At 69.1% G+C, this 45468-nt stretch carries 43 protein-coding genes and 2 pseudogenes; 20 read left to right on the top strand and 25 right to left on the bottom strand.

Features of this window, described 5'->3' with window-relative positions; translation table 11 throughout:
* A pseudogene (locus AB0M51_RS07465) lies at window positions 1–228 on the bottom strand (IS3 family transposase); the annotation flags it as partial.
* 343 nt (window positions 229–571) lie between these two features.
* On the opposite strand from AB0M51_RS07465, the gene AB0M51_RS07460 reads away from it, so the two are divergent.
* Window positions 572–1195, top strand: a complete 624-nt coding sequence (locus tag AB0M51_RS07460; RefSeq protein ID WP_363748487.1) for a 3'-5' exonuclease — start codon at window positions 572–574, stop codon at window positions 1193–1195.
* 4 nt (window positions 1196–1199) lie between these two features.
* On the opposite strand, the gene AB0M51_RS07455 is transcribed toward AB0M51_RS07460, so the two are convergent.
* The 3 genes from AB0M51_RS07455 to AB0M51_RS07445 form a co-directional block, all read right to left on the bottom strand.
* A complete protein-coding gene (locus tag AB0M51_RS07455) occupies window positions 1200–1559 on the bottom strand; it encodes a phosphotransferase (RefSeq protein ID WP_363748485.1) in 360 nt (119 codons plus the stop codon).
* A complete protein-coding gene (locus AB0M51_RS07450) occupies window positions 1529–2089 on the bottom strand; it encodes a hypothetical protein (protein WP_363748483.1) in 561 nt (186 codons plus the stop codon). The genes AB0M51_RS07455 and AB0M51_RS07450 overlap by 31 nt, the downstream gene beginning before the upstream one ends.
* Before the next feature lie 166 nt (window positions 2090–2255).
* Window positions 2256–3470 (bottom strand): helix-turn-helix transcriptional regulator, encoded by a 1215-nt coding sequence (locus AB0M51_RS07445; RefSeq protein ID WP_363748481.1) that lies wholly within the window; start codon window positions 3468–3470, stop codon window positions 2256–2258.
* A 286-nt stretch (window positions 3471–3756) separates the two neighbouring features.
* On the opposite strand from AB0M51_RS07445, the gene AB0M51_RS07440 reads away from it, so the two are divergent.
* Together AB0M51_RS07440 and AB0M51_RS07435 are read left to right on the top strand one after the other, a co-directional pair.
* Window positions 3757–4101, top strand: coding sequence for a hypothetical protein (locus AB0M51_RS07440; protein WP_363748479.1), 345 nt, complete (start codon window positions 3757–3759; stop codon window positions 4099–4101).
* Window positions 4102–4131: 30 nt separating this feature from the next.
* Window positions 4132–4455, top strand: coding sequence for a hypothetical protein (locus AB0M51_RS07435; RefSeq protein WP_363748477.1), 324 nt, complete (start codon window positions 4132–4134; stop codon window positions 4453–4455).
* A 265-nt stretch (window positions 4456–4720) separates the two neighbouring features.
* On the opposite strand, the gene AB0M51_RS07430 is transcribed toward AB0M51_RS07435, so the two are convergent.
* Window positions 4721–5434: a hypothetical protein gene (locus AB0M51_RS07430; RefSeq protein WP_363748475.1), complete on the bottom strand. Its 714-nt coding sequence runs from the start codon at window positions 5432–5434 to the stop codon at window positions 4721–4723.
* A gap of 315 nt (window positions 5435–5749) precedes the next feature.
* Here AB0M51_RS07430 and AB0M51_RS07425 point away from each other — a divergent pair, with 315 nt between their 5' ends.
* Window positions 5750–6136 (top strand): hypothetical protein, encoded by a 387-nt coding sequence (locus AB0M51_RS07425; protein WP_363748473.1) that lies wholly within the window; start codon window positions 5750–5752, stop codon window positions 6134–6136.
* Window positions 6137–6184: 48 nt separating this feature from the next.
* On the opposite strand, the gene AB0M51_RS07420 is transcribed toward AB0M51_RS07425, so the two are convergent.
* The 3 genes and pseudogenes from AB0M51_RS07420 to AB0M51_RS07410 form a co-directional block, all read right to left on the bottom strand.
* A complete protein-coding gene (locus tag AB0M51_RS07420; RefSeq protein WP_363748471.1) occupies window positions 6185–6430 on the bottom strand; it encodes a hypothetical protein in 246 nt (81 codons plus the stop codon).
* Between the two features lie 416 nt (window positions 6431–6846).
* Window positions 6847–7008 (bottom strand): annotated as a pseudogene (locus tag AB0M51_RS07415) (ANTAR domain-containing protein); the annotation flags it as partial.
* Window positions 7009–7276: 268 nt separating this feature from the next.
* Window positions 7277–7894: a GNAT family protein gene (locus AB0M51_RS07410; protein ID WP_363748469.1), complete on the bottom strand. Its 618-nt coding sequence runs from the start codon at window positions 7892–7894 to the stop codon at window positions 7277–7279.
* A gap of 380 nt (window positions 7895–8274) precedes the next feature.
* Here AB0M51_RS07410 and AB0M51_RS07405 point away from each other — a divergent pair, with 380 nt between their 5' ends.
* Window positions 8275–8409: a hypothetical protein gene (locus AB0M51_RS07405; protein WP_331526631.1), complete on the top strand. Its 135-nt coding sequence runs from the start codon at window positions 8275–8277 to the stop codon at window positions 8407–8409.
* A 92-nt stretch (window positions 8410–8501) separates the two neighbouring features.
* On the opposite strand, the gene AB0M51_RS07400 is transcribed toward AB0M51_RS07405, so the two are convergent.
* Window positions 8502–10148, bottom strand: coding sequence for an FAD-dependent oxidoreductase (locus tag AB0M51_RS07400; RefSeq protein WP_363748466.1), 1647 nt, complete (start codon window positions 10146–10148; stop codon window positions 8502–8504).
* Between the two features lie 114 nt (window positions 10149–10262).
* The gene (locus AB0M51_RS07395) at window positions 10263–10886 is read right to left on the bottom strand and encodes a TetR/AcrR family transcriptional regulator (RefSeq protein ID WP_331526633.1); all 624 of its coding nucleotides are present in this window, start codon (window positions 10884–10886) and stop codon (window positions 10263–10265) included.
* Window positions 10887–11020: 134 nt separating this feature from the next.
* On the opposite strand from AB0M51_RS07395, the gene AB0M51_RS07390 reads away from it, so the two are divergent.
* The 3 genes from AB0M51_RS07390 to AB0M51_RS07380 all read left to right on the top strand — a co-directional run bounded on the left by AB0M51_RS07390 (window position 11021) and on the right by AB0M51_RS07380 (window position 14467).
* Window positions 11021–12037 (top strand): NAD(P)/FAD-dependent oxidoreductase, encoded by a 1017-nt coding sequence (locus tag AB0M51_RS07390; RefSeq protein ID WP_363748464.1) that lies wholly within the window; start codon window positions 11021–11023, stop codon window positions 12035–12037.
* A 46-nt stretch (window positions 12038–12083) separates the two neighbouring features.
* Window positions 12084–13583: an MFS transporter gene (locus AB0M51_RS07385; protein ID WP_363748462.1), complete on the top strand. Its 1500-nt coding sequence runs from the start codon at window positions 12084–12086 to the stop codon at window positions 13581–13583.
* An 86-nt stretch (window positions 13584–13669) separates the two neighbouring features.
* The gene (locus tag AB0M51_RS07380; RefSeq protein WP_344196374.1) at window positions 13670–14467 is read left to right on the top strand and encodes an oxidoreductase; all 798 of its coding nucleotides are present in this window, start codon (window positions 13670–13672) and stop codon (window positions 14465–14467) included.
* Window positions 14468–14917: 450 nt separating this feature from the next.
* Here the strand turns inward: AB0M51_RS07380 and AB0M51_RS07375 are convergent, their stop codons facing one another.
* Window positions 14918–16249: an acyl-CoA dehydrogenase family protein gene (locus AB0M51_RS07375; protein ID WP_344196375.1), complete on the bottom strand. Its 1332-nt coding sequence runs from the start codon at window positions 16247–16249 to the stop codon at window positions 14918–14920.
* Window positions 16250–16344: 95 nt separating this feature from the next.
* Between AB0M51_RS07375 and AB0M51_RS07370 the strand changes: the two genes are divergently transcribed.
* Genes AB0M51_RS07370 through AB0M51_RS07355 form a run of 4 tightly spaced genes read left to right on the top strand, consistent with a single transcriptional unit; the run spans window position 16345 to window position 20568 of the window.
* Window positions 16345–17082, top strand: a complete 738-nt coding sequence (locus AB0M51_RS07370; protein ID WP_344196378.1) for a TetR/AcrR family transcriptional regulator — start codon at window positions 16345–16347, stop codon at window positions 17080–17082.
* Entirely contained in the window at window positions 17079–18356 is a 1278-nt protein-coding gene (locus tag AB0M51_RS07365; protein WP_344196381.1) for an acetyl-CoA C-acetyltransferase, read from the top strand. Before AB0M51_RS07370 ends, AB0M51_RS07365 begins: the two co-directional genes overlap by 4 nt.
* Window positions 18357–18364: 8 nt before the next feature.
* A complete protein-coding gene (locus AB0M51_RS07360) occupies window positions 18365–19711 on the top strand; it encodes a 3-oxoacyl-ACP reductase (protein WP_344196383.1) in 1347 nt (448 codons plus the stop codon).
* Entirely contained in the window at window positions 19711–20568 is an 858-nt protein-coding gene (locus tag AB0M51_RS07355; protein WP_344196386.1) for a MaoC/PaaZ C-terminal domain-containing protein, read from the top strand. Before AB0M51_RS07360 ends, AB0M51_RS07355 begins: the two co-directional genes overlap by 1 nt.
* On the opposite strand, the gene thrS is transcribed toward AB0M51_RS07355, so the two are convergent.
* The 3 genes from thrS to AB0M51_RS07340 all read right to left on the bottom strand — a co-directional run bounded on the left by thrS (window position 20534) and on the right by AB0M51_RS07340 (window position 23778).
* Entirely contained in the window at window positions 20534–21805 is a 1272-nt protein-coding gene (thrS, locus tag AB0M51_RS07350; RefSeq protein ID WP_363748458.1) for a threonine--tRNA ligase, read from the bottom strand. The two genes, AB0M51_RS07355 and thrS, sit on opposite strands and share 35 nt — an antisense overlap.
* 113 nt (window positions 21806–21918) lie before the next feature.
* Entirely contained in the window at window positions 21919–22764 is an 846-nt protein-coding gene (locus tag AB0M51_RS07345) for an acyl-CoA thioesterase II (protein WP_344196391.1), read from the bottom strand.
* Between the two features lie 69 nt (window positions 22765–22833).
* Window positions 22834–23778, bottom strand: coding sequence for a PAC2 family protein (locus AB0M51_RS07340; RefSeq protein WP_344196394.1), 945 nt, complete (start codon window positions 23776–23778; stop codon window positions 22834–22836).
* A 120-nt stretch (window positions 23779–23898) separates the two neighbouring features.
* On the opposite strand from AB0M51_RS07340, the gene AB0M51_RS07335 reads away from it, so the two are divergent.
* Genes AB0M51_RS07335 through AB0M51_RS07325 form a run of 3 tightly spaced genes read left to right on the top strand, consistent with a single transcriptional unit; the run spans window position 23899 to window position 27385 of the window.
* A complete protein-coding gene (locus tag AB0M51_RS07335) occupies window positions 23899–24942 on the top strand; it encodes a hydroxyacid dehydrogenase (protein WP_344196395.1) in 1044 nt (347 codons plus the stop codon).
* Window positions 24942–26861, top strand: a complete 1920-nt coding sequence (locus AB0M51_RS07330; RefSeq protein ID WP_344196396.1) for a DUF2264 domain-containing protein — start codon at window positions 24942–24944, stop codon at window positions 26859–26861. Before AB0M51_RS07335 ends, AB0M51_RS07330 begins: the two co-directional genes overlap by 1 nt.
* Window positions 26858–27385 (top strand): ferritin, encoded by a 528-nt coding sequence (locus AB0M51_RS07325; RefSeq protein ID WP_363748454.1) that lies wholly within the window; start codon window positions 26858–26860, stop codon window positions 27383–27385. The genes AB0M51_RS07330 and AB0M51_RS07325 overlap by 4 nt, the downstream gene beginning before the upstream one ends.
* A 16-nt stretch (window positions 27386–27401) precedes the next feature.
* On the opposite strand, the gene AB0M51_RS07320 is transcribed toward AB0M51_RS07325, so the two are convergent.
* The 3 genes from AB0M51_RS07320 to AB0M51_RS07310 are packed head-to-tail and all read right to left on the bottom strand — an operon-like array spanning window position 27402 to window position 33159.
* Window positions 27402–29300: a DUF2207 domain-containing protein gene (locus AB0M51_RS07320; protein ID WP_344196401.1), complete on the bottom strand. Its 1899-nt coding sequence runs from the start codon at window positions 29298–29300 to the stop codon at window positions 27402–27404.
* Between the two features lie 32 nt (window positions 29301–29332).
* The gene (locus AB0M51_RS07315; protein WP_344196404.1) at window positions 29333–31234 is read right to left on the bottom strand and encodes a DUF2207 domain-containing protein; all 1902 of its coding nucleotides are present in this window, start codon (window positions 31232–31234) and stop codon (window positions 29333–29335) included.
* A gap of 29 nt (window positions 31235–31263) precedes the next feature.
* Window positions 31264–33159, bottom strand: coding sequence for a DUF2207 domain-containing protein (locus AB0M51_RS07310; RefSeq protein ID WP_344196407.1), 1896 nt, complete (start codon window positions 33157–33159; stop codon window positions 31264–31266).
* 95 nt (window positions 33160–33254) lie between these two features.
* Here AB0M51_RS07310 and AB0M51_RS07305 point away from each other — a divergent pair, with 95 nt between their 5' ends.
* On the top strand, window positions 33255–35381 hold the full coding sequence (locus AB0M51_RS07305) for an elongation factor G-like protein EF-G2 (RefSeq protein WP_344196410.1): 2127 nt from the start codon (window positions 33255–33257) through the stop codon (window positions 35379–35381).
* 4 nt (window positions 35382–35385) lie between these two features.
* Here the strand turns inward: AB0M51_RS07305 and AB0M51_RS07300 are convergent, their stop codons facing one another.
* Genes AB0M51_RS07300 through AB0M51_RS07290 form a run of 3 tightly spaced genes read right to left on the bottom strand, consistent with a single transcriptional unit; the run spans window position 35386 to window position 37954 of the window.
* Window positions 35386–36636, bottom strand: coding sequence for a tetratricopeptide repeat protein (locus tag AB0M51_RS07300; protein WP_344196411.1), 1251 nt, complete (start codon window positions 36634–36636; stop codon window positions 35386–35388).
* Window positions 36633–37508, bottom strand: coding sequence for a tetratricopeptide repeat protein (locus tag AB0M51_RS07295; protein ID WP_344196413.1), 876 nt, complete (start codon window positions 37506–37508; stop codon window positions 36633–36635). The genes AB0M51_RS07300 and AB0M51_RS07295 overlap by 4 nt, the downstream gene beginning before the upstream one ends.
* Window positions 37505–37954: a hypothetical protein gene (locus tag AB0M51_RS07290; RefSeq protein WP_344196414.1), complete on the bottom strand. Its 450-nt coding sequence runs from the start codon at window positions 37952–37954 to the stop codon at window positions 37505–37507. Before AB0M51_RS07290 ends, AB0M51_RS07295 begins: the two co-directional genes overlap by 4 nt.
* A 52-nt stretch (window positions 37955–38006) precedes the next feature.
* On the opposite strand from AB0M51_RS07290, the gene AB0M51_RS07285 reads away from it, so the two are divergent.
* A complete protein-coding gene (locus AB0M51_RS07285) occupies window positions 38007–38414 on the top strand; it encodes an HIT family protein (RefSeq protein ID WP_344196416.1) in 408 nt (135 codons plus the stop codon).
* Here AB0M51_RS07285 and AB0M51_RS07280 read toward each other — a convergent pair.
* Window positions 38407–39543: an epoxide hydrolase family protein gene (locus AB0M51_RS07280; protein ID WP_344196418.1), complete on the bottom strand. Its 1137-nt coding sequence runs from the start codon at window positions 39541–39543 to the stop codon at window positions 38407–38409. The two genes, AB0M51_RS07285 and AB0M51_RS07280, sit on opposite strands and share 8 nt — an antisense overlap.
* 61 nt (window positions 39544–39604) lie before the next feature.
* On the opposite strand from AB0M51_RS07280, the gene AB0M51_RS07275 reads away from it, so the two are divergent.
* Entirely contained in the window at window positions 39605–40567 is a 963-nt protein-coding gene (locus AB0M51_RS07275; protein WP_344196419.1) for a YafY family protein, read from the top strand.
* Here AB0M51_RS07275 and AB0M51_RS07270 read toward each other — a convergent pair.
* Genes AB0M51_RS07270 through pgsA form a run of 3 tightly spaced genes read right to left on the bottom strand, consistent with a single transcriptional unit; the run spans window position 40543 to window position 43155 of the window.
* Window positions 40543–41643 carry a glycosyltransferase family 4 protein gene (locus AB0M51_RS07270; protein ID WP_344196421.1) on the bottom strand — a complete coding sequence of 367 codons (1101 nt, stop codon included), beginning with the start codon at window positions 41641–41643 and terminating at the stop codon, window positions 40543–40545. The two genes, AB0M51_RS07275 and AB0M51_RS07270, sit on opposite strands and share 25 nt — an antisense overlap.
* Before the next feature lie 10 nt (window positions 41644–41653).
* Window positions 41654–42520 carry a phosphatidylinositol mannoside acyltransferase gene (locus tag AB0M51_RS07265; protein ID WP_344196423.1) on the bottom strand — a complete coding sequence of 289 codons (867 nt, stop codon included), beginning with the start codon at window positions 42518–42520 and terminating at the stop codon, window positions 41654–41656.
* Entirely contained in the window at window positions 42520–43155 is a 636-nt protein-coding gene (gene pgsA, locus AB0M51_RS07260; protein WP_344196425.1) for a phosphatidylinositol phosphate synthase, read from the bottom strand. The genes AB0M51_RS07265 and pgsA overlap by 1 nt, the downstream gene beginning before the upstream one ends.
* 108 nt (window positions 43156–43263) lie before the next feature.
* Here pgsA and AB0M51_RS07255 point away from each other — a divergent pair, with 108 nt between their 5' ends.
* Together AB0M51_RS07255 and AB0M51_RS07250 are read left to right on the top strand one after the other, a co-directional pair.
* On the top strand, window positions 43264–44211 hold the full coding sequence (locus AB0M51_RS07255; RefSeq protein WP_344196427.1) for a hypothetical protein: 948 nt from the start codon (window positions 43264–43266) through the stop codon (window positions 44209–44211).
* Between the two features lie 62 nt (window positions 44212–44273).
* The gene (locus AB0M51_RS07250) at window positions 44274–45188 is read left to right on the top strand and encodes a hypothetical protein (protein WP_344196428.1); all 915 of its coding nucleotides are present in this window, start codon (window positions 44274–44276) and stop codon (window positions 45186–45188) included.
* Here the strand turns inward: AB0M51_RS07250 and AB0M51_RS07245 are convergent, their stop codons facing one another.
* A complete protein-coding gene (locus AB0M51_RS07245) occupies window positions 45189–45443 on the bottom strand; it encodes a hypothetical protein (protein WP_363748510.1) in 255 nt (84 codons plus the stop codon).
* Between the last annotated feature and the right edge of the window lie 25 nt (window positions 45444–45468).

The raw sequence follows: 45468 nt of genomic DNA, 5'->3' as shown, positions 1-45468 counted from the left end.
CCGCTCCGCGTCGCCGGTCGTGGTCCCCGCGCGCGTCCCCTCGTCGATCTCGGCCTGCCGGACCCACCCCCGCAACGTCTCGCGATGCACACCGAACTGCTCAGCGATCCGCGGGATTGCTCCCGCCCTCGTCGCCGGGTCCTTGCGCGCTTCCACGACCATCCGCGTCGCCCACTCACGCAGCTCGTCGCCTACTTCCTCGGTGCCGCCATAACTCTCATCCTCCATGGATTGAGAGCCTCCACCACACCCGGGGCGATTCAGCACAGGAACGCTTGATCGCCGCGATGCCGTGGCCTCGGCGGCCCCATGGATCTTGGGGCTGAAATCGGCCAAGTCTGGCGAGCCACGAGCACTGATCCGTCCTGGCTTTGCGCCTTGAAGCAGTTCAGGTCCAGCCGGATGTTGGGTGCGGTGGCCCACCAGTTGCGCCCGACGCGCGCCGGTTCGGACGCAGCGCCGGACCTGCCGGCGGCGGCAGACTTGGAGTGGCTCGACACGTCCACACCACAGACCGGCACACACACGCGACCGCGCCGCGGCACGATCATCGGAGGGTGGGCGACGAAGAATGGCGCAACCTACGGACCTGTGGACGGCCTTCGACTACGCCGTTGTCGACGTAGAGGGCAATGGGCAGCGGCCACCGGATCTGGTTGAGATCTCGATTGTGGCGATCAAGGGCGGCTTGATCGGCCAGCCGCAGAGCTGGTTGGTTCGCCCGCCACGGCCGATCACTCCGATGGTGCGACGCTTCCACAAGATCACGGACGACCAAGTCGTCGACGCTCCGGCCATTGCCGGCGTCGAACCAGAACTGCGCCAGGCGCTGAGTGGCAAGGCGTTCGTTGCCCACAACGCCGGTGTCGATCTCGGAGTGCTCCGCCGCGAACTGCCTGGCTTCCAACCCGCGCGTGTCGTGGACACTCTCAAGCTCGCGCGACGACTGCTTCCGGGCCGCGACTCGTACACGCTCGGGGCGCTCGTCGACGCGTTCGGGCTAGCCAGAGGGCTTGCGGCCGACCTGGTGCCGCACCGCGCGACCTACGACGCGCTGGTCTGCGCCCGGCTGCTGGCGCATTTGGCGACGCCTCCCGGCCACGAGCGGCTCACACTCGCCGAACTGCTGGATACGACAGCTGGCAAGACCGCATCAAACAAGGCGGCGGTTGAGGCGTCCCCGACCCTCTTCTGAGCCGCTACTTGTAGCGGTGCCACAGTTCGTCAGCTCCCGATCGGAGCGTGGCTAGCCGGTGCGCGTGGACCTTGGCGATGTCGGGGCGGTTGCGGAGGTCAGTGATGACGCTGGTGACTAGGACTAGCTCTCGGATCCGTCGGAGGGTGGGCCAGGAGGGAAGGGTGGTGACGTCCAGGCCGTAGGTGGCGGCTAGGGCATCGTGGTCTTGGGTGGCGCCGAAGCGGAGGGCGCTGACGGCGGCTACTACTAGGTCGTAGGCGAGAGGGCCAATGCTGGTGCCGTCGAAGTCGCAAAGGACGAAGCGGCCGGTCGGCTCCCTCAGCAGGTTCCCTATGTAGGCGTCTCCGTGGAGTAGGCCCACCTGGAGGTCGGAGTGAGGTCTCGGTAGTCGGCTTCGGTATTCGCCCACTGTTCGGTGAGCCAGGCGTGGTCGTCAGCGGTTAGGTCGTCGGCCAACGCGAGGCGGCTGCGTGCGCTGCTGAAGGGATCCCAGGCCTTGAGGTCGGGCATCGGTTCTAGTTTGTGCCAGCCGAGTAATGGTGCTGCCAGCGCGGCGCCGGTCCACGCCGGGTTGCTGCCTTCGAGGAGTTGCCAAATGGTGGCCGAGTAGTTCTCGAACAGGACTGGCTGGGTCAGATCTGAAGCGAGCCTGACGGCTGGCGCATCATGATGCTCGAGCCAGGTGGCGATTCGGGCGACGTGGTCGGCGCGTTGGCTGGCGAGGTCGCCGGCGCCGAACCTGACGACGACGCCTTGGCTGGGAAGTCGGTACACGGCGTTGTTCGTGTACTTGATGAGTTCGGCTTCGTCCGGGAGAAGGCCTGCTTCTTGGCAGATTCCTTTGAGGGCGTGCTTGAGCCGCTGGTCGAGCTCTGGGGACAGGTTCGTCATGCGGTGAGGGCCTTCGGCGCGGTTATGCGGACGGATTCGAGATGGTGGAGCAAGTCGACGGCGTCGGAGCTACCGGAATGGTGCGACGCTGCGGTGCCGATCTCCGCGAGCCGGCTGAGGCCGCGGCCGCTGCGGAGGACTTGGGCTACCTTGATCACGTCGCGAGCTATGTCGACGCCGGCGTCCAGTTCGTTCGTACGCAGCAGGTTCGTCGACAAGATGATTCGGTTGAAGGTGCGGCTTCGGCGCGATCTGTCCGGGCCGGACTCGGTGATGGCCTGTTGCGCGAATTCGACAGCGCGTACGGCGTACTGGCGGGCTTGTGTCTCGTCCTTTGCGTAACCAGACAGCGAGTTGTAGACCAACGCCTGATGGCCGGTGTAGTCGCCTGGCGTGAAATACAGCGTCGTCCACGGTGACACCCGGCTCTGTCGGCACGGCCCATCTCGTGTTCTGCACGAGCGAATGCGTCGAGGACGTGATCGTGCTTGCCGAGCATCGCGTAGGCGAGCGCTTCGTTGGCGTGCAGTCGTGCGACCTCGGCTGGATCGCCTGCGTCCTGTGCCGCGAGCTGGCCAAGCTGGAGCATCTTCAGAGCCTCGACTGGTTGGGCTTCTTGCATGCTGACCCGACCGAACCGATACAGGATCGAAGCTGCGAGGGAGGGCTCATCGGCATCTTTGGCGAGGACGAGAGCGTTCATCAGGAAGCGTCGAGCCGCTGCTTGATCGCCGATGTCGTGGAACGACCAACCGAGCATGCTGCTGAAATCCGCTAGAGACACCTTGAGGTCCCGGTGGGTGCGTTGGTCCGCGGTCGAGTGGATCATCCGCCGCGCGTACCCATAGAAACCGCGGGCCGCGTCAACCGCTGCTCCCCCGCCATAGCGCTGATCGAGCTTCCGGAACTCTAGGGTCATCGACCCGACTTGTTCGACGTCAGAATCGGTGATCACAGGCGGTACCGCGGCCAAACTGTTCGGCACCTCGGGAAGCCACTTCCGTGCCTGGTCACTGACGGAGCCGAACGCGACGCTCGCAACCGCGCCGGCGAAGTCCCGGCGATCCTCGCAGGTCAGTTCACTCGACTTGTCGCTCTCCCCCTCGGCAGATGAGCTGTATGCGAGCCCCATCCGTCCGCGCGGAATCTCGAACGCGTCGGCGACACGTTCAAGGACGTCGTACGCCTTTACCTGGCGACCGTTGAGGATCTCTGAGACCTCGCCCTGGGACTGATAGGTGCGGGCTCCGATCTGCGTTTGACTCCAGCCGTGCCGCTGCAGCCAGCGGAAGATGCCCGCAACGTCACGCGACGCCAGGACAGGACGCAGCTCCGCCTGATCCCACCAGGACGAGTCGAGCTGCGGCTGCGATGCCGTCATCGTCACTCCTTGTCTCTAGGCGGCTCTGTGAAGTTAGCCCGAGCGCATCCGGTGCGTCTATCGGCTCGGCCGATAGGTCGGCTCGATGAGCACAGCTTGTAGTGGTGGCCGCCGTCACAGCGCCATGGTGTGGACACAGAGTGTTACATCCACTGACAAAGGACGCCCACCATGACGACGCCACTGTTCATCGTGATCTGCCTGACCACGGGGCTGACGATCGCAATGCTCACCGACCTGTTCCGCGACCTTTCCGGCCGGAACGAATGACAGGGCAGCGGGACAGATGACCAGCACCATTTCAAGTACCGATCAGCACGAGCGGGGCAACGCCATGCGGGCGTACGGCTACATCCGGAAGCACTTCCTGATGAACGAGACAGAGTTGGCCAGCGCTCGGAAGCTCGTCGTCGACGCTGCTCAGAGTCGTGGCGTTCAGCTCGTAGCGATTCACGTCGAGGAGATCGAGACGTCGCCCGAGGCGTTTCACGATCTGCTCGCGGTCGTGATGCAGGAGGCACAGCGAATGATCATCACGCCCCACGTCCAGCACCTCGAGGTTGCGGGCGATCCGTCGTCGGTGAAGCAACGCCTTGAATCGAATGGCATCACCATCGTGGTCGGCGGCTAGGCACCGCGCCGTAAGGAACAGGTGCTGCAGATGTCGGCTACCCCAGCCCTCGGGTTCATCTCGATGTCCTTCGTGCGCAATGCCGGCGAGCTCCTCGCGATCCATCGACGGCTGAAGGCGTTCGCGACCGAGCACGGGCTCCAGCTCATCAAGGTGTACGTCGAGGAACCCGGACCGCCCACCGCGGCCTTCGACCTTCTCGAATCGCTCCTGGAGTCCGACGGGCAGCCGCTCGTCGTTCCAACGCTGCACCACCTCGCCGTACTTGGGCACCCCGCGCAGATCAGAGACCATCTCCGCCACTGCACCCACGACGTCCTGATCGCCATCAAGCCGGCGGAGCGGACGTGCTGAGGGGGCATCCCTCGTTCTCCTCAAGTCCCCTGCACTCCGCGTCCGTTCCGCCGCTCCACCGGGAGCGCTGCCCGATCCACCTCACTGAGTCGGGCGGCGTTCCGCCCCCAAGCTGCGTCCGCTCGGGGCCCTGCGCCTGAGCGCACGTAGCTCGGTGCACTGTCGAGTGCAGAGATCCGCAGCTAGCCGTTCGGTTGATTCCCCTAGTGTCGTGAGTCGTTGATTCGGCTGCAGTAGACGCGGCGCGGGTGTCGTCACGTGGGCGTCACGTGGCGGTTGATGCCAGCCAGCGTTTCCAGCTTGCGACTGTCGGGGGCATGCTCGGATCGGCGAGGACATCTAGAAGGAAGCCTGCTCGCAGGCCGACGATCGGGTCGGGCGAGTCAAGGCATTGGGCGACTGGATTGCGCAGGTCGGGCCCGTCCAGTCGGCGCGCCAGCAGCACAAACCCGCGGTCCTCGCAGCGGTGCTCGCGGCGGACCGAAGCCACGACCAGCTCGACCAGCGCCGCCCGCGAGTCTGGGGGTATCTCGATGCCGGCAAGGCCCCGTAGGACGTCCTTCTTGAGACCCCATGGCGGCCGCGGCGAGCACCAGTCCTGCGGGTAGGCGACCTCCCACTGTAAGAAGAGCACGGCGAACGGCACGAGACGGCGCAGAGTGGTGGGATCCCGGCGGCCGAAAGGCCGGCTCTCGGTGATGAATTCCGACAGGATGCCGGAGAAGCCGCGGTCCCGGGCTTCCCGCATGGCGGCCGCGGCCTGGTCCCTGGCCGCCCCCAGGGCCGGTGAATCCGAGAAGTCGGAACTGCCGCCGTTGGCCCAGTACGCCGCGTTGCTGCGATCCAGGGCATCCCGCCAGTCACTGACGTCCGCCTCGCAGCGGCGAAGGGCCGCAGCGCGGACCGCCGGGTCGGGATCGACCAGACCGAACAGCCACCCGTAGTCGTAATCGTCGCGGCTCTCCACGGCGAGCAGCATCGCACACGCCCAACCCTGCGGAGCAGCAAATGCCACCATGTCCCGCGACACGCTCACGTCCTCAGCGACACTCACCCAGCCGCGATTCGAGCTTTCGGCTGGCGCAGATCATCTGACGGACGAGTGTCGCGCATCTGTCGACGGAGGACATCCCCGCTAGTCCCCATGTGATCCGCCAACAGATACGCGACACATGTCCAACTGATGTTCGCTAGAAATCTGTCCACGTGTCGGAGCAACGCACGGATCTGCCGATGTGCGGGCGTTCACGCGAACGGCCTATCAACCGCGAAAGGCCCGTGGCATGCTGCGGGCATGGATCTCGAGTGCCGACGATGCCACCGACCCGTCAAGGTCTCGGCAGCACAGTTCGAGGTCTTCGAGCGGATGCACTACGTGTGCTTTCACTACGAGTTCGAGCATGGTGAGTTTGACGTAGACGAGGAGTGCACAGCTGGTGGATGCCCTTCCGCCTCTCTGGCGAAGGGCCGGGATCGGGTCATAGCAACGGCCCGTGAACTCGCTGGAGAGGCGGCCTTGGGTGCGCCGTGGACAAATGCAGCGCTCCACGAGTACCTCGAAGCCTTCGCATCTTGGCTTGCCGATTCGGGCGGCTACTACCTGAATCGACGAACCGTACCGCCTGGCAACGGCTGGGAAGTCGTAAACGATGCTCTCAGGGCCGCGACAGTCTACGAGTGATCGCACATGCCGCCGAGAGTGACGCGCGGCCAAGCTGATGTGCGCGCGTCAGTGCCAGCCGAACCGACGGAGCGTTAGATCGATCTCCTGGTCGCTGGCGTACCACCTCCAAGAGCGCAACTCGACCAAGCGGATCAATCCGAGGAGCGCAAGAGGATCGTCCGCGACGTACTCCTCGTCACCCCTGTGCGCGACGACTCCGTCTCCATCAGCGGCAAGTTCAAAGCCGAGCGACTCGATGGCCAGGATGGCCGGAACGACGGTGTTCCCGGCTTGAGCTAGGCGTCTTGTCATGGCCGCATGATGGCATCCGAGACGTCCGGAACTGCCGCGATCCGCGCATACGACTGTCGCAGATCACCTGGCGGACGAGTATCGCGTATCTGTCGACGGAGGGTATCCCCGCTCGTCGGACGAGCAAGCCTTCGGAGATCGCGGCGGGGGTGGCGGGGCTCGATGCGCGGTTCGGGCGTCTACGGCGCGTACGGCGTACCTCGTACTGCACGGGACGCTGGAGGTTGCTGTTGACGATGAGGCGATCAAGCGGAATCCGGCGAAGGCGCGAGTGGTCAAGGCCCGTCGAGTCGATTCCAGCGGAATCGGCTTTGCCGGGCGGCTGCAGATATGAGCCGAAGTGGGACGGATTCATTCACTGAACATGTCAAACGACTGGCTCTGGTGCCAGCGGGCGATTGGTAGAGCTGTTCTGGTTAGCGGGGCAGCTTGCGGCTGTCGATGAGTTCTTGGGCGACGTCGCGCAGTTTGCGGTTGTTGTCTTGGGAGTAGCGCTTGAGGATTGTGAAGGCGCGATCGCCGTCGAGGTCGAAGCGCTCCATGAGGATGCCCATTGCTTGGCCGACGAGCTGTCGAGCTGTCGAGCTGTGGCAGTGACGCCAGCTGGTCGCGCAGTTTGCCGGTGCAGTCGGCGCCCGCCCTGCGTCCTCGAGTTCCAGCCATGTCTCGATGCTCTGGCGGAGGTCCAAGGACAGGCTGGGTTCGGCCAAGAGCCGTGGCCGCTCGCCGATGCAGGTCGTTGGGGTCAGGCTGGGGTCAGGCATTGCCTTCGGGCCATGGCGTGCATGACCGACTCGTTGCCCTCGCCGAAGGACTCGACAAGCCCGGCTCCGATCGCATTGCACATCACGCTGGTTGGTCCGGCTCGCGCGTCGTCCATTCGTGCGGCAGCGCCGCGAACCACATCACGTCGATGCGCTCGCCCAGCCACACGCTGTGTGCGCGCATCGTTCCCTCGTGCAGGAACCCTGCTCGGCGGGCCACCGCAGCTGACGCTTCATTGTCCGCCTCGACCGTCAGGAAGGCGCGAGCTGCGCCGAGCTCAAACAACCACCTTGTGAGTAGAACCACCGCCCGAGTCGCGTACCCGCGCCCGCGCGCTCTCGGCCCGATCCAATAGCCGAACTGCGCTACGTCTGCCTTCGACCAGTTATCGACGCCGCAGCAGCCGACCAGGCCACCAGAGGCTGCGTTCGTGATCGCGAATGCAACACCAGATGGTGGCTCGGCCGCGCCGAACGCCCGCCAGCTCGACGCGAACTCGTCAATGATCGCTTCAGCGTCCTCGATCGAGAGCGGCGGCGCCGGTCGTCCGAGACGGTCGTGGGCCCCGTTGTAGCGTCGGATCGCTGGATCGGCGAACGCTTCCGTCATGAACCCGGCGTCATCTCTCGACCAAGGGCGGAGAGTGACCACGCCATCCGAGAGCACCACGACCGGAATGTCGGCACCCGTTGCACGCACGTCTATCGGCTCCTTTCGTTCGGCGCGTTCCTGGGCAACTCTGCCACGCGCGCAGTAAGGCATCGGGCTCGGCGCCGCGCGCCTCGGCCACATTGAGCTCGAAGGTGCGCACGACGCGAGCGTCTGGGCGCTTCATGACCCGTCTGGCCTGCAGCGGCCGCGTCGCTGCTGGACCAACCGCTGTGCCATTGCCGACCACCCCGACAAGAACCTCAGCGACGACATCAGTGAGGACAACCACCGCAGCCTCTGCCTGACCGCCGCCGGTCGTGGCGAGGGTGTGCGAGAGTCGCGACACCCAGCGTGGGGCTCGGCGCTGTTGCTGAACTGGGACGCGCCTGCGGGTGCTCGTGGCGGTGTGCCGGGGCGAGACTGTGGCCATGGGCAACTTGTCGCCCGAACTCACCGGGCCGGTCCAGCTCGAGCTGGCCAAGGCGATTGAGCAACTGCCAGGCGAGCACGGCATGACCGGCGAGTCACGCTTCGAGTTGAAATGGGACGGGTTCCTTCACTGAACTCGTCAAGCGCACCGGCAGCGCCCGTGCCGTTGTAGCCCGTGCCAAGCTCACTTGGCTGGTCGACGACAAGCCCCGTGATGCTTGTGATGTCAGGATCGGCTCGCGTCGGCGAGGTAGGCGTGGACAGCGGAGACCACCACTGAGCCTTCGCCGACGGCCGAGGCAACTCGTTTGACCGATCCGGCGCGTACGTCGCCCACGGCGAACAACCCGGGCAATGACGCATTGAACCCCTCCCGAGTCACGACGAAGCCCTTGCCGTCGAGCTCCACACCTGCTCCGTGCAGCCAGTTGGTGCGTGGCTCCGCGCCGATCATTAAAAAGAGACCGGCGGCGTCGAGTCGGACAGTGGCCTCCTGGGCGTGGTCTCGCCACATCACACCTGTCAGCCGCGTCGCTCCACTGACCGCGCAGAGCTCCGCACGGGGATGGACGGTGACGCGCTCATGGTGAGTCAGACGCTGCGCGAGGTAGGCCGACATTGTCTCTCGCAGATCGTCCCGCCGGATCAGGATGTGGACGTGAGCGGCGTGCCGGGTCAGGAACAGAGCGGCTTGGCCGGCCGAGTTGGCGCCCCCGATAACCACAGCGTTCTGGTCTGAGACGACCTTGGCCTCGAGGTCGCTCGCCGCGTAGTAGACGCCCCGCCCCTCGAGGTCGGCCAGCCCAGGCACGTCCAGACGTCGATAGTGAGCCCCACTGGCAATGATCACGGCCCTCGCGTCGATGTCGTGCTCGTCGTCAAGGCGGACGCGGAAGCCTGAAGCCGTCTGGGTCAAGCCCGTGATCGATCGGGGCGAGACCAGCCGGGTTCCGAATTTGACGGCCTGCATCATCGCTGCCCGCGCCAGCTCGGTCCCGGACACGCCTCGTGGAAAGCCGAGATAGTTCTCGATCCGCGAGGAGCTACCCGCTTGGCCCCCGATGGCAACGTCTTCCACGACAACCACGTCGAGGCCCTCGGATGCCCCGAAGACCGCTGCCGCCAGGCCCGCTGGTCCGGCGCCGACGACGAGCACGTCGCATCGAGTGTTGTCGGCAAGGCCCCACAAGTCGATCCCGAGCGCGCTGGCGAGATCGCGCGTCGTCGGCGCGGTCATGACCCTTTGCTCGCCGGTGACCACGGCCGTACCCGACGCGGGCAGCGCGGTCGTCTTCGCCAGCTCGGCCCACGCCACGGGGTCCGAGCGCAGCACGGTCCGGTAGGGGATCTGGTTGCGTCCGGCGAACTCCTGGAGCCGGTGCAGATCGCGGTCGTCGTCTCCGGCGAGGACGAGACCGCCCTCGCCCCTCCTCGTCAGGAAGAGCCGTCGGGCGTCGAGCGCGGACAGCACAACGTCGCTCAGCTCGGCCGAGATCTCCACGAGTCGCCGCAGCTCCCCAAGGTGCACCCGGAGAACCACAGTGCCGGTCATGGCGACACCTTGAAAGACGGATCGCTGGCCCATGAACATGCCCAACTCGCCGACGAAGTCGCCTGGCTCCACGACCCAGACGACCCGGTCTTCCCGACGATCTACCAGGAGCAGCCCTCCGGCGAGCACCAGGTACAGGTCGTACGGGTCTCCGGCATCCCACAACAACTCGCCAGCTTCGGGGCGCAGCTCTTCACCGCCCGATCGGAGCAGGCTCAGCAGATGCTCGCTCAAGACCGGCCACGCCAGCTCGTCGGCCTCGTCCCGTCGGCGTCGCGACGAGTAGTGGGTCATCTCGTCGGGAACCGGGATGCTGGTCATGGGTCTCCTTCGCCTGACTGACGGCATTCTCTGCTGAATTGCTCACTACTTCTGGAACGCTCAGCTTCAGGGTCCGCACCAGGGGCGTCGCAACGAGACCCGGCCGTGCCCTTCTCAGCGGTGGCGGGGGCGCGGCAGCAAGGCGAATGCGCTCTCCGCGATCGAGGTCAGGCGGGCGGGGCTGTGGCCGTAGGCGCCTACGACGTCGGTGCCGCGGACGATGGTCAGCAGAAGGTATGCGAGGTCGTCGGGGTCCGCGTCGGGGTCGAGGTCGCCGTTGCGCTGTGCCGCTCGCACACAGTCGGCCACTGCCGTCATCAGCACGGAGAAACAGTCGTTGGCCAGGCGTTTGACCTCGGAGTCGGAGGCGCCGACTTCCATGGCCATCTTGGCGGCGAAGCAGGCCGCCGCCGCCCGGTCAGGGGCGGGGGGTACGTCGGCGGCGAGTGGCACCCCGTGGACGGCGCGGAGCAGGTACGCGTGCAGTCGTTCCATGGCGCTCTCGTCCGGTCCGGCGAGCGCCTTCGGTGCACCTTGCGCCAGCCGGGTGAAGTACACGGACATCGCCTGGTGCAGCACGCCGTGCTTGCCGTCGAACGTGGCGTAGAGGCTGCCGCGGCCCATGCCGGTGGCAGCGCTGATGTCGTCGACGCTCGTGCCGTTGTAGCCCGTGGTGCGGAACTGCCGTTCGGCGGCGTGCAGGACGTGGTCGCGGTCGAAACTTCGTGGTCTCGCCATACGGAGAAGGTAGCTCCAACGCGTCGTTCTTGACAACTCAGTACAGAACTGGCTACGTTTCTGACAGTTCAGTACATAACCAGTCTGTGTTTGCAGGACCGCGACGCCGCGAAGGCGGCTTGGAGGTTGAAGTCATGACCGAGGGAACGCCCGTCGGCGAGGATTCCGCGAGCGACGCACTGCCCGAGGGGGCCGTCGACGTGGTGGTGATCGGCGGCGGCGGCGCGGGGCTGAACGGTGCGTTGATGCTGGCCCGCTCCCGCCGCTCGGTCGTCGTGATCGACAGCGGCTCGCCGCGCAACGCGCCCGCGGAGGCCGTGCATGGCTTGCTGGCCTTGGACGGCACCCCGCCGTCGGAGGTTCTTCGGCGGGGCCGGGAGCAGGTGCGTCAGTACGGCGGACGCGTCGTGCACGACGAGGTGGTCTCGGCTGAGCCGGCCGCCCCGTCGGCGGACGGGGACCTGCGGTTCAGCGTCACCCTGGCCGACGGCCGCAGCATCACCGCTCGCCGCATCCTGGTGGCCACCGGGCTCACGGATGTGCTGCCGGAGGTGCCTGGGCTCGCCGAGCACTGGGGGCACAGTGTGGTGCACTGCCCGTACTGCCACGGCTGGGAGGTGCGCGATGAGCCCATCGGCGTCCTCGCCACCGGCCCGGCCTCCATCGGCCCTGCGTTTCTGTTCCGTCAGCTGACCGAGGACCTCATCTACTTCACCCACGGCACCGATCTGGACGAGGACAGCCGCGCCCGGTTCGCCGCCCGCAGCATCCGTGTCATCGACACGCCGGTCACCGAGATCGTCAACGACCAGGACGGTGCCATCGCCGGGGTGCGCCTGGCCGACGGGCAGGTCGTGGACCGCCGCATCCTGGCCGTCGTCCCGCAGACGCAGGCCCGCACCCAGGGCCTGGAAGGTCTGGGCCTGCCGCTGCAGGACCTGCCGAACATAGGCCGCGGTTTCGCCTCCGGCCCGGCCGGCACGACCGAAGTGCCGGGTGTGTGGGTGGCAGGCAACGTCACCGACCCCGTCGCCCAGGTCGGGGCCTCCGCAGCGGCCGGCGCACTGGCCGGCATCGACATCAACAAGATGCTGGCCACCGCGGACACCGACGCGGCCCTCCGGGCGATGGCCGAGGTAAGCCCGTCTTGAAGCCGCCGAGACGGCTACCAGTCATGTCCAGCAAGCAAGGGGAGAAATGAGTACCAGTGTTGACCGCGGGGCGCCTGCCTCCGGAAAGAAGGACTCGGGCCTTCGCGGCTCCCATGCCGTGCGCTGGTGGGTGCTGGTCGTCATAGGCATGGCACAGCTCATGGTCATGCTCGATGCGACCGTCGTGAACATCGCGCTGCCCGAGGCGCAACAAGACCTCGGCTTCAGCGACGGCAGCCGGCAGTGGGTCATCACGGGTTACGCGCTGGCGTTCGGCAGCCTGCTGCTGCTCGGCGGCCGGCTCGGTGACCTGTTGGGCCGACGTACCCTCTTCGTGATCGGCTTGGCGGGTTTCGGGGCCGCGTCCGTTCTCGGCGGCTCAGCCTCCAGTTTCGAGATCCTCGTCCCGGCACGTGTGGCCCAGGGGCTCTTCGCTGCAGTGCTCGCGCCTGCCGCACTCTCACTGCTCAGCGTGACCTTCACCGAGCCGGCCGAAAGGGCCAAAGCCTTCGGGATCTTCAGCGCCCTGGGCGGTGCGGGCGGCGCGGTCGGGCTGCTGCTCGGCGGCATGCTCACCGAGTGGGCGTCGTGGCGCTGGGTGATGTACGTGAACGTCGCCTTCGCGGTCCCCGCCCTGATCGGTGCGTTGCTGCTGCTGGCCAAGCCCGCGATCACCAAGAAGCCCAAACTCGACATTCCGGGCATCGTCGCGGTGAGCGCCGCGCTGTTCGCGATCGTCTACGGGTTCGCGCACGTAGAGTCCACCAGTTGGACCGACCCGGTCGCTCTCGGCTCCATGATCGTCGGCGTGGTGCTGCTCGTGGTGTTCGTCTGGCTGGAGTCCACGGTTGCGCATCCGCTGCTGCCGCTGCGAGTGGTGCTGGCCCGGACCCGCGGTGGCTCGTTCCTGGCGGTGTTCGTCCTGGGCATGGGGATGTTCTCGATCTTCCTGTTCCTGACCTATTACTTCGCGGCCAGCCTCGGCTACTCGCCGATCAAGACCGGTCTGGCGTTCCTGCCGATGGTCGCGGCCGTCGTCACTTCGTCGACCACGATGCCTTCGCTGGTGCTGCCCAAGGTCGGCCCGAAGATCGTCGTCAGCGCCGGCTTCCTGGTCGCCGCAGCCGGTATGGCGCTGCTGACCCGGCTCGAGCTGGACAGCACCTATGCCACCCACATCATGCCCGGGCTGATCCTGCTGGGGCTCGGCATCGGCGCGGTGATGAGCACCGCGTTCCAGGGCGCGACCTCGGGCATTCACCCCGAGGACTCGGGTGTTGCCTCGGCGCTGATCAACACCGGTCAGCAAATCGGCGGCTCCATCAGCACGGCGTTGTTGACCACCGTTGCCTCGTCGGCCGCGACCGACTACCTGACCTCGCACAAGCCCAGCGCGCTGGCCGCGGCGCAGGCCGGTGTCGAGGGCTATACGGCGACTCTGGCCTGGGGCTCCGGGTTCTTCGTGGCCGGTGCGGTGATCGCCGCGTGCCTGATTCCGAATCGGGCGCTGGAGCCGTCCGAGGGCGAGCCCGTGATGGCCCACTAGGGCCGGCCGCTCTCGGTGCGGCACAGGCGACCCCCGCACAACGCACGACAAACTCAGAAGGAACCAACATGCAGATAGTTCACCCAGTGGCCCTCGTGACGGGCGCCTCCTCCGGGATCGGGCGGGCGGCAGCGCTCGCTCTCGTGGACGCCGGCTTCGCGGTGGTCGGCACGAGCCGGACCGCGGCGAACGCCGAGCCGCTCGCCGGGGTGACGTTCCTCGATCTCGACGTGGCCAGCGACGAGTCGGTCCGCGCCCTGGTCGGGGAGGTGATCGAGCTGTTCGGCCGGATCGACGTCCTGGTCAACAACGCGGGCGTGGGCGCGGTCGGCGCCGGCGAGGAGAGCTCGATCGACCAGGCCAAGGAGGTGTTCGACATCAACGTCTTCGGCCTGATGCGGATGACCAACGCAGTGCTGCCCCACATGCGCGCCCAGGGCACTGGCCGCGTGCTCAACGTCTCCTCAGTACTCGGTCTCATCCCCGCCCCCTTCATGGCCGTCTACGCCGCCGCCAAGCATGCGGTCGAGGGCTACTCCGAGTCCGTCGACCACGAGCTTCGCGAGCACGGCGTCCGGATGCTGCTCGTCGAGCCGGCCTACACCAGCACGAGTTTCGAGGCGAGCAGCCAGGCACCCGACTCGCCCCTGCCCGTCTACGCCGCACAGCGGCAGGTCGCCCGAGACGTACTGGCCACCGCCGTGCGCAACGCCGACAACCCGGACGTTGTCGCGAAGGTCATCGTCGCGGCCGCCACCGATGCCAAGCCCAAGCTCCGCTACACCGCCGGCTCGATGGCCGCACGCGTCAGCCTCCTGCGCCGGATCGTGCCCTCGGGCGCCTTCGACAAGCAAATCCGCAAGCTCAACCGACTGGCCGGCTGACCCGCAGTACACCTGCGCCGGTCGGGCAGGCGATGCGCCGAGTGCCGGCGACGTCGCCGACATCCCGAGACGGCGCTGTGATGCGGATAGGGCTGCTCGGGGCAGAGACTGGCGGCATGGTCGCGTTGGCGCCAGACCTACGTGGGCCGGTCGGGCTGCAGCTGGCCCGGGCGGTCGAGCAGCTGCCCGGGGAGCACGGCATGCCGCGTGCGGCCGAAGCCTTGCAGCACGGAGTCGTGCACCCGTCACCACCTCCGCGCTTACCCACGGGCGCCGGCTGAGCAGTCGCACGCGAGCGAAGCGAGCAGATCGCGGGCGCCAGCCCGCAAGTCGCCCGCGGCAGCGGGCAAGAGGCCGGCGCCAGCCGGAGGGTGGGTGGGTAGCGCGCGGAGCAGGGGCGGGAGGGAGCGGAGCGACCGGAGCCCCTGCGGAGCACGCGTGGGGGCTATTTCACCTGATGCGCATGCCGGAGATGGCTCGGGCGATTACCAGGCGCTGGATTTCGGAGGTGCCTTCGAAGATGGTGTAGATCTTGGCGTCTCGGTGCATGCGTTCTACGGGGTATTCGCGGGTGTAGCCGTTGCCGCCGAGGATTTGGATGGCTTCTTCGGTGACGCGTACGGCTACCTCGCCGGCCTTCAGTTTGGCCATGGAGCCTTCGCCGTGGCGGTAGTCGGGGGTTTCGCCGCGCATGAGGGCGGCGGACATGTTGGCGGCGCGCCAGACGAGGAGGCGGGCGGCGTCGATCTCCATGGCCATGTCGGCGAGTTTGAAGGCGATGCCCTGGTTGTCGATGATCGGGCGGCCGAACTGTTCGCGGGTCTTGGCGTACTCCAACGCCACTTCGTAGGCGGCCCGCGCGATGCCGATGGCCTGGGCGCCGACGATGTGGCGGGTCATTTCGAAGGTGGCCATCGAGGCGTTGCGGCCGGTCGAGCCCTTGCCGGGGTTCTGGGCGGCTTCGCGGGCGCGGGCGAGGCGTTCGTCGAGCTTTTCCTTGCCGCCGAGGACGTTGCCGGCGGGGATGCGGACGTTGTCGAAGAAGACGTCGGCGGTGTGCGAGGCGCGGAGGCCGTGCTTGCGGAGTTTTGTGCCCTGCTGCAGGCCGTGGACCTCGGTCCGGGGTACGACGAACGCGGCCTGGCCCTTGGTACCCAGCGACGGGTCGACCGTCGCGACGACCACGTGGATGTCCGCGATGCCGCCGTTCGTCGCCCAGGCCTTCTGGCCGTTGATGACCCACTCGTCCGAGGCGGAGTCGTAGACGGCGCGGGTGCGGATCGCGGAGACGTCGGAGCCGGCGCCCGGTTCGGAGGAGCAGAAGGCGGCCACGCGTACGTCGTCAGGTGTCCCGTAGCAGCGGGGCATCCACTGGCTCCACTGGTCCGGCGTACCGTTGGAGAAGATCGCCGACGACGCGAGGCCGGTGCCCTTCAGCGACATGCCGATCCCGGCGTCGCCCCAGAACAGCTCCTCGTGCACGAGCGGCATCAGCAGGCCGGACGGGTCGATGAACAGGTTGATGTTGGCGTCGAGCCCGTACAGGCCGATCTTGGCCGCCTCCTGGATGACCGGCCACGGGGTCTCCTCGCGCTCGTCCCACTCGGCGGCGGCCGGGCGGATGACGTCCGCGGCGAAGGTGTGGGCCCAGTCGCGGATCTCCCGCTGCTCGTCGTTCAGCTGCAGCGAGAACGGGCTCCAGCCCGGTGCGGACCGCTCGGCGCCGAGCTCACCGGCGAGCGCCATCACGTCGGCGGAGACAGCGGGCTTCGGATCGGTCATCGTCATCAACATCCTCCAGCGGCGGCACTACGATGTTACCGATGAGTGTAACTGTCGTTTGCACCATCGGGTACCGCTGTGGCTAAGATCGGTTCATGAGCTCCGCGCTGCTCGCGATCGGACGCCGCCGGACCACGGCGGAGCGTCGGCGCGACCGGGAGCGGGACATCATCCGTGCCACCCGGGAGATCTTCGACGAGCGCGGCACGATCGACGCCCAGATCGACGATATCGCCAAGCGGGTCGGGATCAACAAGGCACTGATCTACCGGCACTTCGCCGGCAAGGAAGAGCTGTTCGCGCTGACGCTCGTCGACTACCTCCAGGAGCTCGAAGACCGCCTGCACCAGAAGGACAGCCCGAGAAGAACTCCGCTCAACCGGCTCAAGGCCCTGAGCGAGACGTTCGTGGACTTCTGTCTCGGCTACCCGGCGTTCACCGACTGCGCGATGAGTCTGCTGAGAAGGACCGGCGAGGAGCTGTTCGGCGAGATCACCGAGCCGGTGATGGTCAAGCTCGGTACGGCGATGGCCGCGCCGCTGGACCGGATCGCCGCGATCCTGAAGGCCGGCCAGCGGACCGGGGTGTTCGACGAGGTCGACACCGCGTACCTCGCCAACCACCTGTACACGCAGACTCTGGGATCGTTGCACATGGCAAGGGTCGGTCTGATCGTGTCGGGCAGCCGCCCGGGACACCCGGTGGTGCATCATGCCGATGTCGGCACCGTCCGGTCGACCGCGATCACCGCGACCCTGGCAACCGCGGTGGGACAGAAAGCCCTGACAGCCAAGACCCGTTCCGCGAGAGCCAGAGCAGGAGAGACATCGTGACCGAACCGCGCAAGGTGGCCGTGGTCGCCGGGAACCGGATCCCGTTCGCCCGGCAGGACAAGACCTACCGGCACGCCTCCAACTCCGACATGCTCACCGCCGCGCTGAACGGCCTGGTCGACCGGGCCGGTCTGGGCGGGCAGGAGGTCGGCGAGGTGGTCGCCGGGGCGGTCCTCAAGCACGCCCGCGACTGGAACATGGTCCGCGAGGTGGTGCTCGGGTCGAAGCTCGCGCCCACCACTCCGGCGTACGACATCCAGCAGGCCTGCGGCACCGGGCTGGAGGCGGCGATCCTGGTCGGCAACAAGATCGCGCTCGGCCAGATCGACGCGGGGATCGCCGGCGGCGTCGACACCGCCTCCGACGCGCCGCTGAGCGTCAACGACCACCTGCGCAACGTCCTCCTGGACCTGAACCGCGCGAAGACGTACCCGGACCGCCTCAAGGTGCTCGCCCGGGTCCGCCCGAAGGACGTCGTACCGGAGATCCCGCGGAACGCCGAGCCGCGGACCAGGAAGTCGATGGGCGACCACGCCGCGCTGACCGCGCTGGAGTGGGGCATCACCCGCGAGGCGCAGGACGAGCTCGCCTACAGGTCCCACGTCAACCTGGCCGCCGCCTACGACCGCGGCTTCCAGCAGGACCTGATCACGCCGTACCTCGGGCTCGAGAAGGACCAGAACCTGAGGCCCGACACCACGCTGGAGAAGCTCGCGAAGCTGAAGCCGGTGTTCGGCAAGGGCGAGACCGCGACGATGACCGCCGGCAACTCGACCCCGCTGACCGACGGCGCGTCCACCGTCCTGCTGTCCACCGACGAGTGGGCCAGGGAGCACGGCCTGCGCCCGCTCGCGTACCTGACCCACTCGCAGACCGCAGCGGTCGACTACGTGAAGGGAGCCGAGGGCCTGCTGATGGCCCCGGCGTACGCCGTGCCGCGGATGCTGCAGCGTGCCGGTCTCACACTGCAGGACTTCGACTACTACGAGATCCACGAAGCGTTCGCCTCCCAGGTACTGTCCACCCTGAAGGCGTGGGAGGACCCGATCTTCTGCAAGGAACGGCTGGGTCTCGACGCGCCCCTCGGGGAGATCGATCGGGACAAGCTGAACGTGAACGGGAGCTCGCTGGCCGCGGGGCATCCGTTCGCGGCGACCGGCGGGCGGATCGTCGCCGCGCTGGCGAAGCAACTGGACGAGAACGGCGGCGGCCGCGGGCTGATCTCGATCTGCGCCGCGGGTGGCCAGGGTGTCGTCGCCATCCTCGAGAAGTAGGAGCTGAGATGACGGATCGCTACCAGACCTTCACCCGGACGCCGCTCGGCAAGACCCTGGTGAAGAACCTGGGTCTGCCCGACCCGCTGCCGCTGCCGCGCTGGACCGACGGCGCACCGGTGATCGACGGACCGGTCGTCTTCGGTGCGATCGGCGAGTCCGACGCCGGCAAGGCGATCCAGGCCCTGCTGCGCGACATCGGCGCCAGCTTCAGCACGGCGACCGAGGGCGTCGCGTCCAGCGAGATCCGCCCGAAGGCTCTGGTCTTCGACGCGACCGGCGCGACCTCGACCGCGGACCTGTCCAGCCTGCAGCGGTTCTTCTCCCCCGTGATCCGCCAGCTCGCCGCGGCGGGCCGGGTGATCGTCGTCGGCCGTACGCCGGAACTCGCGAGCAGCACCGACCAGCACATCGCGCAGCGCGCGCTGGAAGGCTTCACCCGCAGCCTCGGCAAGGAGGTGAAGCGCGGCGCCACGGTCAACCTCGTGTACGTCGCCCCGGACGCGCACGAGCAGCTCGACTCCACGCTCCGCTTCTTCCTCTCCCCGAAGTCCGCGTACGTCGACGGGCAGGTCGCCCGGATCGGCACCGGCCCGCTCGTCAGCAACGACCCGCAGCGCCCGCTGGCCGGCCGGACGGCGCTCGTCACCGGCGCGGCCCGTGGGATCGGCGCCGCGATCGCGAACACGCTCGCCCGCGACGGTGCGACCGTGATCGGCGTCGACGTACCGCAGAACGCGGATCCGCTGCGCAAGGTGATCTCGAAGATCGGCGGCACCGAGCTCCTCCTCGACGTGACCGCGGTCGACGCGGCGCAGCGGATCGCGGCGCACGCGCAGGAGCAGCACGGTGGGCTCGACATCGTCGTCCACAACGCCGGCATCACCCGCGACCGGCGGCTGGTGAACATGCGGACCGACGCCTGGGACGCCGTCCTGGACGTGAACCTGCGCGCCCCCGAGCGGATCACCAAGCACCTGGTCGAGTCCGGCGCGATCCGCGACGGCGGCTCGATCGTCGGCGTCTCGTCGATGGCCGGGATCGCCGGCAACAACGGCCAGACGAACTACGCGACCTCGAAGGCCGGCGTGATCGGGCTGGTCGAGGCGCTGGCGCCGGTGCTCGCCGACAAGCAGATCCGGATCAACGCGGTGGCGCCCGGGTTCATCGAGACCGAGATGACCGCGAAGATCCCGTTCGCGATCCGCGAGGTCGGCCGCCGGATGAACTCGCTGCAGCAGGGCGGGCTGCCGATCGACGTGGCCGAGGCGATCGCCTGGTTCGCGGATCCGGCGTCCGCGGGCCTGACCGGCAACGTGGTCCGCGTCTGCGGTCAGAGCTTGCTGGGGGCCTGATGCCGACCCGCCGGTACGACGACTCCCCCGGCCTCGGCGCGCTGTACGCGCGGACCGTCAAGGCCACGCTGCGGCGCGCCGACTACGCGCCGAACGAGGACGGCCTCACGCTCGAACTGCCGCGGTCGGCGGTCGACCAGGACCACCTGACGGCGTACCGCGATGTCACCGGTTTCCAGGCGGGCCCGGCGCTGCCCCCGACGTACCCGCACGTCCTGGCGTTCCCGTTGCACCTGGACCTGATGTCCGACCCCTCGTTCCCGTACAAGCCGATGGGGATCGTGCACCTGTCCAACACGATCACGCAGAAGCAGCCGGTCCCGCTGCACGCGGAGCCGTCGATCCGCGTGCACAGTACGCCGGAACGGCCGCATCCCAAGGGCACCGTGTTCGACGTGATCAGCGAGGTGTTCGTCGATCACGAGCTCGTGTGGAGCGACCTCACCACGCTGCTCAGCCGGTCGGCAGGTACGCCGGACGAGCACGCCGACCTGCTGCCGGACCCGGTGCTGGCCGGCAGCGCGTGGTGGGACCTGCGCGGCAACCTCGGCCGCCGGTACGCCGCCGCGTCCGGCGACCGGAACCCGATCCACCTGTTCAAGCTCACCGCCCAGGCGTTCGGGTTCCCGCGCCAGATCGCCCACGGCATGTGGGCCAAGGCCGCCGCGCTCGCGTCGATCCAGCGGGCCGGCGCGTTGCCGGACGCGTTCACGGTCCGCGTGGACTTCCGCAAGCCGTTGCTGCTCCCGTCCCGCGTCCAGTTCGGTCACCAGCAGCACGGCAAGACCCTGGATTTCGCGCTGTACGACGAGTCACACGACATCACTCACCTGATCGGACAGCTGCAGGAACACTGAGGTCGCGGAGCTGATCCAGCACCTGCCCGATCGGCGCAGCGTCCCACTTGCTGCCGTCGCGTTCGCGGACCGCGAGTTCGCCGCTGGAGGCTTCGCGCGCGCCGATGACGGCCTGGTACGGCGCCAGCCGGTTCTCCCGGATCCGCGCGCCGAGGCTGCCCTCGTCGGCGTGCGCGATCTCCACCCGCAGCCCGCGGTCCGACGCCCGCCGCGCGACCTGGACGGCGAGCTCCTCCTCGGCGTCCGAGATCGGCAGTACGACGACCTGCACCGGCGCGAGCCACGCCGGGAACGCGCCGCCGTGCACCTCGATCAGCTGGGCCATCGCCCGCTCGATGCTGCCGACGATCGCCCGGTGCACCATCACCGGCCGGTGTTTGTTGCCGTCAGCACCGATGTACTCGAGCCCGAAGGCGGCCGGCTGGTGGAAGTCGATCTGGACGGTCGACAGGCTGAACTCGCGACCGGCCGAGTCCATCAGCTGGATGTCGATCTTCGGCCCGTAGAACGCCGCGTCACCCGGCGCGTCCTCGTAGTCCATACCCGCGTCCTTCAGCACCCCGCGGAGCAGCTCGGCCGCCTGTGCCCAGCTCGCCGCGTCCCCGACGTACTTGCTCGACGGGCTGTTGAACTCCGCATCCTCGGCAGGTAGGGCGAGCACGTAGCGGGAGGCCGCGATGCCCATGTCGGCGTACGCCTGGTTGATCAGCCGCAGCGCGTCCGCGGCCTCGGAAGCGACCTGGTCGAGGCGGCAGAAGATGTGCGCGTCGTTCAGCTGCATCGCGCGGACCCGGCTGAGGCCGCCGATCGCGCCGGACAGCTCGGCGCGGTACTGCCCGCCGAGCTCGGACATCCGCAGCGGGAGCTCGCGGTAACTGTGCGAGCGGGAGCGGAACATCAGCGCGTGGTGCGGACAAATGCTGGGTCGCAGGATCAGCTCCTCACCGCCCATGTCCATCGGCGGGTACATGTCGTCGTGGTACTTCGCCCAGTGGCCGGAGATCTCGTACAGCTCCTTCTTCGCGAGCACCGGCGAGTACACCTGCTGGTAGCCGGCTCTTCGCTCCACTTCGGCGATGTAGCTCTCGAGTGCCCGGCGTACGGCGGCCCCGGCCGGCAACCAGTAGGGCAGGCCCGCGCCGATCAGCGGGTCGGAGTCGAACAGGCCGAGCTCGCGGCCGATCTTGCGGTGGTCGTACATGGTGGTCTCCTCGTTGAGAATGGGGCGAGGAACCACGGGTACGACAAAGCCCCGGGGCACTCGCCCCGGGGCTTGGTCAGACAGTCAGGTGTCAGCGCGCCGGGACGTACTCCGGCGTCGTCGTCACTACTGCGCGCTGCGACATGCTCCTAAGTTAGCAGATCCGAATCCAGACCGACCGGACGAATCAGCCCTTCCTGCGCAACGGAGGCGATCAGACGCCCGTCATCGGTGTACAGCCGGCCGGTCGCGAAGCCGCGCGCACCGGACGCCGACGGCGACGCCTGGTCGTAGAGCAGCCACTCGTCCGCGCGGAACGGGCGGTGGAACCAGAGCGCGTGATCCAGCGACGCGGGCTGGATCCGCCGGTCGCCGATCACGATCCCGTGCGGCAGCAGACTCGCGCCGAGCAAGGTCAGGTCACTGGCGTACGCGAGCACACACGCGTGCAACGCCGGATCGTCCGGGAGCTTCCCGGCGGCCCGGATCCAGAACTGCCGGCCGCTGACTCCTGCCAGCCGTACGTCGAGCGACGCCCACTCGCGGTCCCAGTCCGCGGCGGGCCGCCCGCTCTGCGCCTCGAGGACCGTGGCGAGCCGGGGCGCCTCTTCCGGCGGTACGACGTCGTCCGGCATCGGATCCTGGTGGTCGAGGCCGGGCTCCGGGCGCTGGAACGACGCCGACATGTAGAAGATCGGCTTCCCGTGCTGGGAGGCGACCACTCGCCGGCTGCTGAACGAACCGCCGTCGCGGGTCGGCTCCGCGCGGTACACGATCGGCACCGACGTGTCACCGGCGCGCAGGAAATACCCGTGCAGCGAGTGCACGACCCGCTCCGCTTCGACCGTCCGGCTCGCGGCGGCGAGCGCCTGGCCGAGCACCTGCCCGCCGAACACGCGCTGCATCGACGTCTGCGGCTGCCGCCCGCGGAACAGGTCGACGTCGATCTTCTCCAGGTCGAGCAGCTCGACCAGATCCTCCAACGACTCAGGCATGCCTCATCCTGACAGGCCCGGACGCAGTACTACGCGGTACGCGCTGTGGAAACCGTCACGTACGACGGGTCAGTTGTCGTCTTCGCGGTTGAGTTCGGCGAGGAACTGTTCGACCTCGGCGCCCAGCTCGTCGGCGGACGGCGTCGAGTCGGCGAGCAGGCTCTTCCGGCTCAGTGAACCGGCGGCAGCGTCGTACTGCGTCTCCAGGGCCTTGACGACCGCGCTGGCGTCCTCCGAGGCGTCGACCTGCTCGTCGACCAGGCGGCCGGTGACCGCGGCCTCGTCGAGCAGGGCCTTGCTGGGAAGCAGCAGCCCGGTCGCCGCGGAGATCGCGTGCACGAGCGCCAGCGCGGCGCCCGGGAAGCGGTTCTCGGCCAGGTAGTGCGGGACGTGGACGGCGAAGCCCATCGCGTCCTTGCCGGCCTCGCCGAGGCGGACCTGCAGCATCGTGCCGGCGCTCGCGGGCAGCTGCATCTCGCCGTCCCAGATGTTCGACCGGGTGACCAGCTCGGGCCGGGTCGCGTGCGCGGTCAGACCGAGCGGCCGGGTGTGCGGAACCCCCATCGGGATGCCGTGCACGCCGACGGTCAGGGTCACGTTGTACAGCTCGATGAGCTGCCGGACGGCGCCGGCGAACCGGTCCCAGTGGTTGTCCGGCTCGACGCCCTCGAGCAGCAGGAAGTCGACACCCGCGTCGTCCGTCACCAGGTGCAGCGACAGGTGCGGCGGTGTGTAGTCGGTGAACCGGTCCTCGGCGAACGTCACCTCGGGCCGGCGGGCCCGGTAGTCGTGCAGCAGGTCGACGTCGAACCGCGCCAGCAACCGGTGGTCCAGCACCTCGAGCAGGTGGTCGGCGGTCACGCGCCCCGCCTGGCCGGCGTCCATGAAGCCGTCCAGCGAGTGCACCATGACCTTCGGCGTCGCCGCCGGGCCGGTCGCCACCGACTCGTCGACGATCTCGTAGAGGTCGTCCGGTCGCAGCATCGTCGTCTCCTTCGCATCACCAACAGTCACGTCTATTCTCCCCAACGCCGGGGCCGCGCGGACAAATTCCGGGATCAGCGAAGTTTCAGGAAGCGTCCACGACCCGGCGGCGGCGAGACAATCCCGGAAAGCGCTTGCTAGGTTAGCGTCGTGAGCCTTGAACCGAACTCCGCCCTGACCGTCATGCTGGCGATGAACGACGGCACCCGGGCGCACGTCCTGGTCCCGTCCGTCCGGCAGCGCCTGGACGCCGTCGCCACCGTGCTGCCGGTCGGCCCCGGACAGGGCAGCACCAAGGACCAGCCGGTCCGGGACTTCCTCGCCGACCCCGCCGTACGGGCGGCGCTCCCCGACGTCGACGTCCTGCTCACCGGGTGGGGCTGCCCGCGGATCGGGCCGGACGTCCTGGACGCGGCGCCGAAGCTGCAGGCGATCCTGCACGCGGCCGGCTCGGTGAAGGCGATCGTCGACCCGGCCGCCTTCGACCGGGGCATCCAGGTCTCGTCGGCGGCGACCGCGAACGCGCAGCCGGTCGCCGAGTTCACGGTCGCGGCGATCGTGATGGCCGGCAAGCGGGCGTTCCGGCTCGCGGCGCAGTACCGGCTGGAGCGGAGCAAGGGCGACGCCCACGGGATGCCGGGCAACTACGGCACCACCGTCGGCCTGCTCGGGGCGTCCCGGATCGCGAAGATGGTCGCCGAGCGGCTGCGCGGGTTCGACCTGCACGTGCTGATCAGCGACCCGTACCTGACGGCCTCCGAGGCCGCCGCGCTGGGCGCGGAGCTGGTCGACAACGACACGCTGTTCCGCCGCAGCGACATCCTCAGCGTGCACGCGCCGCTGCTGCCGGAGACCGTCGGGCTGGTGGACGGGCGCCTGCTCGGGCTGCTCAAGGACGGCGCCGCGCTGATCAACACCGCGCGCGGCAAGATCATCGACTCCGAGGCGCTGCTCCGCGAGTGCGCGTCCGGCCGGATCGACGCGATCCTCGACGTCACCGACCCCGAGCCGCTGGAGCCGGACTCGCCGCTGCTCGACCTGCCGAACGTGTTCGTCACCCCGCATGTCGCCGGTGCCGTCGGCAACGAGATCGCCCGCCTCGGCGAACTCGCCGTCAGCGAACTCGAACGCCTCACCGCCGGGCAACCCCTGCAGCACGCCATCAGCCCCACCGAACTCGGAAGGTTGGCCTAGTGACCCGCTTGATCCTGCCGGACACCGACCGCGAGCTGTCCCGCCAGACCGGGTGGACCCGGGCGCACTGGGAGGCGCTTGCCGACCACCTGCTCGACTCGCTCGTTCCGTACTTCTCCCCCGGGATGTCGCTGGTCGAGCTGCCGGGCCGGCCGAGCCGCTCCGGTACGGCGTCCGACGCGCTCGAAGGGTTCGCCCGGTCGTTCATGCTGGCCGCGTTCCGGATCGCCGGCGTGCAGGGCAAGGGCTGTGAGCGGCTGATCGAGCGGTACGCGCGCGGCGTTGCGAACGGCGCGAACCCGGACCACCCTGAGGCCTGGCTGCGGCTCACCCCGCGGTCACAGCAGATGGTCGAGGCGGCGGCGATCGCGGTGTCGCTGCACGAGACCCGCGAGTGGATCTGGGACCGGCTCGACGCGAAGGCTCAGCAGCACGTCGCCGACTGGCTCGGCGGGTTCAACGGGTCGACGACGCACGACAACAACTGGCGGCTGTTCCAGGTCGTCAGCGAGCAGTTCCTCGCCTCGGTCGGAGCGCCGTACAAGCAAGAGGACATCGACGGCGGCCTCGACCGGATCGAGGACTGGTACGTCGGCAACGGCTGGTACTCCGACGGCGACGGGCAGAACTTCGACAACTACATCGGCTGGGCGATGCACCTGTACCCGGGGCTGTGGGCGCGGATGGCCGCCGCCACGCCGGGAGCGCAGTACGAGGACCGGTTGAAGGTCTACAAGGAGCGGATCAACCTGTTCCTGCAGGACGCGTCGTACTTCGTGGGGAACGACGGTGCGCCGTTGTACCAGGGGCGGTCGCTGACGTACCGGATGGCGGCCGCGGCGCCGTACTGGATGGGCGCCTTGCTCGACTCGACGCCGCTGACGCCGGGTGAGACGCGGCGGCTGTGCTCCGGGATCGCGCGGCACTTCGTACAGCACGGGGTGCCGGACGAGCGGGGCGTGCTGACGCTCGGGTGGTACGACACGTTCCTGCCGACGACGCAGCAGTACTCCGGGCCGGGATCGCCGTACTGGGCCTCCAAGGGGTTCGTGGGGTTGATCCTGCCGCCGGAGCATCCGGTGTGGTCGGATCCGGAGGACTCGATCCCGCTGGACGACGCGGATCAGCAGAAGGCGATGCCGGAGCCGGGGTGGATCGTGCATGCCAGCCGCCACGACCAGGTCGTGCAGTTGGTGAACCACGGTGCGGATCACGCGCCGGTGGCCGAGCCTGCCGGCGTCGAGCCGGCGGGCGACCCGCACTACAACCGGTTGGCGTACGCGAACCACGCGGGGCCGGACCTGTCGGACCACGAGCCGGGGATCGACAACCTGATCTCGCTGGTTTCGCCCGACGGTACGGCGAGCGGGCGCGGGCGGATCCGGCGGCTCGGCGTCGACGGCCGTACGGCGTCCTCGTGGCACAAGGCGTGGCTGGGCGACGAGGGACCGTGGGCGATCGAGGTCGCCTCGCTCGTGTGGAACGGCTGGGAGATCCGCTGCGCGCTCGTCGAAGGACCCGAGGGTGCAGTGGTCCGCAGCGCCGGCTTCGCGGTCGCCGGCGACTCCTTGCCCGAGGCAACCGCATCCCCGAAGGAGGTGCACGCCGCCTCGGCCCGGAACACGGATGGGTTGTTGTCTGCTGTTGTTGGCTTGTACGGATATGAACAGGCTGGGGTGCATCGGGCGGTGGGGGTGAACCCGTTCGGGGTGCACTCGGCCACGCCTTACCTGACGGCCGCGCACCACGGGGAGCCGCTCGTGCTGGTGAATGCGGTGGTGCTGACGCGGGACGCGCTCCGGGTGGAGGCGATTGCCGAGGGCATCGATGTGGACGTGCAAGGGACTACGGTGCGGATCGGGCTGCCCGGCGGTGACTCCGAAGTGGTCGAGCTGGGACAGAGTAGATTGACCGAATGAGCACGTACGAGAAACTCCTGCAGGACCAGATCCGTAACGAATTCACGGCGTCGCAGCAGTACGTGGCAGTCGCTGTCTGGTACGACGACCAGGATCTGCCCCGGCTGGCCGCGCACTTCTACAAGCAGTCGCTGGAAGAGCGCAACCACGCGATGATGATGGTGCAGTACCTGCTGGACAAGGACATCCGGCCGACGATCCCGTCGGTCGGCGAGGTCGAGTCCGACTTCAGGTCCGCGATCGAGCCGCTCGAGCTCGCCCTCGCGCAGGAGATCAGCGTCACCAAGCAGATCGAGACGCTCGCCCGCACCGCCCGCGACGAGAGCGACTACATCGGTGAACAGTTCATGCAGTGGTTCCTCAAGGAGCAGGTCGAGGAGGTCGCCGCGATGAAGACGCTGGTCAACGTCGCCAAGCGGGCCGGTGACAACCTGTTCCACCTCGAGGACTTCCTGGCCCGCGAGGTGGTCGGCGACGCCGGCGCCGACCCGACCGCACCCACCGCCGCCGGCGGCGTGGTCTGACCTGAGACGGTCCGGCCTACCAGCTCCCGCCGCCACCGCCGCCGCCCCCGCCACCCGAGGACGACGACGAACTCGACGACGAGGAGAACCCGGAGGACGACCCGCCCCCGGTCGACGGTGACGGAGGCTCGGCGAACGTGCTGGAGACCGTCGTGGAGATGCTCCCGGCGGTCCAGCCGGAGTCGTAGTACGAGCTGGTACCGGCGTACCACGTAGGCGCCGCGGTCAGCCGCCCGGAGTCGACGAGCTGTTTGCACACCTGCTGCCAGCGGTCGGCCAGCCCCAGCACGATCGCCCACGGCAGGTACTTGCTGAAGATGTCCTCGCCGTCCTCGAACCGGAGCTGGTCCGCCTCCGCGGTGCTCAGGTACTGCCGGAACCCGACGACCTGGTCGGTCACCGCCCGGCCGAGCGCGTTCCGGCGCCCGGCGCGGCGCTGCAGGATCAGGTCGACGACGGCGTTCAGTACGGCGAGCACCGGCAGCGCGACCACGACCGCCGGCCCGAGCCACGGCGGCGCGTCGAACTTGATCACGTACACGATCAGCGAGATGAGGCCGGCCAGAGCCGCCAGGAAGAGCCCGCAGCCGAGCGGCACCCAGCCGTAACCGGAAGATTCCACAACGGTCGACCGGTGCGGCAGCCGCGCGTACCAGTTCCGCTCCGCGACCTGTTTCCACAGCGCGTCGCCCATGCTCTCGGCAGCGTCTTGCGGCCGGGTGTCCCCTACCGCGGGCCGCACCAGCCGGACCTGCCCGCCCGGCTGCTGCTTCGGGAACAGTCCCCTCAGGAGCGCCTTCTCGTGCGGCGCCGTGGCGAGCCGGGCGTCCACCAGTACGGCGGTCCGGACGTCGTTCTCGCCCTCGATCCGGACGGCACCGCGGACGGCCAGGTCGACGAGGGTCGCCGCGACCTCGGTCGTGTCGACCTTGCCGTCGACCAGCAGGCCGCCCTCAGCCGCGCTGATCTCCGGCGGCGCGAACGTGACCGGGATCGCCTTCTCCGTCAGGCGGTCCGGCACGGTACGAGTCGCCAGGCCGGCGGGCGGGACGGTGCCCGGCGGCAGACCGTCGTACCGGAGATCGCGGCGACGGCGGACGACCAGCTTGCCGGCGGCGATCGCGAGCAGGGTCAGGGCGACCGATACAACCGCGGCCGGCCCGCTGACGCCGTACCGGGCCAGGAAGCCCGGCGGGTCCGCGACGATCGGCGTGTCGTTGCTCACGGCACCGGCTTTGATGCCGGCGACAATCGTCAGCTCCTCGCCGCGGACCACGTCGGTCTCCTGGGTGAACGTGGCTTTCCCGCCGACGATGGCCTTCTCGTTGCAACTCGCCGTGGAGCCGGACCGGCCTTCGTTGCAGGCGACCTTCGTCACGCCGTGCGGAACCGTCACCGTGACCGCGACGTGGTCGAGCGGCGCCTCCCAGCTGTTGCCGGTCGCGTCCCAGTACAGCTCGCTGTGGTTCGGGAAGTGCCGCAGCGCACCACGGACGTCGTAGCTGATCTTGTACGTCGCGTCCTGGCCCGTCACCGTTTTGTCCGACGAGCCGACCTTGATCCGCAGCACCTGGTTGCGGGCCTTGTTCGTCCTGGTCGTGGACGTGCTGAACCCGGCCGGCGCGTTCGGCGACGACACCTGGATGTTCGACACGTCGTACCGCTGGTCCTTCGACCGATCGTCGGCGTACGGCTCGCGGATCACCAGGTCGCGGAAGATCCCGTGCCGGCCGGAGTCCCCGAAGTGGTACTCGATCGTCTCGCTCACGTGCAGTACGCCGTCCGCGGACACGTCGTACGCGATCGTCATCGACCGCACCCGGTCGCCGATCGCCGCCGACGCGGGTACGGCGAACCCGGCCAGCGCGATCGCGACGACGAGCAGACTGACGACGACCCCGAGCGTACGACGCATGCGCGCGACCCTACCGAGGGCCGAGGTCGCGACTACCAGCTGCCGCCGCCCCCACCGCCGCCTCCGCCACCAGCGGAGCCGGACGACGAGGAGGACGAACCGCTGTACGAGCTGAAGCCGGACGAGCTGCCGCCGCCCGAACCGGCCGCGGACGCCGGGGCGGGCGGCTGCGAGAACGTGGTCTGGACGGACTGGCTCATCGACGACGCCAGCCAGTTCGAGTAGTAGTACGGCCTCGTGCCGACGTACCAGACGGGATCCGGCGTCAACCGGCCCGCCTCGACCAGCTCCGCGCACACCCGCTGCCAGCGGTTCGCCGTCCCGAAGGCGATCGCCCAGGGCAGGTACTTCGAGAAGATGTCCTCGCCTTCCTCGAAGCGCAACTGATCCGCCTCCGCGGTCGTCAGGTACATCCGGAAACCGAGCACCTGGTCCGCAATGGCGCGTCCGGCCGCGCTCCGCCGGCCACGGCGTACCCCGTGCACCCACATCCACACGGGGACCAGCAGCGCGCTGCCCGCGACGAGCAGCATGAACACCCGGGCTCCGGTCACCACGCCGCCGAGCCGGGCCAGGACGACGGCGATCAGGCAGAGCACGATCGTCGCGAAGACGCCCACGACGACCGTGCCGTCGCCGTACCCGGACGCGGCGGGCAACTTCAGGTACCAGCCCCGCGCGCCGACCTGCTGCCACAGCTCCAGCACCGTCCGGGCCGCCGACTCCGCGACCTTGTTGTCGCCGGCCTCGGGACGCTGCAGCAGCCGCTCCGAGCCGGCCTCCATCGTCGGGAACAGGCCCTTGAGCAGGGTCTTCTCATACGCGGTGCTCGCGACCTCCTGGTCGACCAGGACGGCCTTCCGCGCGCCGGCCTCGGGGTTCTCCAGCCGTACGGCGCCGCGCACGGCCAGGTCGATCATGGTGGCCGCGACCACCGAGTCGTTCGCGGCCGGGTCGATCATCAGCGTTGCCTCGCCGACCGGTACCGCGGGCGGCGCGAACGCGACCGGAAGCTGGGCGTCGCTGAGCGTGTCCTTCGCGATCGGGGCGGTCGCGCCGTCCGGCGGCAGGGCCCCAGGCGGCAGCCCGGCGTACCGCTGGTCGCGGACGCCCAGCCGGCGGTAGAGGACGGCGCCGCCGATCCCGAGCAGGGTGGCAACCGCGGCGCCGGCCACCGCGAGCCAGGACAGCGAGTTGCGCTCGAGCCAGTTCGGCGGGCCGACGACGATCGGGGTGTCGTTCTGAACCACGCCGGGCTTGATGCCGGCGACGATCGTCAACTGGTTCCCACTCGCCAGGTCCTCGGTGCTGAACTGCCCGACGCCGCCGTTCACCGACGCGCTGTCGCATTCCCTCGTCGAGCCCGGCAGGCCGCTGTAGCAGGCGACCTTCTGGACTCCCTCCGGCACCTGGACTCTGACGGTTGTCTTGGCCATTTCGGCGTCCCACTGCGAGCCGGTGGCGTCCCAGTACAGCTCGCTGTGGTCCGCGAAGTGCCGGAGCGCGCCGCGGACGTCGTACGAGATCAGGTACGTCGCCTCGTCGCCCCAGATCGTCCGGTCCTTGGAGCCGATCTTGATCCGGAGCGCCTGGTCCCGATCGCCGTTGGCCTTCGTCGTCGAGGTGGTGAACTGGTCCGGCGCGTCCGGGCTGGACACCGAGATGTTCGAGACCACGTACTTCTGGTCCTTCGACCGGTCGTCGGCGTACGGCTCGCGGATCACCAGGTCGCGGTAGATCCCGTGCCGTCCGGTCCCCGCGAACTTGTAGTCGATCGACTCGGTGACATGCAGTACGCCGTCCGCCGAAACCCTGTAGTTGACCGCGAACGTCTCGATCTCGTCGCCGTACTCCGCCGGCGCCGCCGCGGCGGGAACACCGGCCGCAACCGCGACGAAGAGGCTGCTGACGAGTACCCCGATCCCCCTGTGCATACCCGGGACCGTAGCGGCTCGACGGGCCACTACCAGCTGCCGCCGCCGCCACCGCCGCCACCGCCGCCGGAGAAGCCGCCGCCGCTGAAGCCGGACGAGCTGCCGCCGCCACCGCCGGAGCTGGACGGCGTCGGCGGTGCGTCGAAGCTGTGCGCGACCGTCGAACCGACGGCGCCCGCGGTCCACCCGGACGTGTAGTACGACGGGCCCGAGTACCAGTACGGGTCCGGCGGGATGCGGCCGGCGGCGACGAGCTGCTCGCAGACCTTCTGCCAGCGGTCGGCGAGACCGAAAGCGATGGCCCAGGGCAAGTACTTCGAGAAGATGTCCTCGCCCTCCTCGAAGCGGAGCTGCTGCGCCTCGGCGGTGGCCAGGTACGTCTGGAAGCCCACCACCTGGTCGGTGACCGCCCGGCCGGCCGGATTCCGTTGCCCCCGGCCACGGATCGCGATCCAGGTGCCGATGGCAATGACCACCGCGACCACCGGGATCGCGACCACGATCGCTCGGCCTGCACCACCGGTCGCGGCACTACCGATGATCCCGAACAGGCCGCCGCCGACGCCCCAGATCCCGATCATCGCCAGGCAGGCACACCCGAAACCGCTCTTGAACGGCGAGCCGCCGGCGGCCCGCGGCATCCGCAGGTACCACTGCCGCGCCTTCACCTGGTCGCGGAGCGCCTTGATCATCGCGTCGTGCGCGTTGCGCATCGTGTGGTCGCCGACCGCGCCGCGCTCCAGCACCACCTCGGAGCCGGGCTGCAGGCTCGGGAACAGCCCGAGCATCAGCGCCTGCTCGTGCGGTGCGGTGGCGGCCGCCGGGTTCAGCAGCACGGCCTTCCGGGTCTCGCCGTCGTTGTCGATCCGGACCCCGCCGCGGACCGCCATGTCGATCAGCGTCGCGGCCGTCTCGACCGTGGTCGCCTTCGCGTCGATCAGCAGGCCGCCCTCGGCGACCGGGATCTTCGGCGGCGCGAACGCGACCGGGATCTGGTCCTCGCGGAGGTCGTCCTTGACCGGCTGGGCGTTGGTCCCCTCCGGCGGGAACGTGCCCGGCGGCATCCCGGCGTACCGCTGGTCCTTGTTGCCGAGTTTCGCGTACAGCGCGGCGATCACCAGCGCGAGCACGGTGACGACGCCGGAGCCGATCACCTGCAGCCAGGACAGGCCGTTGCGCTCCAGCCAGCTCGGCGGCTTCACCAGGATCGGCGCGTCGTTCCGGACGGCGCCCGCGGTGATGCCGGCGACGATCGTCAACTGGTCGCTGTTCGTCAGGTTGGTGGCCTGGAACACGCCCTTGCCGCCGACGACGTCGCTGGACGGGCAGTTCTGCTTCGAGCCGTGCGTTCCGGTGAAGCACTCGACCTTGGTGACGCCCCGCGGGACGGCGACGTTGACCTGGACGTTCTCCAGGTCGGCCTCCCAGCCGTTGCCGGTAGCGTCCCAGTACAGCTCGCTGTGGTCGGCGAAGTGCCGCAGCGCACCGCGGACGTCGTAGGTGATCTTGTACGTCGCCTCGGTGCCGGGCACCGTCTTGTCGGCGTCACCGATCTTGATCTGGGTCGTCTCGTACCGTCCGTGATTGGACGACGTGGTGTGGACGGTGAAGTCAGCAGGAGCACCACTCGGTGACGAGACGTCGATCTTCGAGACCTGGTACTCCTGGTCCTTCGAGTCGTCGTCGGCGTACGGCTCCCGGGTCACCAGGTTCCGGAAGATGCCGTGCCGGCCGCTGGACGCGAAGTGATAGTCGATCGTCTCGGTGACCTGCAGGACGCCGTCCGGGGTGACGGTGTAGTCGATCGCGAAGTTCGTGACCTTGTCGCCGTACTCCGCCGGGCGCGCGCTCGCGGGCAGCGCGAAACCCGCCACCGCCAGTACCGCGAACAACGTGCTGATGACGACCCCGAGTGCCCTACGCATACCCGGGACCCTATCGATTCGCGGGGTCCGCACGGGTGAGGGCACTTGTGCGAAGTGTCCGATAGGGGAATCGTGGGTGGACCAGGAGGAACGTCATGGCAGACAAGACGAACACTTCCCAAGGCACCGGAGCCGCGCCCGCTGTGGACAGCCCGGCCGCCATCCGCAACGTGGTGCTGGTCGGCCCGTCGGGCGCCGGCAAGACCACCCTCGTCGAGGCCCTGCTGGTGGCCTCCGGAGTCCTGAACAGACCCGGCACCGTCGTCGACGGAACCACCGTGTGCGACTTCGACGACGCCGAGATCCGGCAGCAGCGCTCGGTCGGGCTCTCGCTCGCCTCGCTCCCCCACGACGGAGTCAAGGTGAACCTGATCGACACCCCGGGGTACGCCGATTTCGTCGGCGAGCTGCGGGCCGGCCTGCGCGCCGCGGACTGCGCGCTGTTCGTGATCTCGGCGAGCGAGGGCGTCGACGAGCCGACCCGTACCGTCTGGCAGGAGTGCCAGGAGGTCGGGATGCCGCGCGCCGTGGTGATCACCAAGCTCGACCACGCCCGGGCCAACTACCAGAACGCACTGGCCACCGCGCAGACCGCGTTCGGCGACAAGGTGCTGCCGCTGTACCTGCCCGCCGGTGACGGGCTGATCGGGCTGCTCTCCCAGTCGTACTACGAGTACTCCGGCGGCAAGCGCTCCGCCGCCGCGGCCGACCCGGCGTACGCGGACCAGATCGAGGAGCTCCGCGGCACCCTGATCGAGGGCATCATCGAGGAGTCCGAGGACGAATCGCTGATGGACCGGTACCTCGGCGGCGAGGAGATCGACCAGAAGGTGCTGATCCAGGACCTCGAACGGGCGGTCGCCCGCGGCTCGTTCTTCCCGGTGATCCCGGTCTGCAGCGCGTCCGGGATCGGCACCTACGAGCTGCTCGAGGTGATCACCAGCGGGTTCCCGTCGCCGCCCGAGCACACCCTCCCGGAGGCCTTCAACCCGCACGGGGTCGCCCGTAAGGGCCTGGCCTGCGATCCGGACGGCCCGCTGCTCGCGGAGGTGGTGAAGACGACGTCCGACCCGTACGTCGGGAGGGTCAGCCTGGTCCGGGTGTTCTCCGGCACCATCAGGCCCGACGCGACGGTTCACGTGTCGGGCCATTTCACGTCGTTCTTCGGCGAACACAACTCGCACGAGGACCACGACGAGGACGAGCGGATCGGCACCTTGTCGTTCCCGCTCGGGAAGACCCAGCGCCCGGCCGGCGAGGTGGTCGCCGGCGACCTGTGCGCGATCGGCCGGCTGACCCGCGCGGAGACCGGCGACTCGCTGTCCGACAAGTCCGATCCGCTGCTGCTGAAGCCGTGGACGATGCCGGAGCCGTTGCTGCCGATCGCCGTCCAGGCGCACGCCAAGACCGACGAGGACAAGCTCGGCGTCGGCCTGCAGCGGCTCGCCGCGGAGGATCCGACGCTGCGGATCGAGCAGAACCCGGAGACCCACCAGATCGTGCTGTGGTGCATGGGCGAGGCGCACTCGGACGTCGTCCTGGACGCGCTCGCGAACCGGTACGGCGTGACCGTCGACACCGTCGAGCTCCGGGTGCCGCTGCGGGAGACGTTCGGCGGTCCGGCCAAGGGCCACGGGCGGCACGTGAAGCAGTCCGGCGGCCACGGCCAGTACGCCGTCTGCGACATCGAGGTCGAGCCGCTGCCGGAGGGCAGCGGGTTCGAGTTCGTCGACAAGGTGGTCGGCGGGGCGGTGCCGCGGCAGTTCATCCCGAGCGTGGAGAAGGGCGTCCGGGCGCAGATGGAGAAGGGCGTCGCCGCCGGGTACCCGATGGTCGACATCCGGGTCACCCTCACCGACGGCAAGGCGCACAGCGTCGACTCGTCCGACATGGCGTTCCAGATGGCCGGCGGGCTGGCGCTGCGGGAGGCCGCGGCCGCGTCCCGGGTCGCGATGCTCGAGCCGGTCGACCTGGTCTCGGTGCTGGTGCCGGACGACCTGGTCGGCGCGGTGATGAGCGACCTGTCCGGGCGCCGCGGGCGGCTGCTCGGCACCGACAAGGTCGGCGAGAGCCGGACCCTGGTGAAGGCCGAGGTGCCGCAGGTGGAGATCACCCGCTACACCATCGACCTCCGCTCGCTGTCCCACGGCGCGGCGTCGTTCAGCCGCGAGTTCTCCCGCTACGAGGCGATGCCGGACTCCGTGGCCGCCAAGCTGAAGTGATCGATCAGGGTTTGTTGAGGCGGCGGCGGACGTCGCGGGACTTCAGGTACGCGGCGACGTCGTCGTAGCGCTCGCTCTGGTTGGCGAACTCGATGTAGGAGCGCACGCGGTGCAGCCAGTCGAGGGTCGACGGTTTCACCGCGGCGAGCGCGCCGGTCAGGTGCTGCATGCCGAGCGGAGGCTCGCCGCCGGTGGACAGCGCCTCGTCGATCACTTTGTCGACGCCGCGCTCGATCAGCGCGCGCAGGTCCGCGCCGCTGAACATCGGGGTCTGCGCGGCCAGCGCCTTCAGGTCGAGCCCGTCGGCCGGCACGTCCTTCGTGAGCACGCTCAGGATGTCGGCGCGCGCCGGCTCGTCCGGCGGCGGGACGAAGATCACCCGGTCGAACCGTCCCGGCCGGAGCATCGCCTCGTCCACGTCCCACGGCGCGTTGCTCGCCGCGAGCACCAGCAGCCCCTCGTTCTCGGAACCGATCGCGTCCAGCTCCTGCAGCAGTACGTCGACCAGCCGCCGCGCCTCGGACCCGCCGTGCTTGTGCCGCGCGAACGCCAGCGCGTCCAGCTCGTCGAGGAACAGCACGCACGGACCGTTCGCCCGGGCCCGCTCGAACGCCTCGTGCAGGTTCCGCTCCGACACGCCGAGGTACGGGTCCATCACGTCCTCGATCCGGACGTTCACGAACGGCAGCCCGCACTCCCCCGCCGTCGCCCGCGCGAGCAGCGTCTTGCCGCAGCCGGGCGGGCCGTACAGCATCACGCCGCCGCCGGCCTTCCGCCCGTACTTCTCGTACAGCTCAGGGCGGCTCTGCGGCAGGATCACCATCCGGTGGATGACGCGCTTGATCTCGTCCATGCCGCCGACCTGGTCGAAGGTGGTGGTCTCCTTCACCAGCTCCTGCTCGTGCGCCGTCTCCGCCTCGGGACCGACCTTGATCCGGACGCCGCTGCGCTCGGCGATCATCCCGTCGACGAGTTGCTGCAGCCGCCCCGTGCCCTCGACCACGCCGCGCTGGCGGGCCGCCTCCAGCAGGTTCCGCAGCAGCGCGAGCCGCCCATTGGCGGCGGCCAGCTCCCCGACCGGTACGAACTGGTCGTCGGACAGGCCCTGCTGGTCCAGGAGCACGACGTACTGGTCGAGAGCCTCCTCGGTCGCACCCGCGGCGTTCAACGACTCCGCCAGCACGAGCCGCAGCAGCACGTCGTCCGGGTTCGCCTCGACCGCCTTGCGAAGCGCGTCGATCCGATCGTTGCTCATTGGCCCCATCTCCGGTTGATCCAGCGGCGGACGAGTGGTGGGACGACCCAGGAGTACACGCAGAACGCGAGCCAGATCATCGCGAACGCGAACGACAGCGGGGCGGCGCCGACGGCGCGGAGGCCGTAGATCACCGCGACCGCGCCGACCCAGACGACCAGCGGGTTCACCCGGGCGAACGGCCGGAGCGGCAGCATCAGCGGGTGGTTGAACAGCTTCGCCTCCCGGGCGGCCGCGCGCAGGTCCGGGTCGCCCGGCTGCGCGGCGGCGGCCGAGCGCAGCGAGTCGTACCCGGCGCGGGCGTCGCCGGTCAGCATCGACGCCGTACCGTGCAAGGCGCGGGCGTTCGGGTCTTCCGGGTCGTATGCGAGCGCCTCGGTGCTGTGCCGGTGCATATCGCGGTCCTTGCCGAGCGCGAACGCCACCTGCGCACGGGCCGCCGAAACGGCCACGCTCTCCGGCGCGTGCGACGCCGCCCGCTCGACCAGTGCGCCGGCTTTCTCGGCCTGCCCGGCGGCCAGGCACACGTGCGCGTACCCGAGCAGTAGGTCCGGGTCGTTCGGGTCGAGGCTCAGGCCCTGCAGGAACGCCGCCTCGGCCTCGGGCAGTCGGCCTTCCGACCGCAGCGAGGCACCCAGCACGTGCAGCATCGCCGGAAACGGTCCGTGCTGCGCCAGGCCGTCCCGCAGCACCTCGACTGCCTCCTCGTTCCGCTCGAGCGCATGCAGCGCAGCGCCGCGGAACAGGTACGCGCGGTAGTCGACGGCCGCGTCACCGGACAGGCCCTGCAGCTCCTCCAGCGTCCGGTCGGGACGGGCGATCCGCAACCAGTGCGCGGCCATCTGAAGGCGTGACTCACTCGGATCGTTCACAGCACCACCGTCACCAGAAGGAGGATCAATGCCTCGATGATCGCGCCGCCGACCGTCGCGGCGATCCCCAGGCCCCACAGCGACCCGTACTCCGCACCACGCAACTGGAACGCCCGGTCCATCGGCCGCTGCCACCGGATCTGCGCCATACAGCACAACACCGCCACCACCCGGATCCCGACCCGGAGCCCCGAGAGGACGCCGGCGTCGGAGTACAGCAGCAGGAACACACCGACCACGACGACCAGGCCGGCCAGCCCCGACAGCAGGATCAGCCGGCGCTTCGCGGCGTCCACCCCGAGCCGCCCCGCGTTCAGGTAGGCGACCACCGTGGACGCGATCACGCCGCCGAAGAACGCGACGTACGTCTGGGACATCAGCCGCCAGGGGCGGGCCGACATGTTCACGCCGGCGCCGACGGTCGGGCGCAGGAGATCGTCCGGCATCGGGCTCCTAGTGTCGGGCAGGTTCAGCGAGCGCAGTGTATAGCCTGGGCGGATGAGCGAGAACTGCATCTTCTGCGGGATCGTGGCCGGAACCATCCCCTCGACCCGGGTGGCGGAAACGGATCGGGCGATCGCCTTCATGGACATCGCGCCGGCGACGCCCGGGCACCTGCTGGTGGTTCCCCGGGCGCACTCGACCGACCTCCGCGAGGCCGCCCCCGAGGACCTCACCGCCGCCACCCTGCTCGCCCAGTCCCTGGTCGGTCGCGTCATCGACCGGCTCGACGGCGCAACGGGTGCGAACCTCCTGAGCTGCATCGGCGCCGACGCCTGGCAGAGCGTCTTCCACACCCACCTGCACGTCATCCCGCGCTATCCGGACGACCCGATGGTCCTCCCGTGGAAGCCGGAGTCCGGCGACCTCGACGAGATCAAGGCCGTGCACGAGAAGCTCATCTGACGAAGAACTCGCGGAGGTCCTGCACCAGCAGGTCCGGTGCGTCCTGGGTCGCCCAGTGGCTGCCGCGGTCGAACTCGTGCCAGGACACGATGTTCGCGTGGTCCCGCTCCGCGAACCGGCGGAGCGGACGGAAGTCGAACGCGAAGCTGGCCAGCGCCGTCGGCGCCGTGGTCGGCTCCTTCGGGTGCTCCGCGTGCTTGTCCTCGTAGTAGAAGCGCGCTGACGACGCAGCGGTGTTGGTCAGCCAGTAGATGGTCGCGTTGGTCAGCACGTGCTCGTCGGAGCAGGTGCTGAGCAGCTGGGCGATCCACGCCAGCTGACCGGTGGGCGAGTCCGCGAGCGCGTGAGCGATGTTCTGCGGCGCCTGCTCCTGCAGCTTCGCGTACGCGCCAAGGTTCTCGTTGAAGAACTGCAAGAAGTGCAGATAGCCCTGCTCTTCCTCGGTCAGGTTCTCCAACTCGGCCGGGTCGCCGCTCGGGAACGAGAACAGCTGGGTCACGTGTACGCCGATCACGTGCTCCGGATCGACCCGCCCGACCTCCGGGGACACATAGGACCCGCCGTCGTTGCCGTGGGCACCGTACCGCTCGTAGCCGAGCCGGCTCATCAGCTCGGCCCAGGCAGCCGCCACGCGGTACCTGTTCCAGCCGCGGTCCTTGGTGGGCCCGGAGAAGCCGAAACCGGGAACGGTCGGGATGACCAGGTGGAATGCCTGCTCGCCGTCCTGCGGGTTGGTCAGCGGCTCGATCAGGTCGAAGTACTCGAGCGACGTGTTCGGCCAGCCGTGCGTCAGGATCAGCGGGATCGCGTCCGGGTCGGCGGAGCGGACGTGGAAGAAGTGCACGTTCTGCCCGTCGATCTCGGTCACGAACTGCGGGTACGCGTTGAGCCGCTGCTCCCACGCCCGCCAGTCGTACGACGTCAGCCACTGCTCGGTCAGCCGCCGGACGTACGACAGCGGTACGCCGTACTCCCACTCCGGCGGCATCGGACCGGTCTGCACGGCGTCCGTGTAGTCGATGTCCAGCTCGTTCGCCCACCGCGTCCGGGTCAGCCGGCTCCGCAGGTCGTCCAGGTCGGCCTGCGGGATGTCGATACGGAAGGGTCGGATCTCGGTGTTGTTCGTCATGGATTCAATCTAGGAAGCAATTAGGCGAGTTAGCTTCCTAATGGTCTGCGAGACTTTCGGAATGATCGAGACATCGGCACGACTGCTGAAGCTGCTCACATTGCTGCAGTCGCCTCGCGACTGGACGGGCGCAGAGCTGGCGGAGCGGCTCCAGATCAGCCCGCGGACCGTCCGGAGCGACGTGGAGCGGCTGAGGTCGCTGGGCTATCCGGTGGACGCGACCCGCGGTTCGGTCGGCGGTTACCGCCTGGGGGCGGGTGCCGCGCTGCCGCCGCTGCTGCTGGACGACGACGAGGCCGTGGCGGTGGTGATCGGGCTCCGGAAGGCTGCGGGCGTTGCCGGCGTCGAGGAGATGTCGCTGCGTGCGTTGACGAAGCTGGAGCAGGTATTGCCGTCCCGGCTGCGTCGGAGAGTCAGCACGCTCGCCAACTACACGGTGCAGGTCCCGGCCGACGAGGCCGGCCCGCAGGTCGACCCAGAGGTCCTCACACAGCTGGCCGGGCTCTGCCGGGACCGCGAGCAACTGCGCTTCGACTACCTCTCGCACGACGGTACGGCGACCCTCCGGCGGGTGGAGCCGCATCGGCTCGTCAACTGGGGACGGCGCTGGTATCTGGTCGCGTTCGACCTGGAGCGGGACGACTGGCGGACGTTCCGGGTGGACCGGGTACGGCCGCGGATTCCGACCGGGCCGCGATTCACTCCGCGCGAACTGCCGTCGGACGGGGATGTGGCCGCATACGTGTCGCGGGGCGCGTCCGCGGCTGCTTGGCGGTACAAGGCTTCGGTGGAGGTCGCCGTACCGGCGTCTGTGCTGGCCGAGCGGTTGACGCCGGCTGTTGGAGTGGTCGAGCCGATCGACGACGAGCGGTGCCTGCTGCGGACCGGTGCTGACCGGGTGGAGAGCTTGGCGGTGCACCTGAGCCTGCTGGACGAGGACTTCGTGGTGGTGGAGGGCCCGCCGGAGCTCACGACGTACCTGGAGAAGCTGGCCGAGCGCTACCGGCGGGCGACCAGCTCGTAGACCGACAGGAGCTCTGGGAGTAGGACCGACCAGTCGTACGTGGGTACGGCGGCCAGGCCCGCGGAGCGGAGCTGTTCGCGTTCTTCGGGGCGGCGCAGGAGCCGGAGTGCACGACCGGCGAGCTCCGGGACGTTGCCGGGCTCGAACAGCTCCCCCAGGGTGCCGCCGTCGAGTACCTGGCGGAACGCGGCCAGGTCGCTCGCCAGCACGGGCGCGCCGGCGGCCATCGCCTCGAGCAGCACGATGCCGAAGCTCTCCCCGCCCAGGTGCGGTGCGACGTAGAGGTCCGACCCGGCCAGCATGTCGGCGCGTGCCTCGTCGTCGATCGCGCCGAGGAACAGCACGTTGTCCAGGTACCGCGGCGGCAGCGAACGCCGCACCTCGTCCGCGCGCCCCGACCCGGCGACCAGGATCTTCAGCCGCGGACGCTCGGCGAGCAGCAGCGGTACGGCGTCCAGCAGCACGCCGAGGCCCTTCCGGGGTTCGTCGAGCCGGCCGAGGAAGCTGATCGTGCCGTCCGCGCCCATCCACTCCGCCCGCGGGCTGCCCTTGAAGCGGGCGGTGTACAGCCCGTTCGGGATCACCACCGCCTCGCCGCCGATGTGCTGCACCATCATCGAGCGGGCGTTCTCCGAGACCGCGATCCGCGCGTCGATCTTCTCCAGCGCCGGACGCAGCAGGCCGGCCGCCACGCTCATCGCCCGGGACCGCACCTGCCAGGTGTGGAACGTCGCCACGAACGGCCCGTCCGCGGACCAGAGCGCGATGATCGACGCGCTCGGCGTGGTCGGCTCGTGGACGTGCACGACGTCGAAGTTCCCGTCGGCGAGCCAGCTCTTCACCCGCGCCGCCGTCCGCGGGCCGAACGTCACCCGGGCGACCGACCCGTTGTACGGCACACCGACCGCGCGGCCGGACGAGACGACGTACGGCGGGACCCTGTCGGCGTCGTCGACCGGGGCGAGCACCGAGACTTCGTGCCCGACCGCGAGCAGGGCCTCGGCGAGGTCGCGGACGTGGTTCTGCACCCCGCCGGGCGTACCCAGCGAGTAGGGGCACACCACGCCGATCCTCACCCCTAGATTGTTACTGGTCGAGGAAGATGCGCTGCAGCATGTGCCAGTCGCCCGGGTGCTCGGCGATCCCCCGGGCGAACGCGTCCGCGCAGCGCTGGGTCATCTCGGCCGCGCTGTCCGGCTCGATCGTGTCGTGGAACGTGATCACCAGGTCCGGCCCGTCGTAGTGCAGCGTCGCCGGGATCAGCGGCGCACCCGTCTTCAGGCTCAGCGCGGCCGGGCCGACCGGCATCCGCGACGGGCGGCCGAAGAACGTCACCGGTACGCCGCGTTCGGACAGGTCCCGGTCGGCCACCAGGCAGACGAACCCGCCGGCCCGCAGCCGGTCCGCGAGTACGGCGGTCACGTCCTCGTCGCCGCCGGTCAACGGCAGCACCTCCATGCCGAGCTGCTTGCGGTACTCGATGAACCGGTCGAACAACGACTCCGGCTGCAGGCGCTCCGCGACCGTCGACACCGGCATCCCGGTCAGCCCCGCCCAGGCGCCCGCGTGGTCGTAGTTCGCCAGGTGCGGCAGCGCGCAGATCACGCCCTGCCCGGCGGCGTACGCGTCCCGCAGCAGCTTCTCGTTGACCGTCCGGACCCGGCCGACGATCTCCTCGCCGGACCACTCCGGCAGCCGGAACGCCTCCTGCCAGTAGCGCAGGTACGACCGCATCCCGGCCTTCGTCAGCGCGTCCAGCTCGGCGTCGGTGGCGTCCGGGCGGACGGCGGCCAGGTTGGAGCGCAGGCGCCGTACGCCGCGGCCGTTCCGGGCGTAGGTCCGGTCGGCCGCTTTCGTGAACAGCCAGATCACCGTCCGCTCGGGCAACCGCCGTACCACCATCCAGGCGAGCGCGAACGCCAGGTCGACGGCCCGCTGCCGGGCGGCCTCCATCAGGACTCGAGGTCGTTCTTCGCCGGGTCGGACATGACCTGCTTGCGGACCGAGAGCGAGCGCTGGACGACGGTGATCGTGCTCGCCACCGCGACGTACCAGATCACGATCTCGAGCAGGATCGGCAGGTCGAACAGGTCCGAGAAGAACGCCAGGATCAGCGTGAACACCAGCCGGTCGGCGCGCTCGGCGAGGCCGCCGCTGGCCTTCAGGCCGAGGCTCTCCGCCTTGGCCCGCGCGTACGACGTGACCGCGCCCATCACCAGCGCCCACAGCGTCACCGCGGCCATCAGCGTGGAGTTGCCGGCCTTCGAGTTCGCGTAGTACATCACGAGACCGCCGTAGATCGCGCCGTCCGCGATCCGGTCCAGCGTCGAGTCCAGGAACGAGCCCCACTTCGACGACGTCCCCGAGGTCCGGGCCATGTAGCCGTCGATCAGGTCGGAGAACACGAACAGCGTGATCACCAGGACGCCGATCCACAGCTGCCCGCGCGGGAAGAAGATCAGCGCACCGGCGGACACCCCGATGGTGCCGACGAGCGTGACCATGTCGGCGCTCACGCCGAGCTTGAGCAGGAGGGTGGCGATCGGCGTGATCACCTTGGTCCAGAACTGCCGGAATCTGTTAAGCATGGCAGCGCGATCGTAGTTCACCGGGGTCACCATCCGATGACGAGGCACGACTTTCGGCCTGCGATCGAGCCTCCCAGGGGCGATGCTGGGTCTGGGAGGAGGTGACACATGCGACGAGAGCTGTCCGGCGCGCTCGTGCTCCTGCTCCTCACCAGCGGCTGCGCGGTCGCGCAGCGGGCGAACGGCACAGCGCCGCTGCCCGTCCAGCCGACCACGGTGCTCCCGACCGGGGTCGCTCCCCCACAGGCCGAGGGCCTCGACGGTACCGAGGGAGCACCCGGGCCGCAGGTGTGTACGGCGATCACGCGAACCCTCACCGTCCGCCTGCGGCACCCCGTCACCGCGAAGCCGAACGCCTGGAACGACGGCGGGCTCCCCGCGATGGACCTGTGCACACTGCTCGTCGACGGTCGCCGGGTCACGATCGGCGTCAGCGCCTTGCCGAGCCGGCCGGACTCACTGGTCCGGCTGATGCGGGACGCCGGCGGAGTGCGGTCGCTGCCCGAACTCGGCCCGGAGGCGCTGATCGGCGAGTCCCGCCTGGTCTTCCACGCCGACGGCCGCGCGGTCCGGGTCACGCCCGCCGGCGGCATCGACCTCGGTACACCTGACGGCGTCAACCGCGCCACGGCGGTCGCGATCGCCGAGGCCGTGCGGGACGCCGTACCGCGGAGTCTGCGACCGGCGCGGCAGGCCGACGAAACGTGCCAGCTGTCCAACTCGGCGGCCGAGCGGTTCGTCCGCACCCAGGTCCAGCTGCGCCGCGACTACCGGGTGAAGGGCGCGCTCACCTGTATCTGGGGCACGGCCGACGCCACGGTCTCGATCGTCGAGGCCTTCGACCAGAAGACGATCCCGGAAGCCCAGCAGATCCCGCCGCCCCAGTTCGCCCCGCTGGGCGACCCCGGCTACTACCTCCCCCAAGACCCCGAACTCGTCTTCCGCCAAGGCCGCCGAGTAGTCCGCGTCACCGCCCTCACCGACCCACCCCAACCGGTCACCCTCGACACTCTCACCACTCTGGTCGATCCGATGCTCCCGCTCTTCCTCCGCTGACCGAACTTTCCGGTCCAGACCAGCATCCAACCACCATCGATCATCAATGGGGGTGGTGGAGAATGCGCAGGTTTCTCGGGTACGGCGGACTGCTGGCCGCCGGAGTACTCACTACGGGGCTGCTCACGCCGGGTACGGCGACGGCCGAGCAGAGCGGGACGACGACGCCGTGCAGGATCTCGGTCGGTTCGGTGACGGCCGCCGGGGATCATCGGATGCAGACGTTCACCGCGACGGCGCCGGTCACGAAGGTGACCGACAAGATCGTTGCGAAGGGCGTCTACGCGCCGGGTCAGGCCAGGATCAGCTCACAACTCCGGTACGGCCTGGGCGAAGGGTCCGAGCTGCACATCGGGAACGCGGTACTGGGCTCCGTCCTGTACAACGTCTCGTACCGGACACCGGCCGGCGGCGGTGCACTGCTGGAGAAGTACCTCACGCGGATCGGGCCGGGCTGGCAGAACTACCGCAGCTACGACCTGACCGGGTTCGGGCTGCGGGACACGGCCTGGTCGCTGAACATCAACGGCAACATGGAACGCCGGAGCATCGAGACCGTCGAGGGCCGGCAGTACTACCACTACGACGGCGTACTCGGGAACTTCCCGAACGCCAAGGGCCTCGCGCAGATCAGCCAGACGGCGACGTACGACACGTTCCTGATGTCGCGCAGCGACGGGAAGCTGACCACCGTACGGTTCTCGGCGGTCCGCGGACAGCCCCTGCGGACCGAGGTCAAGCCTGTCCGCACCTCGACCTGGCAGGTGTTCGAGACCCTGGTCGCGGCACCGTGCGGGAGCGGCACGATCCTGCTCGGCATCGACCGGGACACCGGCAACGGCTACCTGTACTCCGTTGGGCACGCCAACGGACTGGCCACGACCGTCCAGGGCCTCGGCAAGGTGCCCGCGACGTTCAAGGACCCGGTCTACTTCCGGTGGGCCGCGTTCGGCGATCCGCTGCTCGCCGGGGACTGATCACGGCCAGGACTTGGCCAGCAGTGCCCGGGTGTCGGAGAGGAGCTGTGGGAGGACCTTGGTGCCGCCGATGACCGGCATGAAGTTCATGTCGCCGGACCAGCGCGGTACGACGTGCTGGTGCAGGTGCCCGGCGATGCCGGCGCCGGCGATCTCGCCCTGGTTCAGCCCGATGTTGAAGCCGTGGGCGCCGGGGACGGCGCGCCCCGCCGGCAAAGCCCGGGGGGGGGGGGGGGCGGCGGCGGCCGGCTCCAGAAAGGTGAGCACGGGGAGGTAGGAA

The organism is Kribbella sp. NPDC051137 (assembly GCF_040682535.1).
In the GTDB taxonomy this organism is placed as follows: domain Bacteria; phylum Actinomycetota; class Actinomycetes; order Propionibacteriales; family Kribbellaceae; genus Kribbella; species Kribbella karoonensis.
The sequence above is the reverse complement of the archived record's forward strand: the minus strand, read 5'-3'. Positions and strand labels throughout refer to the sequence as shown.

Bases quoted from the DNA above. Each gene is read 5' to 3' on its own strand.
- AB0M51_RS07280 (WP_344196418.1), bottom strand. From the start codon at position 39,543: ATGACGAACAACACCGAGATCCGACCCTTCCGTATCGACATCCCGCAG.
- AB0M51_RS07305 (WP_344196410.1), top strand. From the start codon at position 33,255: ATGGCAGACAAGACGAACACTTCCCAAGGCACCGGAGCCGCGCCCGCT.
- AB0M51_RS07405 (WP_331526631.1), top strand. From the start codon at position 8,275: ATGGGCAACTTGTCGCCCGAACTCACCGGGCCGGTCCAGCTCGAGCTG.
- AB0M51_RS07395 (WP_331526633.1), bottom strand. From the start codon at position 10,886: ATGGCGAGACCACGAAGTTTCGACCGCGACCACGTCCTGCACGCCGCC.
- AB0M51_RS07440 (WP_363748479.1), top strand. From the start codon at position 3,757: ATGACCAGCACCATTTCAAGTACCGATCAGCACGAGCGGGGCAACGCC.
- AB0M51_RS07370 (WP_344196378.1), top strand. From the start codon at position 16,345: ATGAGCTCCGCGCTGCTCGCGATCGGACGCCGCCGGACCACGGCGGAG.
- AB0M51_RS07275 (WP_344196419.1), top strand. From the start codon at position 39,605: ATGATCGAGACATCGGCACGACTGCTGAAGCTGCTCACATTGCTGCAG.
- AB0M51_RS07435 (WP_363748477.1), top strand. From the start codon at position 4,132: ATGTCGGCTACCCCAGCCCTCGGGTTCATCTCGATGTCCTTCGTGCGC.
- AB0M51_RS07315 (WP_344196404.1), bottom strand. From the start codon at position 31,234: ATGCACAGGGGGATCGGGGTACTCGTCAGCAGCCTCTTCGTCGCGGTT.
- AB0M51_RS07250 (WP_344196428.1), top strand. From the start codon at position 44,274: ATGCGCAGGTTTCTCGGGTACGGCGGACTGCTGGCCGCCGGAGTACTC.
- AB0M51_RS07345 (WP_344196391.1), bottom strand. From the start codon at position 22,764: ATGCCTGAGTCGTTGGAGGATCTGGTCGAGCTGCTCGACCTGGAGAAG.
- AB0M51_RS07425 (WP_363748473.1), top strand. From the start codon at position 5,750: ATGGATCTCGAGTGCCGACGATGCCACCGACCCGTCAAGGTCTCGGCA.
- AB0M51_RS07450 (WP_363748483.1), bottom strand. From the start codon at position 2,089: ATGACGAACCTGTCCCCAGAGCTCGACCAGCGGCTCAAGCACGCCCTC.
- AB0M51_RS07400 (WP_363748466.1), bottom strand. From the start codon at position 10,148: ATGACCAGCATCCCGGTTCCCGACGAGATGACCCACTACTCGTCGCGA.
- AB0M51_RS07375 (WP_344196375.1), bottom strand. From the start codon at position 16,249: ATGACCGATCCGAAGCCCGCTGTCTCCGCCGACGTGATGGCGCTCGCC.
- AB0M51_RS07460 (WP_363748487.1), top strand. From the start codon at position 572: ATGGCGCAACCTACGGACCTGTGGACGGCCTTCGACTACGCCGTTGTC.
- AB0M51_RS07285 (WP_344196416.1), top strand. From the start codon at position 38,007: ATGAGCGAGAACTGCATCTTCTGCGGGATCGTGGCCGGAACCATCCCC.
- pgsA (WP_344196425.1), bottom strand. From the start codon at position 43,155: ATGCTTAACAGATTCCGGCAGTTCTGGACCAAGGTGATCACGCCGATC.
- AB0M51_RS07255 (WP_344196427.1), top strand. From the start codon at position 43,264: ATGCGACGAGAGCTGTCCGGCGCGCTCGTGCTCCTGCTCCTCACCAGC.
- AB0M51_RS07385 (WP_363748462.1), top strand. From the start codon at position 12,084: ATGAGTACCAGTGTTGACCGCGGGGCGCCTGCCTCCGGAAAGAAGGAC.
- AB0M51_RS07310 (WP_344196407.1), bottom strand. From the start codon at position 33,159: ATGCGTAGGGCACTCGGGGTCGTCATCAGCACGTTGTTCGCGGTACTG.
- AB0M51_RS07390 (WP_363748464.1), top strand. From the start codon at position 11,021: ATGACCGAGGGAACGCCCGTCGGCGAGGATTCCGCGAGCGACGCACTG.
- AB0M51_RS07300 (WP_344196411.1), bottom strand. From the start codon at position 36,636: ATGAGCAACGATCGGATCGACGCGCTTCGCAAGGCGGTCGAGGCGAAC.
- AB0M51_RS07420 (WP_363748471.1), bottom strand. From the start codon at position 6,430: ATGACAAGACGCCTAGCTCAAGCCGGGAACACCGTCGTTCCGGCCATC.
- AB0M51_RS07290 (WP_344196414.1), bottom strand. From the start codon at position 37,954: ATGCCGGACGATCTCCTGCGCCCGACCGTCGGCGCCGGCGTGAACATG.
- AB0M51_RS07355 (WP_344196386.1), top strand. From the start codon at position 19,711: ATGCCGACCCGCCGGTACGACGACTCCCCCGGCCTCGGCGCGCTGTAC.
- AB0M51_RS07430 (WP_363748475.1), bottom strand. From the start codon at position 5,434: ATGCTGCTCGCCGTGGAGAGCCGCGACGATTACGACTACGGGTGGCTG.
- AB0M51_RS07360 (WP_344196383.1), top strand. From the start codon at position 18,365: ATGACGGATCGCTACCAGACCTTCACCCGGACGCCGCTCGGCAAGACC.
- AB0M51_RS07320 (WP_344196401.1), bottom strand. From the start codon at position 29,300: ATGCGTCGTACGCTCGGGGTCGTCGTCAGTCTGCTCGTCGTCGCGATC.
- AB0M51_RS07445 (WP_363748481.1), bottom strand. From the start codon at position 3,470: ATGACGGCATCGCAGCCGCAGCTCGACTCGTCCTGGTGGGATCAGGCG.
- AB0M51_RS07325 (WP_363748454.1), top strand. From the start codon at position 26,858: ATGAGCACGTACGAGAAACTCCTGCAGGACCAGATCCGTAACGAATTC.
- AB0M51_RS07265 (WP_344196423.1), bottom strand. From the start codon at position 42,520: ATGGAGGCCGCCCGGCAGCGGGCCGTCGACCTGGCGTTCGCGCTCGCC.